Here is a 56,413-nt window from a genome sequence, read left to right on the forward strand (position 1 = left end):
CGATCGTGAGACCTCAGTTGAAGATCGGTTTTGGAAGAGAAAGCTATGCCTTGGATCCAACTAAAACTAAACACCACCGGTAACCAAGCCGAATCTCTTGGTGATGCCCTAATAGAAAGTGGCGCGGTCTCTGTGACCTTCCAGGATACCCACGATAATCCGGTGTTTGAGCCGCTGCCGGGGGAAACCCGCCTGTGGGGCGATACCGACGTGATTGGCCTGTATGATGCAGAAACCGATATGGCGGAAGTGGTCGCTATGCTGGAATATAACCCGCAACTCGGTCAAGGTTTCATCCATAAGATTGAGCAGTTGGAAGATAAAGATTGGGAACGTGAATGGATGGATAATTTCCACCCAATGCGTTTTGGTGAGCGCCTGTGGATCTGTCCGAGCTGGCGTGATGTTCCCGACCCAACAGCCGTGAACGTGATGCTCGACCCCGGTTTGGCGTTTGGTACCGGCACTCACCCGACAACCGCATTGTGTTTGCAATGGCTCGATAGCCTCAATCTACAGGATAAAACCGTTATCGATTTCGGTTGCGGCTCCGGCATCCTGGCGATTGCAGCTCTAAAACTCGGTGCTAAGCGCGCTATTGGCATTGATATTGATCCGCAAGCCATTCAGGCCAGTCGTGATAACGCACAGCGTAACGGCGTTTCAGAGCGTTTGGAGCTGTATCTTGCCAAAGATCAGCCAGCCGATTTATCCGCTGACGTGGTGGTCGCCAATATCCTGGCTGGCCCATTACGGGAACTCGCGCCGTTGATTAGTGTTTTACCGGTTGCGGGTGGCCATCTTGGCTTGTCCGGTGTGCTGGCAACGCAGGCAGCGGGTGTTGCACAGGCTTATGAGGATAAATTCACTCTCGACCCGGTGGCTGAGAAAGAAGAGTGGTGCCGCATCACGGGTATCAAGAAGTAATATCGACCCCGCCAATAATGACTATCCATGTTATAGGCGTTGCAACACTCGCTGTTGTAACGCCAAATTCGCAGAGTCGCACTAGCATTTCCTGGCAGTAGCTAGCAATCCATCAAGCACTGTTTTTAACTGAAATGAGATGTCTGACTCATTTATATCTGCTCTTTATCATTGATTTGATGAATAAATCAGCATTTTCAACCTCCACCATGTTGCATAACTAGTCGAAAATTATGTTGTTTAGTAGAAAATACTAAAGCGCACAAATTAATCATATTAACTTAACCTGATGTTATATATGAGAAAATAATTAATTACCCAAGATTAGTCTGTAATTTATCGCGTTTTTTTCATCAATTGGTCAAAGTTTGGCCTTTCATCTGAGCGCAAAAATGCGTAATATACGCGCCCTTACGGACACAGTGTGGTCATTCTTTGTCTATGCGTATTGGACACATCCAGCTTACAAATTGCCTGATTGCCGCCCCGATGGCGGGTATCACAGATCGCCCATTCAGAGCGCTATGTCATGGTATGGGGGCTGGGATGGCTGTATCTGAAATGCTCTCCTCTAATCCAGAGGTATGGCGGACGGATAAGTCGCGTTTGCGCATGGTTCATAGTGATGAGCCGGGGATTCGTGCCGTGCAGATTGCCGGTAATGACCCGGATGAGATGGCAGCAGCCGCCCAAATCAATGTGGCGAATGGTGCACAAATCATCGACATCAATATGGGATGTCCGGCCAAGAAAGTGAATCGCAAACTGGCAGGATCAGCATTATTGCAGCATCCTGAATTGGTCAAACAGATCCTCTCCGCAGTCGTTAACGCGGTAGATGTACCAGTGACGTTGAAGATCCGGACGGGTTGGTCGCCAGAACACCGTAACTGTATAGAAATTGCCCAATTGGCCGAAAACTGTGGTATACAAGCCCTGACGATTCATGGCCGAACCCGTTCTTGTTTGTTTAATGGTGAGGCGGAATACGACAGCATTCGGGCAGTTAAGCAGATTGTTTCCATTCCCGTTATCGCGAATGGCGACATCACTGACCCGCATAAAGCCAGAGCGGTACTCGACTACACTGGGGCTGATGCCCTGATGATAGGACGTGCCGCTCAGGGAAGACCTTGGATCTTCCGGGAAATCCAGCATTACCTGGACACTGGGGAGCTGCTGTCACCGATGCCACTTGGCGAAGTGCAGCGCTTGTTAAACGGGCATATACGGGAATTGCACGACTTTTATGGTCCAGGCAAGGGATTTCGTATCGCACGTAAGCACGTCTCCTGGTATCTCCAGGAGCACGCCCCTAACGACCAGTTTCGGCGCACATTCAACGCCATTGAGGATGCCAGCGAACAGCTGGAGGCGTTGGAGGCATATTTCGAAAATCTTGCGTAAACAGAAAAAAGAGCTGACAGAACTATGTTCGAACAACGCGTAAATTCTGACGTACTGACCGTTGCAACCGTAAACTCACAAGATCAGGTGACTCAAAAGCCTTTGCGTGACTCGGTAAAACAAGCACTGAAGAACTATTTTGCTCAACTGAATGGTCAGGATGTGAGTGACCTGTATGAGTTGGTACTGGCTGAAGTTGAACAGCCATTGTTGGACATGGTGATGCAATACACCCGTGGCAACCAAACCCGTGCTGCCCTGATGATGGGCATTAACCGTGGCACGCTGCGTAAGAAATTGAAAAAATACGGCATGAACTGATACTAGTCAGTTAACTTGTTGTTTAAAAAGGCGTTACCCTTGATTGGTTAGCGCCTTTTTTATTGCTTGTTATATATATTGTTATACATAAAATCTCGCAAAAACCAGTAAACATACGAACAATAAGTAAGAAAAAAGACCGCCTGAGCGATCTTCTTATTGGCTAATGTGACTGGCTGTAACCTGATACCCATTCCAGTATGCAGACCTGCCACTAACGGTAATCTTCTGGCCCAACGGGCAAAGCATTAACTCCAGCGCCAACATATCAAAGGCAATAACCCGCAACGGGTAATCACTGCGTTTATCGCTTGATGCAAGAATTGTTGCTACAGCCATCACCTTCCCTGTGCTGCTCTCTACCCGCCTAGGGGCTTTGGTTATATGCCCCATAACGGTCACTGTAGGTTTAGCGCTCACATCTGGTCTTCGGCGTGGATGCCTGCGGATATTAACGCGCCACCTATCCGGCGCTTACCGTAACCCAGCGGTACTGGATTACCCTGAGCAATGGAGTTAACCGGCCCACCAAATGCGTAAGATGGTTTATTTTCCGGCGATTCACGCATTGCCAGCCCACCCTGTTGTGGTGATAGCATCTGCACTACACCGCCCAACACCATAGAAGCACCGGCCATCATCATGCCATTAGCAACACCCGCCGACATTAAAGCCGCTGTTGGGTTCCACAATGTTGCTGCAATAAGAATCGCTCCCAAGATAGTTTGAAACAGTCCGGCCTTTTTACTACCAATAATGATCGGAGCAATTCTTATTTCTTCATTGCCAATATTAAATTCCAGCTCGTCCTGAGAGATATTTCGCTTACCTTTAAAGACCGCAAAAGTAAGCCCCTTGTCCTTCGCATCATTAAGAAACCGCTCAAAGCCCGGTAATAACACACAACAGGCTTTAATCGCTTCCTGTGTCGTATTGGCCGCAAAACGGAAAACACCGTCTTTATTTTCGGTGAACTGTTTCAGTGGGCCGTAAAGCCGGATTGTTTTTACCTGTTCGTTATTTAATGAGTTCATACTGTTTTCTCCTGTTAGATACCGTCAAAGGCTTTAAGCCGCTGTTGTTGCTCTTCACTCAAGGTGTACGCAAAATCTTCATGCTCAATCTGGTAAGTGCCAAAGCTCATCAGGAAGGCAATAGCCGGGTCTATCTTGTTGGCGGCTTTCTTCTTGTTCGGCTTGATATTGGCGTTGGCGTCGGTTTCCATCACAACGTTGCTCATCGCCCAAGCCAAGACTGGATCGCCGTTGTGCTGTATCACCTTGCGGTTAACGAATACCTCGGCAGACTTGGCTACCGGGCTAAATTTCATATAGGTCTGCGGGAACGGCTCGACATCCAGACCGGCACCCTGTAACTGTGTTCTAAGATGGGTAGCGTTCCACGTATCAAACCCTACCAACTTGATGCTGAACCGCTGACTGTCTGCCAACACATCATCACGGATGCGGTCGTAATCGATACAATCGCCCGGCGTGGTGCGTATCCAGCCACTTTTAACCCATTGCCGATATATGGCCCGGTTCTTATTGGCGGCATTATTCAACTGGGCTTCGGGGATATAGTGGCGGGTCAGCAGCAATACACGATTCTCAACCGGGAACGAGTAGCACACACTGGTAATATCGCTGGTTGATGACAGGTCTAACCCGGCGTAACACTCCAGCCCGACTAAATCATCCTCGCTGTAATCGGCTATACAGGCGTCCCATGCACCGGAACCCATCCACGGCGTCTCACCCTGACACCAGATATTAAAGCGCTTGGTCAGCATCTCAACCCATTGCGAGGGAATGCCCCGCGCCTTATTGATGGTGTCAGTCAGTGCCGTAACATCAACAGAAACACCCAGATTAGGGTTAGCCTTAATCCATTGTTCGGGCTGCTCAACTTCGCTTTCGTCGTCCAGTTCGTAGATCAGGGCAAACAACGATTCGTTTTGCTCTTCACCGGCCAATATCTGGCAACAATAATCATAATGTTGCTTACAGGCTGAAACCACGTTGCTACCCGCCGTGGTGATGGCAAAGAGTATCCCTTCTGGCCGGGCACCCATTCCCAACTCAAGCGCCGAATAAACGGCGTTATCCGGATGAAGATGGTACTCATCCACCACCGCCAGACTGGGGTTCGTCCCTTCAATGGTCGAGGCTTTAGAGGCCAGAGGCTTTAACAGGCTGTTAGTCTTGGCATAAATCAGTTTGTGCTGCTGAATAGTGAGACGCTTTCGTAAGGGCTTTGAGATAAGGCTCATCTGACGGGCATCATCAAATACGATACGGGCCTGATCACGACTCACGGCGGCGGTATAGATATCTTGCTGGCCCGGCTCCATCACCAGAAACCAGTTAGCCAGAATAGCCGCTACCGTTGACTTGGCATTCTTGCGAGGTACCTGAATGTAAGCACTACGATACTTCCTGCGGCCTGTAGCTGCCACCTTGAACCCCAACAAACAGGCAAAGGCAAACTGTTGCCACGGCTCCAGCACGATAGGCTGACCCCGTAGAGGGCCTTTTACGTGAGGGCAGAGGTGAGAGAAGGCAATAAAGCGCTCTACAGTGGCCCCATCGAACGTATAAAGTGGGTTATTCAGGTCATTAAAGTACCGCTCAACGGCCTGTTTTAGCCGCATACAGGCCGGGATTTTGCCGCTTTGTACCTCCAGCGCGTACCGGTTATAGGCTGTCAAGGGCGTCTGCCTCATCAACTTCCACCGGATTACGGCGGCGAGATACTGGATCAAAGCCCATCAACGAGGACATTTTTATCATAATCTTCTCAGCGTCAGACTTGGCTTTCAACGCAGGGTTCGTGGTGGTCGCACCGCGAGAACCTTCAACCGAAAACCCCCGCGCCGCGAGGTCTGCCACGGCTCGACGGTACATTGAGTAGTTGAGGCAATACAATTCAAGGTTACGCCAATCAGCATCAATCAGATCGCCGCGCTCCATCAACTGCCTTGCCCTTGCCTTCCACTCTGCGGTAGCAATCTCATCTAAATAAGTGGGGGCTTTGGGTGGTCTAGCCATAAATTACTGTTTCCTGTGCCTTTACTGCTACGAAAAAAAGTGCCGCGCGTAAAAATTTGAGGAGGCGGGTGGTGCCAGCGGTCTTGGGCTTTGTCCTCAAACCTCCCCCACCCCTTGCCCTGCGCCTCGTCACCGGTTTCGGAACGCATCCATTAGCTCACGGTCACGCTTCGTCATACGCTTGCCTGTGGCTTGCTTAGACGCCTTGCTATGGCTCTGTATAAAACCATCGCGACTACGCTGTAACTCGTTGATTAATCGCTGCATCTCTTCTTCACGCATTTTTGTTGTACTCATGTATCCAATCATTGCGGTGCTTGGCGGCCTCCTCTTGCTCATGGAACTTACCCGCTTTGCGCTGCTGCTTTGTCACAGGGTCTTGCGTAGTGGTCTTACGACTGTGGCAACTGACACACAAACCTTGATGATTACTCTCCGGCCAGAACAGAACATCTTCACCACCATCAATCGGGATAATGTGATCGACTATCTTGGCGGGGGTATAGATGCCTTGCTTCTCACAGCGGACACAAAGCGGGTGAGCCTTGAGATACATCAGGCGGTACTTATCCCATCTGGGCGTATAGCCACGTTCACGACGAGAACCACGTTGCGAATCCTGTTGCACTCTGGCTTCCCGCTTATGTTCAGCACAACGGCCAGCTTTCACACGTGCGCGACATCCGGGATAGCTACAACGTTTCAATGGATGGACTGGCATCAGTACACCCCCGGATCGCGATAAGTACTCCACAATGCAGAAATGGTCAGTGGCACCTCTTTAGCCTCAACCTCACTGACCATCGTCCGGCCGTCATACAATTGAGATACATACATCAGGCACCCCACACGAATAGCAGGATTGAACTCCAGACCGGCATCAAACCGTTTACCGATATGCTGCTGACAGACCTCCATCGCGGCATCGATATAAATCTGAATAAGTGAATCTTCATAATCACCATCAACACGACAATGTAGCTTTGCCTCATCCAGCGTTATCATTGGCTCACACCTCCCTTACACAGCAGCTCTAACCGGGTGGCTTTCTCATCGGGTATCACTGCGGTAATGTCATAATTCATGGGCTTGCCACCCCTGACGGTAAAGCGAATGCGGTTCGCAGAACTCACGTCAGCCCGGTAACGCATCCAGATCCGAATAGTGATTTCTGACATTTCCGCACCAGAGGCTATCAACTCACGGCCACTGATTGCTTTCACTTCGGCCCAGACTGTGGCGACATCGTTCCATTGCTTTAATGGCTGACCGGACGGTAGCTGAGTCGTGGTAAACGTCTGTATCGTCACTTTGTGTCGTAAGCCGCCAGCTCTCATAGGTCGTCCTTAGCATCGTCGGATTTCACCTGTACAGTCTGTTTCCATGCCTGACTGAATTCCTCACCACCGGCATACGCTGGCATCCCCTCACGCTCACGCGCTTCATTCGGAGACATCACGCCTGATTTAATGGCGGTTTCGTAACTGCGGAAACGTTCTTGAGGATTGGCCCGTAGCAAGTCGGCAGTGTCAAACTCCACCTGATAGCGAACCTGAACCGGGTGACTGGCCACCAGAAGAGAGGCTTTAACCTGTTGCTCAAAATTTGTTAGCCAGGGGCGCAAGGTCTGAGACAGAAAAGCGCGACTCGCCTCGCTGAAATTGCTGTAGGTGCTGTTGGAATACTCTTGCAGGAATATCGGGCTGATATTGAATATCCGGGCAATGTCTTCAATGGTGAAGCGACGAGAGGCCAACCACTCAGCATCCTGATTGCTCATGCCTAACTGCTCGTACTTCATGCCGCCTTCGATAATCGGCGTTTTACCGGCATTGCGTGCGCCTTTGTAACGCTCCAGTGCTTCCAGTGCCTTAGCGCCTTTTGGCCCGTCTAACCAGTCACCGGTTGTCAATACGCCGGAAGCCATCAGGCCGTTATTCATCACCGACGAGCCATGACGTTGTTGAGCCAGTCCAAGTCCAACAGTTTCACGACAGACAGTGATCGGAGAACGCCCAAGGAAACCATCTTCAGTAGCATGTCGCAGGTGTAAGATTTCTTCCTGAAGGTACGTTTTTACCGTTCCGTCCGGGTGTGTAATGGTGTAGGCGAATCGGTGATTGCTCAGGCGCTTGGGTACCACGGCACGAGGTGGGTAAGAATGCAGTGATTGCGGCTTGCCATCCTTACCCCATTCGATAACCGCATAAGCGTTACCATTCAGCAGACAATGACGCATCATCGTGCGCTTGAACTGGTAAGGGGTCTGGCAATCATTCGGGTATTCATTCAGCAGGTAATCAACCGGATGCTCCGATAACCATTCTCTTTTATCATTCTGAACTCTGTACAGGTAACACGGCATCGAGGCCACCGCTTCGCTGATAACGGTCACAGCATTCATAACCGCCGGCAGAGATTCAGCAGTAGCAGCAGACACATGTTCACCGGCCCCCGTATTGGGGATGCCAGCCAGCGCCATAAACTCATCAATGGTCATTGAACGGCTTTCGGTCTTGCGTTTGAACGGCCACATATCACAACCCCGCCAGATAAGCCCAATGGGAACGCAGAGACAGATCCACCAGCTCCGGGTGTTGGGCTAACAGTGAACGCTTGGCTATCTGAACATCCGTTTCACGGTAGGCCGGTAAGCTGGTCACGGTGATTTCCCGTAGTTCAGCCGCCAACACAGTACGGATATAAGGCTGTTTGGTACTGTCCCACTGGTCTTTTAATGCCCTAAACCCGAATGACATGCCGGAAATGTCACCACGTTCAACCATGGTCAGCACATCACGGCCTAACTGGGTATCGGGTGGGGTCAATTCAAAACGCAGACCGGTAGCATCCTCACTCAATACGAGGGTGTTTGACTGGGTGCGGCCTAACAGCGCGGTATAGTCATGCTCAAACAAAGCGCGAACATCGGTACCAGCTGCAAGGCTGGCTTTAAAGGCATTTGGGGCAAACTGCTCTACAAACTCATCCCACAGCACCTCTGAGCGGCTATTCCATTTCACGGCATAACCCACTAACTTTTTATCGCTGGTGGATAAGCTGGCGGTGCGGATCTCAAAATCGGTATCTTTCATTGGTAAACTCCCTGATAAGAAAGGGGCCGTAGCCCCTGTTGCTTACTCTGCGATTTCGAGAACTTTAATCGCGTTGGAGTCCACCAGCCCACCCCCCAGATACTTATCAGTGTGAACCTTGTAGAAGCCCGGTTCGGTGATATTGTCAGGACGGGTGCGGGTGCCTGTTTCATGATCGACGATGAAATAGCCGCGCTTGAAGTCACCTATAGCAATTACTGGTTTACCCGGTTCAGCATCGGGCATGTTTTCCAGATAGCGCACTGGATGGCCCAGCAACATATCCGGATCGCCAGCTTGCAGACGGTCACGCCAGATATAATCCCCATTGCCGTTTTTAATCTTTTGCAGCATGGCGGCACTGTTAGAGTTCATCACCCAAACAGCATTTTTGCGGTAGCGGCGGCGGAGTTTGAAGACCAGATCAATCAGTTCGTCAGCGGTAGGGTCATCACCGGCAGCAACCATTTTTTCCAGCGTTCCGAATGGGCGAGTACGGTCACCGGTTGCAGCACGAGGGTATGACAGGAAGCCTTTAGCCTTTTTAGTACCGTCACCGTTAACAAGGTCGGTTTCTTCGGTTTCAATAAAGGTGTCGCTGATCTCTTCGGTCAACCAGCCCAAGATATCTACGTCACTAAAGTCGAGGATTTCCTGCGTGGTTTTCGGGTAAGCATAGATAGGGTTCAGCTTGATACTGACCTCTTCCAGCTTAGGCGTCGCGGTTTCGGTACGGGCTGCACCTTCTACACCTCGACCTACCGCCGCGCCGCCCACGGACACAAGTTTTTTATACTCGTTGGATTTGGTGGTTTTGACGGTGCAAATTTGGCGCATTTCTGACTCATCAGCCAACATGCGCATAATTTCACTGTCAAGCTCAGGGATAACAGAATAGCCGCCGCTCTCATTCACGGTAGTGGATAACATGCGGGTTTCGCCGGTCATGATGTAATGGCGTAACTCGTCGTTGGTCACTTTCTTACCATCGTCTACAGGCTTGGCTTTGCCGCCCTGAGTGCGTTCTTCATCAGCAAGGGATTCATAACGGGTGATATCAGTAACCAGAGCATCTGCCTGAGCACGGATTTCATCAAACTGGGTGGCTTCTTCGGGGGTAAGGCTGCGTTTTTCATCTTCGGCCTTGGTCAGCAGTGAGCGCATTTGCGTGGCTAACTCGGCTTTCTTCTGGCGTAACTCTAACAATTTTTTCATAGTGGCTTCCGTAAGTGTGAATACAGACGGGAAACCAACTTAAAAGGTAAAGCCGTTTAACAGAATTCCAGTGCGGAAAGGTGGGCGCTAAACGGCTAAAGTGACGGCTCCCGTCGGAGTGTCACTGACCAATATATGACTGAAAATAATAAAGAAAACCCCTCAGATATCGAGGGGTAAACACGGATAAGCATGAGAACAAAACATTTACAAAACTATTTATTTAAACATACCGCTTATCATGCTCCGACATCTCTTCTCTCTGTTTCTGCAAATAAGCGATCAGCAAGTCAAGTTGCTCTTGGCTAGCGGCAAAACGCCGCCCTGTAAAATCATCAACCAGAAAACCATGCCCCTCGACAAATAAAAAATGCTCATGCTCCAGATGATATTTATATTCATCAAGAGACATTGTCTCAAGATTTCCCATGTTTCGATCATCAAGATATTCTGCTATCTCACTCATATTTCACTCTCCGATTACTATATTAATTAGTTGGCTTGAATTTAAGCCAGCCAGAAAGAAGCATCAATACTGACGGGTTAACTTTCGGACAGCTATTTAACAGTTGATTATGGATTTTGTCAGTTCCTACCCCCCCCTACTAAAAGTTTTGGCTGTTTTATGTCTACTGTATCTACCAATCATGCCAAACCCAGTAATGACGTGGCCTACAGCTTGGTAGAGAACACAAAAACACTACCTACTGGCTATCTACTACTATCTACCTGTCTACCAAAAGTCACTCAGTGGAGTTAGTGCATAATTTGGTAGATAAGGTAGATAATAGGTAGACAATAAAAAATCACTATCTACCAAGCTGTAACCCTTGTCCTGTCTGGCTTTGAAGTCATTTGGTAGATAGAGTAGATAGTAATAGATAAAACTTTATATGTAGGGACTTAATCCGGCGTATCCAGCCCCCACACATGAGGAAGGAAGCCGTTCACTTTTTCCGTTAACCCCACATTGGTTTGTTTGCGCCCGTTGATTTCCCGTGTTTTGTACTCCTTGCCGTATTCATTCGCCGCATTTTTCATCGCCTTACCGAATGACGTTACAGCCAGCGGCTTACCTAACCCCTGAAACTCAAGAAATTCTTTGTAAAGGTGATACAGGTATTTTTTAGGCTCGGATTCAATGCTTTTTCCACCCCCCATGAGCAACCCTCGAGCTTCACTCATGAAATACAGTGCCGCGCATAAATCAATAACTGGATCTGTGCCTCGCTTTACCTCTAATGCCTCATCAGAATTACGCTGCTCCAGTAGAAGCAATTTAGCTTTATCTTGGCTGGCAAACTCAGTTAACAGGTGACGGATAATGACAGGTAATTCCACGCTAATTTTCTCACTCAAAAGTGGATCTTTCTCATCATCACTGACAGGGTTATTGAAAGAGAAAATAACCCTGCGCCGGGCTATCCCTCCCTGACGTTCAGTAAAGTTCATAGGTTCGTTATTCGTTGCAAGTACTACCGACTGTAAAATAATACTAAATTGCTTCTCATACTTGCCGTCAATCTCAAGCAAGTCACCGCCGGTAATAGCCTTAATTCCCGTTCCCTCGCCCACGTATTTAGACTGGTCAGGAAGCAAGATTAGGCTTTTCCCGACAAACTGCGCTCGGCCTCTGGCGCTATCCAGCGCCGCCATATTGCCACTGGCGGTGTTATGTTCCCCGGTCAATAATGTAGCAATATGAGTAAATACGCTTTTTCCGCTACCTCCCTCACCGGTTATCTCAAGAAATAGCTGCCAGTCATAACGGTTCGCCAGCACCATGAATAACCCAGCCTTAATGCGTTCCATCTTCCCGGCGTCACGACCCGCCGCATGAGATAGCCATTTGTAGAAATTACTCGCGTGTACCTCAAGACATTCATTTGCCGCCAGTGGTTGGGTGAACGTGATGCCATTATGATTAAGTAGCCAATCCTCCGGCTTATGTGCTCTGAATGCGTTTTCTCGCAGGTCATACACGCCATTCTTGAAACCAATTAAGTAGCGCGGCTGAGTTGTCATAACTGGCACTTGCAGCTTCATGGCTTCAATCGCGTTTTTAATTCCGGTAGGAGAATAAGGTGTTTCATTCTCATTGAAGATAGCGACCATTTCGCGCTGTAGCTCGCTGTCAGGGACTTTTTCCCACCGCTCACCGTTATAACGATAAACCGTCTCACTTTCTGGGTTGACGGTGATCTGCCCATAACGTTCTGCTAGTAGCTCTCCCCGCTGACTTGCTGCCATCTGAGACAACGCCGGGCGAGAGTTTTTATCATTGTGTATAGCGGTAACGGTAGCTTTCATTTTCGCCCCCTTTGGTTGATACAGTGATTCAGTAAAAGCGCGCGTAGTGGCCTCTGTGCCGTTTTGTTGGCGGTAGTCGTCCCAGTCGGCTTTATGGTGAGTCGGTGGCGTGGCTACCCAGCCAGAAACGGAAATGGCGGCTTTTTCAGCGGAGATAACACCAATATTCAGTTTGAGTTTACCTTTTTCGTCACATTCTCCCGATTCGTGCCAGTCGTTATCTGCGGCAATGATGATTTTTGCCAGTGGCCACCGTTCACGGCAGACCTTCGCGACGTGAATTAGGTTGCCTTCGTCCAGTGCGGCCAGTACCACCCCATCATCCAGTAACGAAACGGTAACGCCGGTTGCGTAACCCTCGGCGATCAGCACCGTTACAGGCTGTTCGTCCTCTGTTGGTGATTGGAGCCTTACCGGAATAAATGAACCTTTTTTTGTGGTACCCGCTAATAACCGTTTTGAACCGTCAGGGTTAATCACCTGTGCGCCGATGGTGGTGCCGTCCATTGCTTGCAGTATCAGCAACAGAGAGCCGTCACTGAGTAAGGCATTGGAGGGGCTTGGAAGGCCCTTATTGTGTAGGTACTGAGATTCACCCGATACTGTTTTAGCCACCAGCACCGCCACCTTGTCAGCTATAGCGATGTTGGGTTGAGGCTTCTCTCTGGCTGGCTTCGGCTCTGGCAAGGGCAGCGCCATTACACCCGCGACCATTTCCGCCGCTGAACGAGCGTCACACTGGTTAACCTTCATTACTAAATCCAAGCCGGTACCCGCGCCACAGTGTGAGCAATAGTAGGTTCCGCGCCCCTCCCGATCATCAAATCGATAGCGGGTTTTACCGCCACAGCTTGGACACTCACCCTCGCCGCGATTGGTCGGAATATCCAGACGTTGGAAAATAGCTTCCCAGTGGCCTTTAGCTTTGCTGCGAACGTCCTCAACGAATGTCATTTTTGTACAGCCTCCCGTTCGAGCAAATGAACCGCCACAGGCCCGGCGAGATCCAGTGCTAACCCGATTAACTCTTTTTCGTCAGTAATATCTAAATCAACATTGGATTCGAACATCAGCAGCAAGAGAGCGTTTAATTGACCAGCTTTATGAGTAGCAACATCCAGAGGTACGGATTCGTTGGTTTTCATAGCTACGCTCTCCCGGTAAAAGTGAATTCAGCAACGAAACGCGCCTGAGGCATGATGCAAGGTGCCGGATATCCATCACGGCTAAAGGTGACCCGGTTAAACGCCACGGACTGTACAGTGACGAGTAAGCCGTGATTGTCTTTATAGCGGTCATTAGGCAGCGGTTCGCGCATAGTTCACCCCCTCGATATTATTTGCGGCTTTTGCTGCACGTTGCTGTGCAAATCCAAGAAGTTCATAGCCGATGTCTTCACCTTCTGGATCACATATCAGCATTTGAGCAACTTCCAGCAGGCGAGAGAGGTTAAAGAGCACATCGGCTACTTCGCAGGGGGCTAACTTATCCATGAGTGGCCTCCATTGCGGCGCTGAGGGAACGGTTAACTTCACTATTGATGTCACAAGCTAGGGATATCAGGTCGAGTAGTTGCTTCGAACATTCATCACTCGCCTTCTCCAAAATGGTTTCATAAAGCGAACAGGCTAAACCGGTGCGATAGAGCGCTAAATCTAATGGGATAGGCTTACGCATGGTTCACCTCCGGCAGACGTCCAGCGAAGGAAAGCACGAACTGACCGGCCAAAGAGCGGCGGGCATCTTGTTCAGAATGGGCGGTTGCTGATTCACGGTGCGGCTTGGCGTTCAGGTCAGAACGGTGCACGGCGAGAAAGAGAAATTTAAAGCGAGTTGGGGTATGATTTAACATAGCTACCTCGATATCTAATCTATCGTTGGTGGTAAGAGGCCCTGCCGGTGTTGCAAGCACTCGCGGGGCTTCGCTGTTTTTACTGTGCTTGAATTGGTAAATAACACGCATCCCAAACACTCGATTCACAATAAACATAAGTGAATCGCAATACAAGTCTTTTGTGGTATTCGTTTTTATGACATACTGAATACCACCTAAAAGAAGAGGACGCAGAATGTCAACCAGTTCAACTAACAACAAGTCACAACAACTTAATGCTCGTTTCCCACATGAGGTCGTAAATGATATGGAAGCGTCACTGAAAGCTGGCGAGACAAAGGCACAGTTCATCGTCACTGCGGTTCGCGGGGAAATAGCCAGACGCCAGACAGAGGGTGCTACAGAGAACCCCTTGCTTTCGTCGCTCGATGCGCTGGAGCAGGTAGAAGCGATTGGCATTACGGCCAGTGAGGAAATTAACCGGCTGGTCAGCGTGGCGCGTGAGGAACTACAGCGGCGCAAAGCCAAGGAAGCACCAACGGGCTGACCTACGAAAATTTCGCAGGTACGGATATGCTGATCTGCAAGATGTTGATTTTCCTCATGACTCAGATTTGAGTAATCATTTAGCATGTGTGGGTTTTGCGAATAGTTTCTAACTAGCTGCAAATCCTGCCGCGCTGCAAGATGTTGATTTAACTCATGATGGAAAAAACCATAACCCCAAAGGGCGGTATTCTCAGTACCTCCCTTTTCTTTGCCTGTAACCTGCTGATTTTCGTTGTTACATCCGTTTCGAATGACTACCGAACCTAAGCAATGTTTATGTTCAGCCGAACCCGAATACTGTTCGTCTTTGTTTACTCGACTCCCTGCGCGGCAGGTTTGTGCAAGAATCAATGAGTTAGCTAATTCCATTTCAGCACAATTAAGTTTAATCAACAGGTTACGCCGTACCGGTAAACTCGGTGAAATGCGGTGTTTAGTATGCGACTCGCTCAAAGATAGTCGGTTCGGGATGCCAGCCAAGGGAAAGGCTTTATTCTGGCTGGCTGCTGGAGTTGTGAGCATCATGCCACCACCTCCACACGCAGACCTTTAGCTGTGTAGCCCTGAACCTGCTTACCATTCACACGAACCCGCTTTTTAGTCAGTAAACGGATGTGGTCGCCATACACATGAAGTAATATCCCATCTAAAGCGACCTCGTTATAACCATATCGAGGCTTGTGTGACACCTGCACAAATGGGCCGCAAGCCTTGCTATTAGCGGGAACTGGTGCGACAACCCCCTTATCTTTTCCGGTTACTCGATACAACCAGAAACGCCCGTCTTTCCCTGTCAGCTTTCGCGTACGAACCGGCACATAACCAGCTTTGTGCATGGCTACACTGAACGCTGAATCATCCGGGTAATACTGGCGACGAATAATAGCAGGCACTGAAATGGCGAAACTTTGCTTAGTCCAATACTCTGTCCACTGACTAACAAACTCGATAGGCAAGCCATTAACGTTAATACCGCTGAGTACTATTTTAGGCTGAGTTTGGGTACTGCCAGCCAAGGCAGTTATTTTCTTAGATACCATTTTATTGCTCCAATAAGTTCATTATTTAGAGCCGCCGCGACAGCATTTCAGATACTGCTATTTACTTTGTGCAATTGCTCGCAAGTTAATTTCTTTTCGCTGATCAGGCGATCTTGCGTGAATTTGCATTGACATTCTGTTAGGCCAATTTGCGACCACATGGAGTATTAACGTTATTTACAGCCGGGGGATTGCGAACCCAGCAAAGTAAGTCACTGAGCAACCATGCACATGAGTTGCGGCCAAGAGGCTTACGGGCAGGGAAGCGGCCTTCATTCTCAAGAAGCCATGCAGTTGAGCGGGAAATAGAAGTAATGCGCTGACGTTCCTTTTCACGCACAAGGCGATCATAAGGTTCGGCATATTCGGCTAGAACAACTCGGCGCTGTTCTGGGGTAGGGTTGAAGTGATTAATAGTCATGCTGCTCTCTACTGTTCGGGGGTGATAGAGAGCATTCTGATTAAATCAATACTGCGATTCTGGTAAGTAGAATAAATTTATTTTAACTTACGTAAGCTGAATTTAGTTCCCAGACCATTTCTTCGGGTCAAACACCTTGCTCAATAACCGCTCAATACCATCAATTTCTAGTGGCGGCTTACCCGTATCGGGCCAAAAACTAATAGCAGAAATATCTATTTGTTTAGCCCAATCAACATAAGTTTTACATTTCTCAGGGTATTCTTTTTGTATGTACATAGCAGCCATAAGTATTTGTTCTCTTTTGGCGGCAAAGCGCTCTACATTTCCATGATTTGGCTTATCGTTACATTTATCTTGCGCTAAAACACTATGCGTTTTTCCACTGATTAAGCGTTCCAATTCAACGTTAGTAATATATAAATTATTTATTGACACAGGATAGTTAAGACCTGAAATACCAGTAGGTGTATATTTTATTCCATCCCCACCGGATCTAGAGGTAATATCATATACTGAGAAATCATTTGCTCTTGGTAGCTTCAGTGTTTTTTCATAAAAAATACCACCGTCGATTAAGGCTTTCTCAGAAAAAGAAAACAATTCACTAGATACAGCAAACATCCCTTTTATTTCAACAGGGATATGAATTAAATCCTTTGGCTCTCCGATATATATTATTTGCTCTTCAAAAACAGTAATATCTGTTTCGTAAGCAACCTCAAGATACGACAACTCTGGATGCCCCGTATAATCAGTCTCGGTTAATGCTTTCCTGGCTTTTTCATAGTCATAGCGCGAAAATATTCTAATATCATCGGTGGCAATGGAGTCAGGATCAAAATATCTTTGCCAATTTATTTTTACGCATAGCTCAACCTCACCGATAGCTGCAAAATGAATCAAGTCCTCAACATCACAAGCGATGCCAATTTCTCTTTCCACTCTATTTAGCGGGAAATACTTCTTCTCAGGAAGGCTGATAACTTTTTTCGTTGACATTCTCGTCACCCTTAACGCCCCTATATTAAAGTTTAGCGAGACAGGCGGGTAGGGTTTCCCGCTTTTCGGTTGGCCGACCTAGCCCCGCTATTTACAGTTTACGCCGTTTTGTTTGGTGATAGCAAAACCACGTTTTCATGATTACCGGCCATCACATCCAGCCGTTCTATCCACTTGTTCAGTGCGTCCAGCTTCTCAGGCAAATACTGACTGCGGTTGTACACTGCCATAACGCCGGGCAGAGCGTGACCAAGTAGTAGCTCCACGATATGCGGAGGTATACCCATATCATTCATACCTGTTGATAGCGTTCTGCGTAAATCGTGGAGTGTCCATAATTCACTATGCCCCAATCTTTTCCAAATACCACGCCCAGTTTGGCTAACAGCGGATGAATCTTTTTCTTCACCTAATAAATAACCGCTCTTTTTATTCTGCTCTTTAAGGCTTTCTAGCCATCCATATATTGCATCTGGTATTGGTCTTATTATTTTATCTCCCGTCTTACTGTGTTCTTTCGGGACAATCCATAATTTGGAATCAAAATCCCATTCATTCCAAGTAGAAAGACGAACTTCATGAGTACGAGCACCAAATACCACCAGCAATCGAACTAAATTTCGATAATATGGCAACATGTTATTTTCTTCGGTAGCAAGCCATACATCACGTAATTCTTTATCAGAAAGCACTCTTGAGCGTTTACTCTGCCTTTTCCCGACATCAGGTATAGATAACCAATCAAGGGCGTCACAGATTGCGTAGCGCCTCACTCGGCAATATTTCAATGCTTGTTTACACATCTGCAATACATAACCGGCTGCAACTGGTGAGTTTTTTTTCATGCGGTCAAAGCATTGCAACCAATATCTAGTTTCACAATCTGACAGCGCCATATGGCCTATGTAGGGGTAAATATGCTTATTAAGCTGGGCTTTATGTCTCTCCACATTCGCCCTATGTTCTGTAGCATATTCAATAACCCAATAATCCAGAGCCTCTTTTACCGTTACCGGCTTTAAAGACTCAGTAAGAGTAAGGTTTAACTGATGCTTAGGATCTTTCCCTGATGCCAGCCAAGAACGACATTTATCCCGTAATTCTCTGGCTTGTTTCAAAGTCACATCAGGATATCGACCAAGGGTAACCCTATGCAATTTAGCGCCACCGCCAGTGATTCGATAAGTGTATGTCCAGCTAATCCCACCAGTAGTGGAAACCCGGATGCTCAATCCTGCCCCATCAGCAAAAAACTCATATTTCGCCCTGGTAGTTCCAAGCAGATTTTTAAGTTTTTTATCTGTTAGCTTGTTCAGTTCACCGGCCATGACAACCCCATTTCTGTTATACAAATTGTTATACACTATTTGTCGCAAGAACCCAAAAGCAGTGAATAACATAAAAACAGAAAGCAACGTAACCAATTGAACTTAAATATAAAAAATGCATTAACACGAATGAATAAAAAAGCACAAAAACCATATATGCCATTCTACGGCATGAACTGATACTAGTCAGTTAAGTTGTTGTTTAAAAAGGCGTACTCCACACGGAGCGCGCCTTTTTTGTTAGGTGATTTCTAGGCAACTTCCACTCGATTACGGCCTTTCTGTTTCGCTCGGTATAAAGCTTCATCCGCCCGCTTCAGCGCATCCTCCGGCACCCCGACCCCATTCCAAAACGCCACACCCAATGAAATCGTGATAGGTCGGATACCCGGCATCGCCATCATTTCTACATTGTGCCGCAGCCGGTTAGCAACCTGTATGGCAACATCCGGCACCGTGCTCGGCAGCAACATCAGAAACTCTTCACCGCCACTGCGGCACAGAATATCGCTGTCACGGGAGCTATCACGAATTTGTATTGCCAATTGCTTGATAACCTCATCACCGACATCATGACCATAAGAGTCATTAATTGATTTAAAGTGGTCAATATCCAGAGCAATGACAGAAAAATGCTGCCCGAGCTGGGCGATAGGTTCGAGCGTCATCGCCAGCCCGCGCCGGTTATACAGACCAGTCATGGGGTCGGTATGCGCTTCGAACCTCAATTTGCCGATTTTCTTTTGCAATAGACTGATACCTATCAACAAGGCCCGTTTAAGCTGCGTCGCCTCGAAATACCATGAGGGAATTTCTTTGATGCTACTGGCAATATCCGGTTTATCCATATCATTGGCGCTGCCTGCCAGTAACCACAGCGGGCGAGCAATTAACCGCGATAATAACCAAACGCCCAACAATGTGAGTAACGCCAGCGGCGCAATATGCCCCAGCCCTTTCAGCATCAACCCTTCCAACGGCTTCAAAGTAGAGGATTCTGGCCGCAGGGTAATAATTTCCCAACCTGACGGATCCACAACGGCATAGCCCGCCAGCATCGATTCGCCATTGGTGCTGGTCACCATCAAGCTACCATTGTCATTTTTTTTGGCTGCCTCTGTAATCGGCTTTGGCTCTAGTATCTCCCCGATACGATTAACATCTCGGTGATAAAGAATGCGCCGCTCGCCGTCGAGCACCACAATGTAAGAACCATCGCGATAGTAATGTTCACCCAGTAACTCATTTAAAATACTTTGCTTACGCAGATAAATAGTCCCGCCTATGTATCCGCGATAGTGTCCATCCGGCGTGATAATGGGTGTCGATATATTGATAACCAGATTGTTAGCTGCTGACACATATGGCTTGCTGATAATGGGGCGGCGGAGCTTGAGTGCCTCTGCCGACCCAGGTGATGTCAGAGTGTGGCCCAATAGTTGGAGGCTGTCTGGCGATGTGGCGCGGATAATACCCTGAGCATCGGTTATCACTACCGAGTTAAAACTATCCGTCTGATATTTGAGTCGTGCGGTTTCCGCTTTCAGAACGCCCTGATCGTCAAAATGCTTTGCGGCGATCATGCTGCTGTAGTGAAGCTGCTTTTGCGCACTCCGCAAAAAAATCTCCGTACTGGACGCCAGCTTAGCGGCATAAACACGGTTAGCTTCCAGTGTATTATCGATCAATAGCTGCCGTTGAACCCGATAACTGGCATAGAAACTGTTTGCCAGCGTCACAAAGGCGCTCATGACAGCCAGAATAAGAATTAAACGACCTAAGTCGAGACGGAAAATCTTGGTTGAAATCATCGAGCGTAACAAGACAACATTCCTGAAGATATAAATGGGTCGTATTTAGCCATGACGGTAACATGAAAAGTCAGCAGGAACTCGTCTATATCTATATCTGCTCATTATTTATCTCCTCAAATGAATCATTATCACGCTATAGTCATTGTTAACAGTTATCTATAGTTTGGGTGATAGCTAGCTGACATCGGACTTGTACTGATAATTAGGGGTTAATTATGAATAAAATGATCATTGCCGTAGCACTCGCAGCTACTGTATTAAGTGGATGCGCCAACAACAGAACAGCGTCGGGTGATACCTTTACCGCCGCTCAAGCACGGCAGGTACAAACCGTCACCTATGGCACCGTGGTTTCCGCACGTCCGGTCACTATTCAAGGTGGTAGTGAAAATAATGTAGCTGGCGCTATCGGCGGGGCTGTAGTCGGTGGCTTCTTGGGCAATACTATCGGCGGGGGCCGTGGTAATAGCTTGGCAACCGCAGGTGGTGCCGTTGCCGGTGGTGTAGCGGGTCAGGGCATACAAAGCGCCATGAACCGCAGTGAAGGTGTACAACTGGAAATTCGTCGTGATGATGGCAGCAGCATTGTTGTCGTGCAGGCGCAAGGGCCAACCCGTTTCAGCGCAGGTCAACGCGTCATTATTGCTAGCGATCGCAGCGGTACTGTGACAGTTTCTCCTCGTTAAACTCAAATGCCGGGGGATTCACCCCGGCATTTAGCGCTTGAATACAAAAAAAATGGACTATTTTTTTATTGCCCTAATTGACTGTTTCGTAACATTAAAATGACCTCGATTTATACAATTTTAGCGTAAAAAACCATTGACATTGGTTATGACAGTCAAATATTAGGTTGCCACGGGGAATGTGTTGTGGTTAAATAGCGTCATCGGTTTGGAACACAGACCTTATGAAAGCAGTTTTAGTAAAGCAGTCCTCAGTTCAAGCGCTATCCATAGATATCCCTTCTCCGTGAGTCTCCTCCTAAGTGCCCAATAAGTTATCCTCTGAAAACAGACCACGTTCGCTACGTTATTGTGGCAAAAAATAATTGAAGGAAGTATCTCTATGTCTAATAAAATGACTGGTTTAGTAAAATGGTTTGACGCTGGTAAAGGTTTTGGTTTCATCACTCCTGCTGATGGCAGCAAAGACGTGTTCGTTCACTTCTCTGCTATCCAGAGCAATGATTTCAAAACCTTAGATGAAGGCCAAAAAGTGGAGTTCTCTATCGAGAGCGGCGCTAAAGGCCCATCAGCGGTAAACGTAGTCGCTCTGTAATTCAGTGTGATTAGGGGAGTTGGCTACCGACAGCGATGACGGCCAGACCCGAGCAGTGTAGCCGCTCCCCAAGTAAATGAACAAGCAGTACCCGGTTGACAGTAACATTTATGCAAGCAGTTTTAGTAAAGCAGTTCCCCGTATTAGCGTTATCAGACAGATACCTCTTCTCCGCGAAATTCCTTCTAAGTGCCCCATAAGTTGTGCCCAAGCCTATTCGCTCGCCTATGGCGGCAATCAAAAATAATTGAAGGAAGTATCTCTATGTCTAATAAAATGACTGGTTTAGTAAAATGGTTTAACGCTGACAAAGGTTTTGGTTTCATCACTCCTGCTGATGGCAGCAAAGATGTGTTCGTTCACTTCTCTGCTATCCAGAGCAATGATTTCAAAACCTTAGATGAAGGCCAAAAAGTTGAATTCTCTATTGAGAATGGCGCTAAAGGCCCATCAGCGGTAAACGTTATTGCTCTGTAAGAGTCAATAATAAATACCTAGGTCTTCGACGCTATAGCTTCAAGACCTCAGGTATATCGGAATGATTTACGATAGCGATGAAGGTGATAGTCCTGAGCAGTTAAATCATTTTGAATAAAAAAACCCGCCTTTGTGCGCTGGTGAATCCCCAGAAAAAAGGACAGGCATAGAGAAAATATGATCTACTGATTGTGCAACCAATTCAGCGAGATCAACTCTATGCCTGCCCGTAAAGTATGCCAGAACTTTTTCCGGGGCGCTTTAGCCCCGTTTCATCAATATCGTCAAAATGCCCTGATTGATGCAACCGTTGCATTGACGCGTGGCGCTTCTCTGACCCTGACCAGTATCGGACGCCATCTGCCGGGAACCGCTCAGGTAAAACACAAGATAAAACGGGTTGACCGGCTGTTAGGTAATACGGCTCTTCACCATGACATCCCTCTGATATTTCGTAATATTACTTCGTTACTTACGCGCCGACTTCCCTGGTGTGTTATTGCTGTTGACTGGAGTGGTTATCCCTCACAGGCATTCCACGTCTTACGCGCCAGCCTGATTTGTGATGGTCGTTCCATCCCGTTAATGAGCCAAATTGTTCCCTCGCATAACCAACAGAATGCATTGATACAAAAAGAGTTCCTGAATTCTATCGCCACCGCTATTGCGCCTGATAAAAAGGTACTCATCGTCACTGACGCCGGTTTTCAAAATGCCTGGTTTCACCATATTAAATCATTGGGTTGGGATTTTATCGGGCGAGTCAGAGGCAATATCCAGCTCCGGCTGGATAAAAAAGGTGAGCACTGGTTCAGGCGGCAGGAATTATCGGCCAGTGGCCAACCTGAATATCTGGGGCCGGGGACACTCGCACGTGCAGAATATGCCCGCTGTGATGGTCACTTTTACCTGCATAAAAAGGAACCCAAAGGGCGGCAGAATAAACGTGCCCGTTGCCGGATATCTCGCTATTCGCAAGAGCGGGACGGACGCGCCGCAGCAAAAGAACCGTGGCTTATCTTTAGCAGTACAGAGGAGTTTAAACCACGTGAAGTCATGAAGTTATACAGTCGCAGGATGCAGATAGAGCAGAATTTTCGCGATGAGAAAAGTGAACGTTTTGGCTTTGGGCTTCGCGCCAGTCACAGCCGCACAGCGGGGCGTATACTGGTGTTAAGTCTTCTGGCAACGTTAAGCACGGCAGTATTATGGTTACTTGGCTATCATGCTGAAAATAAAGGGTTACATCTGAGGTATCAGGCTAACAGCCTTAAGTCACGACGGGTTATATCTTATCTGACATTAGCGGAGAATATCTTGCGACACTCTCCGCTAATTTTAACGCGAACAGCACTGGATGCAGTTCTTAATCACCTCGCCAAAACCTACCGAAGTATGGTGTTGGTTTATTAGCGCTGAATTAGTGGGGATCCCTCAGCGCCTTTGTGCGGGTTTTTTGTTATAGAAAAATAAAGTTTTATTCTTAATAAAATAAAAATCTGCCCAAACAAAAATGAAATAGTTCATAATAAAGTTTATACGTTATGCATTATTTCTTAACTGATGCATTTAATTTATACAAGCTATGTTTATCTCCCTAACCTGCCCTACTATCTTATCTATTAAGACAAAATCACGTTATTTTAATAGATGAAAACTCGCCAATTATAATTAATAAAGTAAAGTAATCGACAAACTTTGTCTGAATTACTCAGATCAGAACAATATATTTCTCTCGCCACGCCCCTCACTCCGTATAATACAAGAGTAACGTTAAAAAGAATGATGGAATTACTTTCTGTATACAGTTACCTCATGTAATTACAACATTAATAATGTTAATTATTTCTATTCCTGCTGGCGAAGATTACTGCATATAAAATAACATCAGGGTAAATAATCATGTTGATACTCAAAACACGAATAGGAAAAATGCTGCTTATCCTATTAATTGGGATAAGCATCTGGTTTAGCCCAGTACCAGAATCTGTTGACCCACGCGCCTGGCACCTCATGGCGGTCTTTGCCGCGACAGTGATTGGTGTGATTCTCTCACCTTATCCGTTAGGTGCCATGGCAGTATTCGGTCTGACAGCCGCCACCGCCACCGGCTTGCTGAGCATTAAAGAAGTGCTCGCTGGTTTTTCTGATCCCATCATCTGGATGATAGCCTGCGCTTTCTTTATCTCACGCAGTTTTATTAAAACAGGTTTTGGCCGCCGGGTCGGTTACTTATTTATCAGTAAGTTAGGCCATAGTTCATTGGGTCTGGCTTACGGTTTGGTGCTCACCGATTTACTGTTCGCACCCGCGATGCCATCTACTGCTGCTCGTTGTGGTGGCATCATTACACCGCTATTTCGCTCGATATCTGATGTATATGAATCAAACCCCGAGCAAAGCACTGAACGCAAAATCGGGGCTTTTTTGGTGCAATGTATCGTCCAGTGTAATGCCATTATTTGTGCCATGTTTCTGACGTCAATGGCCGGTAACCCGATGATAGGTAAGCTGGCTGGCGAGATGGGAATAACCATTACCTGGGCCAGTTGGGCGCTGGCCGCGATTGTCCCGGGTTTAATCTCTCTCACGGTCATCCCATTGCTACTGTATCGCTTTTATCCGCCGGAATTGAAAAAAACCCCAGAAATGCGCGCACAGGCCATTGTAAAACTGAAGGAAATGGGGCGAATGAGCCGCAATGAATGGATCGTGTTATCAGTATTCATTGGGCTGGTAACCCTGTGGGTGTGTGGCACTATGCTAAATATTGATGCCACCATAACCGCCTTTATTGGTCTGGCTATCTTGCTGCTGAGCGGCGTACTGACTTGGGATGATGTCATTGCCGAGAAAGAAGCATGGCATACTATGATTTGGTTTGCGGTGCTGCTAACACTCGCTAGCCAACTGAATAAGCTGGGGTTTATTCGCTGGTTTGGAGCCTCAATGGCAGGTTCGGTACAGGGCATGAATTGGGTACCGATGATGGGGATTCTACTGCTGGCGTACTATTACAGCCACTATATGATGGCCAGCGCCATTGCCCATATCAGCGCCATGTATACGATTTTTGTTTCTATCACTATATCGGCAGGCGCACCGCCAATGCTGACAGGATTGGTGTTTGGCATGTTCAGTAACTTGTATATGGCGACCACACATTACTCCGGTGGCCCTGCTGCTATCCTATTTGGTTGCAACTTTATCCCCCTCACAACCTGGTGGAAAATCGGTTTTCTAATCAGTTTGGTGGTCATTCCTATCTGGCTAATTATCGGCAGCGTATGGTGGAAAGTATTGGGTTTCTGGTAAGAAGACCAAACAGATAACCGCACTGTTACACTGGCACGGTGTATAAACAACATCTTCGCCATCCATCTTTTTATATCATTTACCGTGATTATGATATAATTGATGGAAAGCTCACCTCGCTTACCGATAGCCTCTCTTTTGTGACCATTCACTACGCGAACACCGCTTTTAATGTAAATATTGCGTCAATTATCGTATTCACGAAAACGATAATTGACCTACGGTGTCTGAAGATATGTATCGCTATCGAGTTATATCCTTATGCGTTACAAGCTCGCACTTAACGCATAACGATAGAGTTCATATGATAAAACCGCAGAAATTCCATATTTCACTGCTCCACCCGCGCTATTGGCTAACTTGGTTTGGCCTTGGTGTGCTATTTCTATTAGTCCAACTGCCCTACCCGCTGATAAATAAATTGGGGATTTGGCTCGGACGTACCTCAATGCGCTTTCTCAAGCGACGGGTTTCCATCGCCCGACGTAACCTCGAACTGTGCTTCCCTGATATGGACAAAACCACCCTCGAGCAGACGATTGTGGGTAATTTTGAATCCTTGGGTATGGGGTTGCTGGAAACAGGTATGGCGTGGTTTTGGCCCGATGCGCGCGTCAAGCGCTGGTTTACCGTCTCCGGTCTGAATAACCTGAAAAAAGCGCAGGAAGGCAAACGCGGTGTCTTGGTGATTGGCGTACATTTTATGTCGCTGGAACTGGGTGGCCGAGTCATGGGCCAATGCCAACCGATGATGGCAATGTACCGCCCACACAATAATAAAGTGATGGAATTAGTACAGACTTGGGGCCGAATGCGCTCCAATAAGGCGATGTTGGATCGTAAAGACCTACGCGGTATGGTGCACGCATTGAAGAAAGGTGAAGCCGTTTGGTTCGCCCCAGATCAAGATTACGGCCCGCGAGGCAGTGTTTTTGCACCCTTTTTTGCCGTTGATCAAGCCGCCACCACAAGCGGTACCTTTATGTTGGCCCGCCTGGCAAAACCGGCGTTGCTGCCATTAGTGTTACTGCGCAAAACAGATGGCAGCGGCTATGACCTGCTTATCCAACCAGCATTGGAAGATTATCCAATAGATGACGAATTAGCCGCCGCCCGTTACATGAATAAAGTGATTGAAAAAGAAATCATGCGCGCACCCGAGCAATATCTTTGGTTGCACCGCCGCTTTAAAACGCGCCCAGCGGGTGAAGCATCACTCTATTAAGCACAGCATAAATATGAAAAACCCGGCATTCACCGGGTTTTTTATTATCTAAAATTGCCCCAATGCTATTTGTTTACCACTGTATTTTCTGTTTCCACTGGACTGTTTGTGGACTCAGTGTCTTCTATTACTTCGGCCTGACGCCCCTCCAACGTTTTGCAAGCAGTCCCGATGGTAGGTGGTGCCGACGTCGGGAAACTCTCTTTCGGCAAGATATATACCGGTGTCGTGGCCACGAAGCCATCACTGAAAGTGGCCTCAATAAAAGTCGCCTGCCAGCCGGAAGCTGGTGTAATAAACGCAATTTCAATGGTATTTTCCGGTGTTACCGCCAGTGGGAATTCGGCGTAGCGCACATCACAGGCATAGCGGAAATCCCGCGCATCATTATTTGCCGCAGCCCATAGCAGCACTTTATTCGGCGTCTCGGACAGCGTTACCTTCATTGTTTGCACCTTTTCTTTCATTCCGATGCTGACATCCACTTGCGGCAAGGCAGTGGATTGCCGTAGGCGATTAACCAAGGGAATCAAAGACTGTTCGCTGAAAGCCTTAATACCATAGTGGCTGGAATTGGGTGCCACCCTCAAGACTTTTTCACCCGGTAATTTATCGTAATAAAAATCTGTATTATCAGGCACATAAAAATCGTCGCCACTGGCATTGATAATATATTTAGGAATACTCAGCCGGGATTGATACTCAGTTCCCATATATTGCATGGGATCAATAATCTGCATCAATTTAGAAAAGCCGACAGTCTCCAACTTTTTATCAATTTCGTCCTGATAATAAGGGGCGAAAGCAATGGGCCAGTTCCCACCATAAGATTTATACATATGTTCCAATGCAGCGCGGGTATCAAGCAGATCAATAACAAAGGGCACCATGGCCACAACCCGGGTATCAGCAAGCGACGTGAGCCAGGTTGTCCAGCCCCGTTTGGATAAGCCGGTGACAATAAAACTGTCTAATGCTTTTTCCGGCAAAGCTTGTTGGGCTAGGGTCATGACCTGAGAAACTGCCGCCGCCATGGGGACGTGCAAGGGCAAGGTAGAACGAGACTCCGGTGCATCCATAAATAAAGTCCAGCTACGGGCGACACTGTAATCCTCCTTGCGTGGTACACCATCCTGTTGATATTCAAGATATTGATTGGGAATAGTGCTGATTGATATCACCACGGTATTCGTTTCCCGGGCAATATTTTTTAATGAGTCGATGGAGAAATCAGTCGGGCCAGAGGCAGGAACCGTGCTGGTTGCGTGGTTAATACCATTATTAATAACAACCAAACCTTGCGTCGAGGTACTGTCACTTGGAATAAAGATCTCAACCTCATGCTGCCAGGCAGCAGGGGAGACCAAATTCTCAGGTGCCCACTGTTGAGAAGTCAGTTGGTAACGACGCCATTCTAGCCCCGGTAAATCCTCCTGACTCAGCAAATTGTAAATAAGCGGCTCGCTGGACAATTTATCCTTATAACAGGATAAAACCTGAGAAAAATCCGTATTGCTGCATTTTGTTGTTTCGACATCCGCTTGTGCCAGACAACTGGCGGTGAACAACCAGGGTAACCCACAAATCAAAGCCGTTAAATAATGAGGCATAATCCCTTTCCTTTTATCTAATATACGAGGTAAAAACTTTCTCAGAGGAATTAGATAACGAATTGGGAATTCAAAAAATCCGAATTTCACCGGTATATGCAGTTTTTTATATTACTACCCTGATAAAATATGGGCCGCAATATCATTCAACCTTTCTGTTTATATGGCTATTTTATACATCGCAGGAAATTATTGAGTAAACATCAGTGATTTTGGCACCGATTATTCACTCATCCAGAATGCGTTATTATCATTACCACAGAACATGGCCAATCAGCGGTGCGCTGATGACTGTAATAATACCGGCCAGCATCATCACCAAGCTGGATACTACGCCCTCTTGTTGCCCCATTTCATAGGCTTTGGCAGTACCCGCCCCGTGAGAGGAGGCCCCAAGGCCCGCGCCTTTTGCCAATCCGCTGCGCACAGAAAGGCGCAGAAACAGCAAATCCCCGACCGCCATGCCGAAGACCCCGGTAATCACCACAAACAGCGCGACTAAGTCCGGCTGCCCGCCCAACTGCTTTGCGGCTTCCAGGGCAAAAGGTGTGGTAATCGAGCGCACCGCTAAACTGCGCTGCACTTCTTCCGAGAGAGTTAATAACTTCGCCAGCCACACCGAACTGACTACCGCCACAGTAATCGCGGTGATAACGCCCGCAGTGAGAGACAACCAGTGACGGCGGATAATCGACAGATTCTCATAAACCGGCACAGCAAACGCGATAGTCGCCGGCCCCAAAAGCCACAGTAACCAATGCGTCTCACCAATATAATCCTGATAAGAGATATGGGTGACCACCAGCAGCAACACCAGCACCATCGGGGTTAACACCAAGGGCATCAGCAGCAATGACCGGCGGCGGCGATAGAGTTTTTTGTTGGCAAAGTAAAGTATCAGTGTTGCCAGGAAACACGCGATGCTGATAATAAAATCATTCATGATGATTAGACTTGCGGCGTTGCAGCCACACCTCAAAACGGTAAACCCGGTCAACCACTAAGCCCGTCGCCGCGAGTGTCAGTGTGGTACTGACCGCGATAACAGCAAAAATTTTCCAACCATCTACCATAATTAATTGCGCGTAATTCACCACCGCCACCACTGCAGGAACAAAGAACAGCAGCATTTCAGCCAACAGCCAGCGCGAACCGGCTTGAACCCAACGCACCGGCAGAATCCGCAGCATAATCATAGCCAGCAGCAATAACATGCCGACGATATTGGCGGGCAACGGCAGGTGAAAGAGACTCACCAGTTGGTCAGCAATAATAAACAGCCCGGCATACAGCGCCACCTGAACCGGCACTTGTAAACGCGAGAGAACAGACGGCGCAAAACTGCGTAACGCCAATGACATGAGAAACCCCAGTGGGAAATTTTACCAGTGCTCAGTATAGGCCGCAGGAAACCTTGCGAAAAATGAATTAAAATCATTGGAATCATGCCTAAATGGCATACTTTGCACCGCCACTCTCTCACTCATTGATAGGAAAGCTGATGGATATCAGAACATTGCGTTATTTCGTCGAAGTGGTGCGCCAGCAAAGCTTCACTCGGGCGGCGGAGAAACTTTTTGTCACCCAGCCCACCATCAGCAAAATGCTACGCAATTTGGAAAATGAATTGGAGTGCAGTTTACTGACTCGTGAAGGGCGACGCCTGCATTTGACTGACAGCGGGCAGGCGGTTTATCAGCGCGGACTGGCTATTCTCGACCAATTTCAACAGTTGGAAGCGGAGCTGGAAGACATCAGTTCATTGAAGAAAGGCAAGTTACGGCTGGGCATTCCGCCGATGGTCGGCACGCAAATGGCGGTACTTATCAGTGAATTTCGCCGAAGTTACCCCGGTATTGAGCTACAAATTGCCGAATTTGGTGGTTTGACCGTGCAACAAGCGGTGTTATCCGGTGAGCTTGATTTAGCCCTGACCGCCCTTCCTGCAGATATCAATTTGCCGCTGACATCATTGCCGCTGTTCAGCCACCCACTGTGTGTGGTGGTGCCGCGCACTGCATTTTGGCTTAACCGTACCACCATTAGTATTCCTGAGTTGGCGGACCTTCCCATCCTGATTTATAACGAAGATTTCGCCCTTTACCGCCAGTTAATGGATGCTTTTACCACCGGTGGTTTTACGCCCCAAATCGCCGTGCGTAGCGGTCAATGGGACTTTCTCGCCGCCATGGTGCAAGCCAATATTGGTATCGCCATTCTGCCGGAACCTATTTGCCAGCGGCTGGATAAAAACGCGCTGTTATGGCTACCATTAGAACCGCTGATGCCCTGGCAGTTAGGATTGATATGGCGTCAAGGAAGTTATCTTTCTCACAGCGCTCAAGCATGGATTAGCCGCTGCCGTGAATTTTGGCCCAATGGTTCATTGGTTGAAATAAAACCGGCCACTGATGAGTCACCGGTTTAAGGCGAATTAACCTTCTTTTTCGATTAACAGCGCTTCCAGTAAATCTAAATCATGCAGCAATTTTTGCAGGGTTTCGTTGCTGATTTTCTGCGTAGCGCGCAAGTGATACAGCTCGCCACGTTCGGCCCGCAGCGCAGTTAAGCGGAAACGCCGCTCCAGATTTTCTATCAATAACCTGTTCTCGATTTCATCTTTGCTACCAGTTCGCCGTCGCAGAGTACCAATCACCCGTGAACTGACTTCTTTCAGTAATTCAGGGTCGATATTCTCCTCACTGCTGGCGGCCAGGCGCTCTTCCATCTTATTCAAGCTGACAATCGCCACCTCCGCCGCCGCCGCCCGCGCCAAACGAATTTCTTCGCGGCTGGCACTTTTATCGGCCATCACTACACCGCGCAGCAATGGTGGCAAAGCAATGACCCCGACAATGACTGATAGCAAAATCACGCCGGTGGCGATAAATACCAATTGGTAACGGGATGGGAAAGCCGAGCCATCACTGAGGAATAACGGAATGGACAGCACACCGGCCAATGTAATTGCCCCGCGCACCCCGGCGAACGAAGCAACCCATAGCTCGCGGGTGGTGTAATTGCCAAATTCCAATGGCCGCTTGGTCAACACTCGCTTGCTGATTTTCTTCATCGACCACAACCAGCTAAACCGCAGCACCAGCAAGGCACCATAAATGATGGCGACATCGGCGAACAGGTTCCAGGTTTGAATCGTCGGGTCCAGTTCGGCCTGCACGATCGAGGTTTCCAGAATGCCCGGTAATTGCAGGCCCAGCAGGATAAACACCATGCCGTTAAACACAAATTCTAGCATCGACCATACACTGTCGGCGCGTAACCGCATGGTCAGTGGCGCGTTACGGATCACGCCAGACTGACTGATGGTCATCCCCGCAGCCACCGCAGCCAAAATGCCGGAAACCCCAATATGCTCGGCAATCAAGTAAGAGGCGAACGGCAACAGCAGCAGCAAGACGATTTGTGTTGCCGGGTCATCACCACTCCAGCGGCTCATCAAACGCAGCGATTTACTGTATAGCCAGGTAACAGCCACACCGGCCAACAGCCCACCAATCGCCACTTTCAGGAATTCTAGCGTCGCGCCGGAAACCGTAAACACCATGGTGCCCATCGCCACGGCAATGGCAAATTTCAGCGCCACCAGACCGGAAGCATCATTCATCAATGCCTCCCCTTCCAGTACGCCCATAATCGATTTAGGTATGCGCCCTTTCCCCACAATACCGGACAACGCCACCGCATCAGTTGGCGACAATACCGCCGCCAGCGCAAAGGCGGCGACCAGCGGAATACCCGGCACCATCCAGTAAATCAGGTAGCCGACGCCCACAATCGTGACCAACACCAAAGCCAGGGCTAGACCAAATATTTCCCGCCCATGGTGGATAAATTCCCGTGTCGGTGTTTTCCAGCCGTCAGCAAATAACAGCGGCGGAATAAACAGCACCAAGAATAATTCAGGGTCAAAATCAACATGCAAACCAAAGTGGGGGAAAGCCAATAAGGCACCAAAAACAATCTGCATTAATGGGAGAGGGATTTGAAACGGCAACATCCGGGTGACGACGCCGGAAAGCGACACCACCAAAATCAGGATGAGGATTGTAAAAAAGATTTCCATGCTTTCCTTAGACTCGACTCAACTTAATTTATCTCAACTTAAAACCTGAGCGCCCCCCCATAGACAGGGCCGAAGCGTAGCTTTTGATAGTAGATCAATTTTTTGCGCAGCGGGGAAAAAAATCGGTAATTGATGGCAGGAAAAACAAAGAAAATAGGGATATTAGTCTGGTGACAATATTGGGGGCAGGATACCCCCAATATCAGAGAGCTTAGATTGCCCAGCCACCAGCATAGAATGCCACCAGCGCAACCGCGATAATCACGGTGCCGAGGTTCAATTTACGCCATTCACCAGAGAAAATGCGGCCAATCACCAGTGAACTGAAGCCCAGCATAATACCGGTGACGATATTACAAGTCAGCACGATAAACACCGCGCAGAGTAGGCCGGACATTGCATCAACGAAATCTTCGAAATCCAATTTAGCGACATTGCTCAACATCAACAAACCGACATACATCAGCGCAGGTGCCGTCGCATATGCCGGAACCAAATAGGAAAGCGGAGAAAGGAACAGCATAAACAGGAACAAAATACCGACGACAGTGGCCGTCATACCGGTTTTGCCGCCAGCCGCCGTGCCAGCAGCGGATTCAATGTAAACTGCCGCTGGTGCCGCGCCGACCAAACCGGCGAAGATGCTGCTGACCGAGTCAGAGGTCAGCGCTTTGCCGCCACTGATAATCTGGCCGTCTTTATCCAGCAAGTTGGCTTGCCCAGCTACCGCGCGAATGGTGCCGGTAGCATCAAAGACTGCCGTCATCACCAACGCCAACACACTTGGCAGCACCACAGGATTCAGTGCGCCCATGATATCAAGACTGAAAATCAATGAGTTACCGTTAGCATCTGCCAGGCTTGGCATGGCAAACAGCCCTTGGTAAGTCACACTTGGGTCAAAAATCAGGCCGATAATTGAGATGGCAATAATCACCAACAGAATACCACCCGGTACCCGCAGTTTTTCCAGCCCGAAAATCACCGCCAAGCCCAATAACGTCATAATAACCGGGAAAGAAGTAAAAGCGCCCAGCGCGACTGGCAAACCTTCAATCGGGTTTTTGATTACCAAGCCGACACCATTCGCGGCAATGAGCAGCAAAAACAAACCAATACCAATGCCGGTACCGTGTGCTACGCCCATCGGCAAGTTACGCAATATCCACGAGCGGATACCGGTGACGGAGATAATAGTAAACAGCACGCCCATCAGGAATACCGCGCCCAAGGCGACAGGAATACTGATATGCTGGCCCAATACCAAGCTAAATGCTGTAAACGCCGTCAATGAGATGGCGCAGCCAATGGCCATTGGCAAATTCGCCCACAACCCCATCAACAAAGAACCCAAGCCAGCAACCAGACAGGTAGCAACAAACACTGCGGTTGGGGGGAAGCCCGCTTTACCTAACATACTCGGCACAACAATGACCGAATAAACCATGGCAAGAAAAGTCGTCAGGCCAGCCAGCACTTCCTGGCGTACATTACTGCCACGTTCACTAAGCTTGAAAAACGCATCAAGCGAACCTTTTGGCTTGACTGCCTGGTTCCCCTGAGGATTGGTGCTAGACATGGTTATGTCCCCTGTGTGTCATTTTAAAGTAGTCAGCAAGCCCGCGCCCTTTCCAAACGTAATCGTTTCCGTCTCTGCCGATTAACTCGTCAATTCTCCCAACGCCGATATGACGGAGAAAATAGCAAACGATTAGCTGGAAACACGCATGACTGAAAAAAAATCGAAGAAAAACTACAATAAGCGTCATTGTTGCAGGCAGTTTGGACGCGGCCAGCGCGCAAAAACCGGAGCGTACACTCGGTACGTGAGGATTTTTAGCACTGCCCAAGTTCAAAATGGCAAATAAAATAGCCTTATTGTAAGGCAAACGATTATCTAGCTATTCGTAGCGACTAATCAACATCAGAAAGCGACATTTAATGCATTTTCTTACATTAATTTGTCTGGGAGACATTAATTAGGGAACCCATGTAGATTTATCCATTTTCTAATTTGAAAGCGCCGCCCTTTTCAATCGCCTGCTGATAAGCCGGGCGCTGATGGATACGCACCAAGAAATTTTGCAGTTTTGGCAAGCCCTCAAGCCCATTACGGGTGTTGATTGCCTCGATAGGAAAACTCATTTGAATATCTGCGGCACTGAAATCACTGCCGGCAAACCATTGATTCTTTGCTAAATGTTGTTCCAGATAATCGCGATGAGTGGCTATTTGCTTATTCAAATAACTTTTTTGTACCCCATCACCCAATGCCTTGGCTACCGGGCGAATAATCCACGGCACTGGCGGCCCACCGAAGCGGCTGAAAATAAGCTTCATCACCAGCAACGGCATCAATGACCCTTCAGCATAATGCATCCAATAACGGAATTGTTGGCGATCATAATGGCCAGTGGGCTTAAACAAGCCCTGTGCATCATAGGTTTCCTGTAGATACTCGATAATGGCTCCTGATTCCGCCAGTGTCAGGTCGCCATCAGTAATCACTGGCGATTTCCCCAACGGGTGGATTTTTTTCAACTCCGGTGGTGCCAACAAGCTGCTGGGGTCGCGCTGATAGCGCTTCAACTCGTAGGGAACTTGTAACTCTTCCAGCATCCACAAGATTCGTTGTGAACGTGAATTATTCAGATGGTGAACAATGACCATAACCATGCTCCATATGATAAGCGACCGAGAAAGTTACAATGCTAAAGAAGTTATTATAGTCGAGAGCCAGATAACGTTATTTATTCTGATATTATCATAAAAACAGCCTTTAGATTGTAATCCACCATAACAATCTAAAAGCTGTACTATCAAATCACAACTTATAGTCTGTATTTCTTCTTTACAGCTTATTCGTTGTATTGTGAGATTACAGTTTATATGCTGTATTATGTTATTGCGCACCATTCCCTGAGGAGGTCTTGATGGATTATCCTATTAAAATTTTGAGTCAATTGCGCCCTACATTAATTGGCTTTCGAAAGAATAAAGGGCTGACTCAGGCCAGCTTGGCCCAACTATTAGGCATTACCCAACAGTCCTATGCAAAGCTTGAGGCTAATCCTGCATCGGCCAGTGTTGAACGGCTTTTTAAAATATTGCATCTTTTAGATATCGAGCTGATCCTTGGTGAGAAAAAAAACGTCAGCTCGCATCCCAGTAAAACGCACCCGTCAGAAAAAAGTCAGGCGATAAATTTACCGTCAAAACATTTACCATCAAAACAAGAGGATTGGTGATATGACTCGTCGAACTCAACGGCTCAATATCTGGATGAACGGCCAGCGAGTTGGTTATTGGGAAAAAAAACGAGGCGAAGAATCACTGAGTTATGCCCAAGAATGGTTAGCAAACGAACAAGGCCGCCCGCTGTGAAATTGGCCGGTTTGAAGACCAAAAGGCATTGATTGTTGAACGCTTTGACCGACGACTATCGAATGATAGCCGCTGGATTGTCAGGTTACCGCAAGAGGATATGTGCCAACCCATCCGATTATCGGGACGGGCCGTAATCAAATTGCGGCCCAGAAAACCAAGTTAGCGATGGCGGTGCGAGGGAGTAAAAATTACTATTTAATTAACCAGATACAGCGACGCCATTGGCGAAAACAGGCCGAGATTGTTGGATTGGGAGCCGCTCTCGCTGACACTATTATTGACGAAGTTATTGCCGCAACACCACGAGTTATCACCCAGGTACAGGCTCGACTTCCCGCTGATTTTCCGGCTGACTTAGCAGAAAGTATCCTGACAGGTCTTCAGCGACAATGTGATAAAATAGCGTCAATGCCTTGACTGGTCAGTATAAAAAACCCAGCTATTACACTGGGTTTGATTTCTCAGTCTTGAATTACCGGGATCAGAACGGAATATCGTCGTCAAAATCCATTGGTGGCTCATTGCCGCCTTGTGGTTGTGCTGCTGGAGCAGGCTGAGCTGGGCGCGAAGTCTGGCCGCCACTGAACTGATTGCCACCTTGTGGCTGCTGAGGTTGACCCCAACCGCCTTGTGCACCACCCTCTTGTGGTGCGCCACCACCCGCTGGAGCACCACCGCCTTGACGGCCACCCAGCATTTGCATGGTGCCACCCACGTTAACCACAACTTCTGTGGTATATTTCTCAACACCAGCCTGATCTGTCCACTTACGGGTCTGTAGAGCACCCTCAATATAGACCTGAGAGCCTTTGCGCAGATATTCACCCGCGACTTCTGCCAGCTTGCCGAACAACACTACACGGTGCCATTCCGTCTTTTCTTTCTGCTCGCCAGTGGCTTTATCACGCCAGCTTTCGGAAGTCGCCAGGGTGATATTGGCAACAGCGCCGCCGTTCGGCATGTAGCGGACTTCCGGGTCTTGGCCCAAATTCCCGACCAAAATCACTTTGTTTACGCCTCTGCTGGCCATGTGAACTCTCCTGATGAAATAAATTTTGTACAGTACATACTCTAAATAATTCGAGTTGCAGGAAGGCGGTCAACGCACATGCAACTTAAAGTATGACGAGTATAAGCGAGTAAGTTTAACACGCTAATAGGCAAAGGGCACAACTGATCATAACTGCGGAATGTATAGCAGATTTATCGCAATAACAGCCTTAATTGCACCCGGATACTGGATATCCATTCAGGTTTTTTTGTGTCATAATTATCCGTTTCGTACTGGCTATGTCCTTTTGGGGTGTTGCAAAATGCACCTATATATCACCCAAAGTAATTGGAATTGCAGGTAGGCAGCAAGCTAACAACTCTGTAGTTTCAAGTACGAAAGGTGAAAGGGATACGCTGAGAGGCTCAGTTTACATCCGGGAAATGTTTGAATGGATAATATCGAAGTTCGGGGCGCTCGCACCCATAATCTTAAGAATATCAACCTGATTATCCCGCGCGACAAACTGATCGTGGTCACCGGTCTATCGGGTTCAGGCAAATCCTCACTGGCTTTTGACACCCTGTATGCCGAGGGGCAACGCCGCTATGTTGAGTCTCTCTCCGCCTATGCGCGCCAATTTCTGTCGCTGATGGAAAAACCGGATGTCGACCATATTGAAGGTCTCTCTCCGGCCATCTCCATCGAGCAAAAATCAACCTCCCATAACCCGCGCTCCACCGTGGGAACTATCACTGAAATCCATGATTACCTGCGTTTGCTGTTTGCCCGTGTCGGCGAGCCGCGCTGCCCGGATCATGATGTCCCGCTGGCGGCCCAAACGGTCAGCCAGATGGTGGATAACGTCATCAGTCAGCCCGAGGGCCGCCGCCTGATGTTACTGGCGCCAGTGGTAAAAGATCGCAAAGGCGAACATACCAAAACGCTGGAAAATCTGGCGATGCAGGGCTATATCCGGGCGCGGATCGATGGCGAAGTTTGCGATCTGTCTGATCCACCGAAATTAGAGCTGCAAAAGAAACACACCATTGAAGTGGTGGTCGATCGCTTTAAAGTACGCGAAGATCTGGCACAGCGCCTGGCCGAATCATTTGAAACAGCATTGGAGCTTTCCGGCGGTACTGCCGTGGTCGCCGATATGGACGATCCACACGCCGAAGAGTTGTTATTCTCCGCCAACTTTGCTTGCCCAATTTGCGGCTATAGCATGAGTGAGCTGGAACCACGCCTGTTTTCCTTTAACAACCCAGCCGGTGCTTGCCCGACCTGTGATGGTCTGGGCGTGCAACAATTCTTTGACCCAGACCGTGTGCTGCAAAACCCGGAGCTGTCACTGGCGGGTGGCGCAATTCGTGGCTGGGATCGCCGCAACTTCTATTACTTCCAGATGCTACGTTCATTGGCGGATCATTATAAGTTTGATATCGAAGCGCCATTTAACTCGCTAGATGCCGCAACACAGAAAGCTGTGTTATACGGTTCTGGCAAAGATACTATTGAATTCAAATACATAAATGACCGCGGTGATACCACCGTGCGCCGCCATCCTTTCGAGGGGGTGCTGCACAATATGGAACGCCGTTATAAAGAGACCGAATCTAGTGCGGTGCGCGAAGAGCTGGCTAAATTTATCAGCAACCGCTCTTGTACCTCATGCAACGGCACCCGCCTGCGCCGCGAAGCGCGTTATGTCTTTGTTGAAAAAACTACATTGCCGGAAATCTCGGAACTGAGTATCGGCCATGCGCTGAGTTTCTTCCAGAATATGAAACTGAGCGGCCAGCGGGCGCAAATTGCCGAGAAAATACTGAAAGAAATTGGCGACCGGCTAAAATTCCTGGTGAACGTCGGGCTAAATTATCTGTCACTGTCCCGCTCGGCGGAAACCCTCTCCGGTGGCGAAGCGCAGCGTATCCGCCTGGCCAGCCAGATTGGGGCCGGTTTGGTTGGCGTCATGTATGTGCTCGATGAGCCGTCCATCGGCTTGCATCAGCGCGATAATGAACGTTTGCTGGAAACATTGATTCACCTGCGAAATCTGGGTAATACCGTGATTGTGGTGGAGCATGATGAAGATGCTATTCGGGCCGCCGACCATGTGATTGATATCGGCCCAGGTGCCGGAGTGCATGGCGGTGAAGTGGTCGCAGAAGGGACGGTTGATGACATTATGGCCGCTCCTAAGTCACTCACCGGCCAGTTCCTCAGCGGCAAGAGGGAAATTGCCATCCCAGCCCAACGGGTCGCGGGTGACCCAAGCAAAGTATTGAAGTTAATTGGTGCCAGCGGCAATAACCTGAAAGATGTGACGCTAACACTGCCGGTCGGGCTATTTAGCTGCATTACCGGGGTTTCTGGCTCGGGTAAGTCCACTCTTATCAATGATACTTTATATAGTATTGCGCAGCGCCAGTTGAACGGGGCGACCAGTAATGAGCCGGCTCCGTATCGTGATATCCAAGGGCTAGAGCATTTCGATAAAGTTATCGATATTGACCAAAGCCCGATTGGCCGGACTCCGCGCTCTAACCCGGCAACTTATACCGGCATATTTACCCCCATTCGCGAGCTATTTGCGGGCGTACCTGAGTCACGCGCTCGAGGTTATACTCCGGGCCGCTTTAGCTTTAACGTGAAAGGCGGCCGTTGCGAAGCCTGTCAGGGTGACGGGGTGATTAAAGTTGAAATGCACTTCCTGCCAGACATTTATGTCCCTTGCGATCAATGTAAAGGTAAGCGCTATAACCGCGAAACACTGGAAGTGAAATACAAAGGCAAAAGTATTCACGAAGTGTTGGCGATGACTATCGAAGAGGCGCGCGAGTTCTTTGATGCGGTGCCAGCATTGGCGCGTAAGCTGCAAACCTTGATGGATGTGGGCCTGTCATATATTTGTCTCGGCCAGTCAGCGACCACCTTATCGGGCGGGGAAGCGCAGCGAGTCAAATTATCTCGCGAACTGTCAAAACGCGGCACCGGCCAGACACTCTATATTCTGGATGAACCGACCACCGGCCTGCACTTTGCTGATATTCAGCAGCTATTGGCGGTGTTGCATCAGCTGCGCGATCAAGGCAATACCATTGTGGTCATTGAGCATAATCTGGATGTGATTAAGACCGCAGACTGGATTGTCGATTTGGGGCCAGAGGGCGGCAGTGGCGGCGGCGAGATTTTAGTTTCCGGCACACCAGAGACGGTCGCAGAATGCGCGGCATCACACACGGCCCGATTCCTCAAACCGATGTTGCAACGTAAATAAAACATCAAACTAGCACTCTGGGGCAGGAAACTCTCTGTCCCAGAGGCTCTTTTTAGCCCTCAGACGACCAACCCCTGTCTTCTATGTTCCGGTAATCCCTGCAAAACCAATTGATAAGAGCGGTCAATTAGCGAATAGAACTGTGAATTCGGTAATTTTCCATCCAGAAACACCGTGTTCCAGTGCGCTTTATTCAAGTGTTCACTCGGCACGATCTCTGGATGTTGCTCTCTTAGGCTTTCTGCCAATTCAGGGCTAGTTTTCAATGAGATAGAGGGCCGCCCGTGGGTCTCACCCACCATAGCAAACATGACATCGGCCACTTTAATCTGATTTGCCTGCCACTCCTCGTGGTCACTCTGCTCTGCCCCCGGTTTGGACATGCAGTATTCCAGTAATGCCGAATGATTCATGGGGATATCTCCTGTAATGGGCCGGTAGCGTCTCGCGACAGGGCCTCATAAGTTATTTATTCCATAATCAGTGATACATGCCATCAGTGACATATTCTTAGTGACTAGCTTGCGCCTATGACAACAGATTTACTGTGAGCAATGAATGATCGTTTGGCATGCGTCCGCCGTATTTATTAGTATATTCTTTAATCAACATACAACCATTGGCCATGGGTCAAACAAGCGGGATATAGAGATAAGTCGCGGAAAGGTGGCGAAAAAAACAAATAAAAAAGGCGATATCGCTATCGCCTTAGAAACTAGAAGCTCGACTTACTGCACCGCAGCAAAAGCCGCCGCGACGCGCTGAACATTGCTGTGATTGACGCCCGCCATACACATCCTGCCGCTGGCAATCAGATACACACCAAACTCTTCACGCAGACGGTCCACTTGTGCTGCGCTGAAACCGGTGTAGCTGAACATACCGCGCTGTTGCAGCAAATAGTCAAAATTACGATTAGGCAATGAAGCTTTCAAAGCATCGACTAACCTGCTGCGCATTTCAATAATACGCAAACGCATTTGCTCTACTTCAGCTTGCCATTGTGCTTGTAATTCAGTGTCGTGCAGCACTTTTGAAACCACTTGCGCACCAAAGTTGGGTGGGCTGGAATAGTTACGGCGAACAGTGGCTTTCAGTTGCCCTAATACACGGCCTGCCGCTTCTTCACTTTCACACACGACAGACAAACCACCGACCCGCTCGTTATACAGAGAGAAAATTTTAGAGAAGGAGTTACTGACCAAACAGGGCAATTCTGCTGCCGCCATCGCGCGGATAGCATAGGCATCTTCATTCAGCCCGACACCAAAACCTTGATAAGCAATATCCAGGAACGGGATCAGATCCCGGCCCTTAGCCACTTCAATCACCTGATCCCATTGCGCATTAGTGAGATCCGATCCCGTAGGGTTGTGGCAACAAGGGTGTAATAACACAATGCTTTTGGCCGGTAACTGCTGGAGTGTTGCCAGCATTTGATCAAACTTTACGCCCAGCTTGTCATGATCAAAATACGGATAGGTATTCACTTTAAAACCTGCGCCGCTAAAGATAGCAACATGGTTTTCCCAAGTAGGGTCACTGACCCAAACCTGCGAATCTGGGAAATAATGATTGAGGAAATCAGCACCGACTTTCAATGCACCAGAGCCACCCACGGTTTGAATTGTCGCCACCCGCTTCTGTGCCAACATAGGATGTTCTGCACCAAATAATAGCTGCTGGATAGCGCTACGATAAGGTTGCAAACCTTCCATCGGCAGATAGACCGGTGTACCGTGTGGCTGAGCGCTCAATTGCGCTTCGGCAGCTTTTACTGCCTGCATCAATGGGATTTCGCCCAGCTCATTGTAATAAAGCCCAATGCTCAAATTCACTTTATGTGCGCGGTCATCGGCTTTAAAACTTTCCATCAGCGACAGGATCGGATCACCTGCATAGGCGTCAACATTTTGGAACACGGCGCTGCTCTCCTTTATCGGTAATAATTGTCTACGGCGGGTATCTTTATGCAGCTTACCTTATTATTATTCGCCTAAATATTCCATCGCAACACGGGAGGTCAGCTTAGTAATCAATTCATAGGCGCTGATACCGGTCTGTGCAGCAATTTTTTCAACCGGCAGTTCAGCCCCCCACAGCAACACTTCGTCACCCACTTTGTCCGTGGCGTCCGGCCCCAGATCAACAGAAATCATATCCATTGAAACCCGGCCAACAATGCCAACTTCGCGGCCATTCAGCCACATTGGTGTGCCCGAAGGGGCGCTGCGTGGATAACCATCGCCATAACCAATCGCCACCACGCCGAGACGCGTGTCCCGCTCACTGACCCAAGTACCGCCATAGCCAACAGGTTCACCAGCTTTATGCTCACGAACCGCAATCAGGCTGGATTTCAATGCCATTGCGGGCAACAAATCAAAGTGGCTGGCATAGGGTTCGTCCATCGGCGAAACCCCATACAGTATGATACCGGGGCGCACCCAATCACGGTGCGCCTCTGGCCACAGCAAAATACCGCCAGATGCTGCGATGGACTTCATCCCCGGTTTGCCGGTGATGAAGGTATCAAAACAGTCAAGTTGCTGGCGGGTGGTCTCCACTTGCGGCTCATCTGCACGGCTAAAGTGGCTCATAATATTGACTGGTTGGATGATATTGCGGCACGCGCTTAAACGCTGGTAAAAAGCCTCCGCTTGTTCCGGGCGCACGCCCAGGCGGTGCATGCCGGTATCCAGTTTCATCCAAACATTAATGGGGGCAGAAAGATTAGCCGTTTCCAGCGCTTCCAGTTGTTCAATGCTGTGTACTGCGGTTTCAATGCGGTTAGCCACCAGAATCGGAAGATCTTCGGCGGCAAAGAACCCTTCCAACAGCAAAATCGGTTTAACAATTCCGCCAGATCGCAACATTAGCGCTTCGCCGATCCGCGCAACACCATAGCAATCTGCATCCTGTAAGGTATGCGCTGTTTCTAATAACCCGTGGCCATAAGCGTTTGCTTTCACAACAGCAATCAGGCGACTTTGCGGCGCCATGCGCCGAACCTGTTGCAAGTTATGTCGCAGAGCGCGGCGGTCGATTACTGCTGTTGCCGCTTTCATTTCTTATCCTTAATACTTAATAGATGTTATGCCCAATGTCATTGGAGTTGCAGGTAGGCAGCAAGCGAACAAATCCCGATGAACTGACACAAGTCAGTGATTCGGGTGCGTGAGCGTAGCTAACAACCCTGCGGCTTCAAGTACGAAGGGATACTATTCGTCGTCGTATTGCGGGCCGGCATAATTATCAAAGCGCGACCATTGACCATTAAACTTCAGTCGGACAGAACCGATCGGGCCGTTACGCTGTTTACCCAAAATAATTTGCGCAATCCCTTTTTCATCACTGTTTTCGTGATAAACCTCATCACGATAAATAAACATGATTAAGTCAGCATCCTGCTCAATAGAACCTGATTCACGTAAGTCGGAGTTGACCGGCCGTTTATCGGCACGTTGCTCCAAACTACGGTTAAGCTGAGACAGCGCCACCACCGGCACTTGTAGCTCTTTTGCCAATGCTTTCAGGGAACGTGAGATTTCGGCGATTTCCAAGGTGCGGTTATCCGAAAGCGACGGCACCCGCATCAATTGCAGGTAGTCGATCATAATCAAGCTCAACCCGCCGTGTTCGCGGAAAATACGCCGCGCACGGGAACGCACTTCAGTCGGGGTCAGGCCGGAGGAGTCATCGATGTACATATTGCGCTTTTCCATCAATATGCCCATGGTGCTGGAAATCCGCGCCCAATCCTCATCATCAAGCTGGCCGGTACGAATGCGGGTCTGATCGACATGTGATAAGGACGCCAACATACGCATCATTATCTGATCGCCGGGCATTTCCAAACTGAAGATTAATACCGGTTTTTCCTGCATCATCGCGGCGTTTTCACATAAGTTCATCGCAAAGGTGGTTTTCCCCATTGATGGACGCGCGGCGACAATGATCAAATCCGACTTTTGCAGCCCGGCGGTCTTTTTATCGAGGTCAGTAAAACCGGTCGAAACCCCGGTAACACCATCATGTGGCCGCTGATAAAGCTGTTCGATCCGCGCGACTGTAGCTTCGAGGATCTGATCGACACTTTTCGGCCCTTCATCTTTACTGGCGCGGCTTTCGGCAATTTGGAATACTTTAGATTCCGCCAGATCCAGCAGATCTTCACTGCTACGCCCTTGCGGATCATAGCCGGCATCAGCAATTTCATTAGCCACCGAGATCATTTCACGGACGACTGCACGTTCGCGGACGATATCAGCATAAGCCCCGATATTCGCGGCACTTGGCGTATTTTTTGATAACTCGGCCAGATAGGCAAAGCCCCCCACCGAATCCAAATCACCTTTTTGCTCGAGCGATTCGGACAAGGTGATCAAGTCGATCGGCTTGCTATTTTCCAGCAAGCGCTGCATTTCAGTAAAGATCCGGCGATGTGGGCGGCTGAAAAAATCATTGCTGGCTACGCGCTCAGAGACGTTATCCCAGCGCTCATTATCCAGCATCAAACCGCCCAACACGGACTGCTCTGCCTCCAGCGAATGAGGCGGGAGTTTCAGCCCTTCCATCTGGCGATCGCGTGGCTCTGTCATCTTGTTGGTTGGTTTTTTTGCTGCCATGAAAAGTGCTCTTTACCTCTGTTGCGATAGGATAATTGTAACGATAGGAAAATAGTGCCGCCTAGTATACGCGATGATACCCGATGGGTAATTATGAATTCCCTATTACTTATCGGTATTAGCAAGAAGTGGGCACCTCGTGTAGAACTCTGTAAGGTGAAAATACACTTATTGTGAGGAGCTAACATGGCAAAGCATATTCAATTTAGCATCCCTGGCGGGCCGGAAGTATTGCAATACCTTGATTTCACGCCGGTGAACCCTGCGGCACATGAAGTTCAGGTAGAAAACAAAGCTATTGGGATTAACTATATTGATACCTATGTTCGTACCGGACTCTATCCACCGCCACAGTTCCCCAGCGGCTTAGGGAGTGAGGCTGCCGGGTTGGTCACCAAAGTCGGTTCGGCGGTTAACACGATAAAAGTCGGTGACCGAGTAGTATACGCCCAATCAGCCCTTGGCGCTTACAGCGAAGTCCATAATGTCGACGCGAATAAAATCGCCCTGCTCCCTGCGGAAATCTCTTTCGAACAAGCTGCGGCCTCTTTTCTTAAGGGGCTGACAGTGCAGTATTTATTACGCCAAACCCATGAAATCAAACCCGGCGAAGTATTCTTATTCCACGCGGCGGCAGGCGGTGTCGGGTTGATAGCCTGCCAATGGGCAAAAGCTTTGGGTGCAAAACTGATTGGCACCGTCGGCTCCGATGAAAAAGCTGAATTGGCAAAATCCAAGGGAGCTTGGGCCACCATAAACTATCGCACCGAAAATATCGCCGAGCGAGTGGCGGAGCTGACCAATGGTGAAAAAGTGGGTGTGGTATATGATTCGGTTGGGAAAAGTACCTGGTTGGATTCGCTTAATAGCCTTAAACGCAGAGGGTTGATGGTGAGCTTTGGTAATGCCTCTGGCCCAGTAACCGGGGTAGACCTTGCCATACTCAACCAAAAAGGCTCACTGTTTGTGACTCGCGCTTCCTTAAACGCCTATGTGACTAATCGGCAAGAGTTGGAAAGTGCTAGCCGTGAGCTATTCTCATTAATTATCAGTGGTGACATTAGTGTGGATGTTGCTAAAGCCCAACAATTCCCGCTAAGTGATGCTCGCCGTGCCCATAAAATATTAGAAAGCCGCCAGACAACCGGCTCCAGTCTGTTGATCCCTTAATTTCCTGCTGCAATAATGGATAATAAATATTATTATCCATTATAAATTATTAAAAAGTTATTTTTTTATTATTTTCAGACCGCTGACTACTGAAGCCCAATTGCTCTGATTGCATTATCTATATACTCTCAATGTGTAATACTGAAGCAACATTATTCATTACATATACTGAGGTTTTAATTATGCATGATTCAGAAATTAATAGAGATATAAAAACACTATTGAATGCTTTTTATTGCGATAATAAAATTAACAATGAAGAATTCCAAATACTGCGAGATTTCGCTGATCAAAAATTTGATTTGTTACTTGATAAATTCAATAAAAACAATAATATGTCAGCATTTCAAAAATCTGCTGATGTTACCGTTCAATTGATGCAACAAAGTTTTTTTGATGTAAAAGAAAAATGTCAAAATGAAGAAGATAAGAAGTTGGCCCAAGAAGCATTTGTCGCACAAATAGTTTATATTATCGCCAACTACAATCGATTTTTTACTAACCTTTAATATTAGTGATTGAACCTTTCATTTATGTCGTTAAATTATTCAATATTTTGACTCTTAATTATTTGATATTTTATATACTGAGTATCTAATCATCTATCTTACGCTATAAAAGTAAGAATCAGAGCCTCTATTATTCGAGGCTCTGATTTTACTGTTTCATTGATGCATTTGTAGGGGTACGGCTAGGTATTCTGTCAGAGCCATGTTCACTTAAATGAACCTGCCGTTTATACGGCTATTTTTACCTCTGACAGGGATGAAAATGTGATAACAAATCGTGTTGGGTAGCATCCTAGCAAGCCCGTTTAGGAAAAAACACGTTTTCCTAACAATTCATGCAACTAAACTTTCAGCCTGTGATCACTCCCGCAAGAAAGCAAAATAATCAGTAGCGGCGTATTACCGGTTTCTGCATTGAGCACCAGATCCAGACCACCACCACGGCTAAAATCAACCATGGCAACAACTTAATCATCATCACAAATAAGCCGCCCAACATCATAAAAGCAGCGGCCACCAATAATGCAGCGAAGATACCCAACAAGGAGATGCCGGTTGCCATCAACATGATGAAAAAACCGATAACAAAGAAAATTTCTAACATGGCTGGCTCCTTAATTGCTGTTTAATCCCCTGTAAATGCATCACTTACACAGTGATCTCGACAGAGATTTTATCAACGGTTTACCAAGATACAGTACAAGAAACGTGCCAACCCAGAGCAAGCAGATAACATATTGAATTTATTACTTATAGACAAAAAATTGCCTGCCAGGGAAATAGGCAGGCATGGTCAATTTCGCTAACTTGTAGTTAATTTATTACAGTGAACTGTGCTGCGGGCGGATGACCAGCGCTAGCGCCTGTTCTACCACAGATACATCAGCACCGGGCTTATGCGCATTTTCACTCAGATGACGACGCCATTGGCGCGCGCCAGGAATTCCCTGGAAAATACCCAGAATATGGCGGGTTATATGGCCTAGATAAGCGCCGCGTGACAGCTCTTGTTCAATGTAAGGATAAAGCGCTTCGATGGCTTTCACACTGTCAACCACTGGCGCATTCGGATCAAACAGTTCGCGATCCACTTGGGTCAAAATGCTGGGGTTTTGGTAAGCTTCGCGCCCCATCATCACCCCATCAAGATGCTTGAGATGTTCTTTGGCTTCAGCCAGCGTTTTGACCCCACCATTAATGGCAATGGTCAGTGCCGGGAAATCACGTTTAAGCTGATAAACTCGCTCATAATCCAGTGGCGGTACTTCGCGATTTTCTTTCGGGCTGAGTCCTGAAAGCCAAGCTTTACGAGCATGAATAGTGAAAATATCACACTCACCACGGCCTGCGACGGTTTGCACGAATTCACACAAGAACTCATAGCTATCCAACTCATCAATACCAATGCGGGTTTTCACCGTTACCGGAATAGAAACCACATCACGCATTGCTTTAATGCAATCAGCGACCAGATTGGCCTCCGCCATCAGGCAAGCCCCAAAACGGCCATTTTGCACCCGATCAGAGGGGCAACCGACATTAAGATTTATTTCATTATACCCACGAAGCTCTGCCTGTTTGGCACAATGCGCTAAGGCCTGCGGATCACTGCCACCCAGCTGTAATGCCACGGGATGGTCTTGCTCACTATAAGCCAGATAATCCCCTTTGCCGTGGATAATGGCACCGGTGGTCACCATTTCGGTGTACAACAAAGTCTGTTTAGTTAACAAGCGATGGAAATAACGGCAATGGCGATCTGTCCAGTCGAGCATCGGCGCGACGGAAAAACGTTGCAGGGGATAACTTGGCTTTTCGGCCTGAGTGCTGGAAAAAGTCTGAGCTTCGTGCATTTACTGTGGTTTCATCGGTTATGACTGCATCAATTGCCCATTGATATTACTTATTGAGCAAACTAAACAATGGGAAGGAATCAGGGATTATAACATAGAACTTTACGATGACTGCCTGAGTGATAGTTGTAGCGCAAAGAGTGAAAATTTACCGCTAACTGCTGCGACTTGCCAAAATATTGACACTCCGTGGCTCCTCATTTTTTCATCTATCGGCGATTATTAGTAAATATGATAAAATCGATACTATTCGAATGCTGCGGGATGTATATGATGAACCCTATCAATCAGGAAAAGCTGCTTGCCCAGGCGGAGAGCCTGTGCCAACAACGTAACGTCCGCCTGACACCGCAACGTCTTGAAGTATTACGATTAATGGCACAGCAGCCCGGTGCAATCAGCGCTTATGACCTGTTAGATCTGCTGCGTATTTCTGAGCCGCAAGCAAAACCACCCACAGTTTATCGCGCTTTGGATTTCTTGTTGGAACAAGGGTTTATTCACCGCGTAGAATCAGCGAACAGCTATGTGTTGTGTCATCATTTTGAAGAACCAACTCATACTTCTGCGCTTTTTATCTGCGATCGCTGCAAGATTGTGACAGAACGCACCACAGTCGGCATCGAAGAAGCCTTGGCGCTGTTAGCAAAACAGTCGGGTTTTACCCTACGTCATAGTGTGGTTGAGGCTCATGGTTTATGTGCGGAATGTGGAGAAGTTGAAGCCTGTGAAAGTCATGAACATTGTGACCACGACCATTCTATTGTGACGAAAAAGAAATAACCTTCTGGTGATAAAATCAAACTGTCGCTAGAAAGGCGGCAGTTTCGAAGGGAACCCACTTATAAAAAATTTACCGCCTATATCCAATATAATGGATGCGGTTCATAATATATAGAATAGGTGGAGAGTAATAAAGTATAAATAAGACACTTCCTTGTGTCCATATCGATATAAATACAGGAGTAGCAGAACATCCTCATTAAAATAATCATCACTCTACGAATAGAATGTGCCATTTAATAAAATGCATTCTGAAAAATGAGAGCCCCGATAGATTTATATCAATATCAGTTTAAATCCATTTAACGCTGTTACCAGCGATATTTACTGTGGTCTTCCCAGGCTTTAACTTCTTTCTCGGCTTGCTCTTTCTGATAGCCGTATTTCTCCTGGATTTTACCCACCAACTGGTCACGCTTACCTTCAATGACGGTCAGGTCATCATCAGTCAGCTTGCCCCAATTCTCTTTAACTTTACCTTTAAACTGCTTCCAGTTACCGTCGACTTGATCTTTATTCATAATATCTCCGTTACCTTAAGATTCGTCAGTTTATTTAATTCAACACGGTAAGTATATTTACTCCCTAAAAACAAATTTAATTTAAATGAGTTATTCACAGTCATAATTTAAATTAAATATTGTTGCTTCGCTTACCGTATGAATAACTATAGCAAAGGATACTGACAATTAAAGTAAGGTTAATATTAATCACTGTCATCATAGCAATAAACAGGAAATAAAAACTCGTAATTTTCAGTTAAAACAGCAATTAATAAGTTATTATCAGAATATTCTCAAACTAGATTGAGTTAAGTATTAGAGGAATTAAATGCTTTATATACCCTTCCATTGAAGGGTATATAAATAAACGTTAAAATCAGATCCAGTCGCCATTGCGGATGACACCAACAGCCAAACCTTCAATAGTGAAACTTTGCTCACGCAGATCGACAACAATCGGCTGAAACTCACTATTTTCTGGGAGAAGTTGTACGATATTACCTTGTTTTTTCAAACGTTTTACCGTCACTTCATCATCAATTCGCGCAACAACCACTTGCCCATTACGCACATCTTGAGTCTTATGTACCGCCAATAAGTCACCGTCCAGAATACCGATATCTCTCATCGACATCCCATTAACCCGCAACAAAAAATCTGCACTCGGCTTAAACATGGAAGGATCAACTTTGTAATGCCCTTCGATATGTTGTTGGGCTAACAGCGGCTCACCTGCGGCAACCCGACCAATCAGTGGCAGGCCATCTTCTTCTTCCATCAATAAACGGATACCACGGGAAGCGCCGGAAACAATCTCAATAACGCCCTTACGGGCCAGTGCTTTTAAATGCTCTTCAGCGGCGTTAGGAGAGCGAAACCCCAGACGCTGCGCAATTTCGGCACGGGTCGGTGGCATACCTGTTTGCGCTAGGTGGTCGCGCACCAGGTCATAAACCTCTTGCTGTCTGGTAGTAAGTGCTTTCATTCCGCCCCCTGTTTGTTTATACAGTCTTGCTGTGAGTATATACAGGTAAGCAGGTATTGGGAACCAAAGAGTGAATAAAAACAGGGATTAATCACTGTTTACATCAACAGCATTGATTAACCAGCATGTTGCCAAAGCACAGTTATCCATATAAATAGCGCCAACAAGATGGCCAGAGACACGGCGGCAGAGCCCATATCTTTAGCCCGGCCTGATAGTTCGTGGAATTCACTGCCGATGCGGTCCACCACGGCTTCGATGGCACTATTAATGATTTCGATAATAATCACTAAAACAACACTGCCAATCAATAAAATCCGTGTGATTGCATCTACATCCAGCCAGAAGGCCAGTATGATAGCGAGTATGGCGGCCACCATTTCTTGCCGAAATGCGGCTTCATTTTTCCAAGCTGCGGTTAAGCCTTTAACAGAATAACCCGCTGCTTTATAGATTCGGATTAACCCTGTTGATTGGTTCGCCATATTTTATTGCCTTTATCTTAAGTTAATGATGATTTTTGCCGTTTTCTGTTGTCTCATCACCACAGATCTCAAAACCACTTTCTGGTATCCTTGCGACGAATTGCTAACAAGAGGCTTCATGTAGTTATGTCAGGTTGGCGTAAAATATATTATAAGTTGTTGAATTTACCACTTAAACTGTTGGTAAAAAGCAAGGTTATTCCGGCAGATCCTGTGACTGAGTTAGGGTTAGACCCGTCTCGTCCTATTCTGTACGTTTTACCTTACAATTCTAAGGCTGATTTGCTGACTTTGCGAGCGCAATGTCTGGCGCAGGATCTGCCCGACCCATTGATTCCATTGGAAATCGATGGCGTAAGCCTTCCCAGCCATGTCTTTATCGATAACGGCCCGCGGGTGTTTCGCTATTACGCCCCGAAACAGGAGTCGGTCAAGCTATTCCACGATTATCTGGATCTGCATCGCAATAATCCGGAGCTGGATATCCAAATGCTGCCGGTCTCGGTAATGTTTGGCCGCTCTCCGGGGCGTGAAGGCCATGGTACGCCACATCTGCGCGTGCTAAACGGCGTGCAGAAATTCTTTGCTGTATTGTGGCTGGGCCGCGATAGTTTTGTGCGCTTTTCGACCACGGTATCACTGCGTCGAATGGCCAGTGAGCATGGTACCGATAAAACCATCGCCCATAAATTGGCACGCGTAGCGCGGATGCATTTCTCGCGTCAGCGGTTAGCTGCGGTTGGCCCGAGCCTACCGGCCCGTCAGGATTTGTTCAAAAAACTGTTAACGTCCAAAGCAATTGAAAAAGCAGTCGCCGATGAAGCGCGAACCAAAAAAATCTCTCACGAGAAAGCGCAACAAAACGCCATTACGCTAATGGAAGAAATAGCCGCCGACTTCTCTTATGAAGCTGTGCGTCTGTCCGACCGAGTCTTGAGCTGGACGTGGAACCGTTTGTATCAGGGCATCAATGTCCACAATGCAGAGCGCGTGCGGCAATTGGCACAAGATGGCCATGAAATCGTCTATGTGCCTTGCCATCGCAGCCATATGGACTATCTGCTGCTCTCCTATGTGCTTTATCATCAAGGGCTGGTGCCGCCGCATATTGCTGCCGGTATTAACTTGAATTTCTGGCCAGCTGGCCCGATTTTCCGCCGTCTGGGTGCGTTCTTTATTCGCCGTACCTTTAAAGGCAATAAACTTTATTCAACTGTGTTTCGTGAATATCTGGGCGAATTATTCACCCGTGGTTATTCAGTGGAATACTTTGTTGAAGGTGGGCGCTCACGGACTGGCCGCCTGCTGGAGCCTAAAACCGGCACACTGTCGATGACAATACAGGCCATGTTGCGTGGCGGTTCGCGCCCAATCACCTTAGTGCCGATTTATATCGGCTACGAACATGTGATGGAAGTGGGAACTTACGCCAAAGAATTACGTGGCGCGACCAAAGAGAAAGAGAGCCTGTTGCAGATGCTGCGGGGCTTGCGCAAGCTGCGTAATCTCGGCCAGGGCTATGTCAACTTTGGTGAGCCAATCCCGTTGACCACCTATCTGAACACCAATGTGCCGCAGTGGCGTGATGCTATCGACCCTATCGAAGCACAGCGCCCAAGCTGGCTGACACCGGCAGTGAATGATTTGGCTGGCCAGATTATGGTTCGGATTAACAATGCGGCGGCGGCCAATGCCATGAACTTATGTTCGACGGCATTGTTAGCTTCACGTCAGCGCTCACTCACTCGCGAGCAACTGCTCGAGCAACTCGATTGCTACTTGCAACTGATGCGCAATGTGCCTTATGCAAAAGATGTCACCGTGCCGGATAAGACGCCGGAAGAGTTACTTAATCACGCCTTGAATATGAATAAGTTTGAGGTGGAAAAAGACAATATTGGTGACATTATCATCCTGCCACGGGAACAAGCCGTGCTGATGACCTACTATCGCAATAACATCCAGCATTTGCTGATATTGCCATCGCTCATTGCCAGTATGGTTATGTATCAACGGCGTATCACTCGTGCCGAGTTATTGCGTCAAATCAGCATGATCTACCCGATGCTGAAAGCTGAATTATTCCTGCATTACAGTAAAGAACAATTACCACAGACATTGGACACGCTGATTGATGAACTGGCGCGTCAGCAGTTGATTTGCGACAAAGGGAATGAATTGGTGCTGAATCCGGCCCGTATTCGTCCGCTGCAATTACTGGCCGCCGGGGTGCGCGAAACCCTGCAACGCTATGCGATTACCCTTTCGTTACTCAGTGCGAACCCAAGCATCAATCGGGGCGCGTTGGAGAAAGAGAGCCGCATTATGGCGCAGCGCTTGTCTGTTCTGCATGGCATTAACGCGCCGGAATTCTTCGATAAAGCCGTGTTCTCCACACTGGTGGGCACCTTGCGCGAAGAGGGTTATATCAGTGACAGCGGTGATGCGATTCAGGAACATACGCTGGAAGTTTACAATATGCTGAGTGCATTGATGACGCCGGAAGTGAAGCTGACGATTGAAAGTGTCAGTATGCCGGCTGAAACTAATAACCTGCTGCCAGAACCCGCGGCAGAGGATAAAGAAGATAACTAATTCTTCGTCGCGCTAAGCAAAAATCATAAACAAAAATGGCCGGATTCATCATCTGGCCATTTTTTTAACTGTCTCCCAGCAGGGTATTTATTGCCAATAGCTAATAAAAATCCCGAGAAACAACACTAAGCCGACATAGTTATTGTTGAGAAATGCACGGAAACAGGGGTCACGTTCACGTCTGGCAATCATCTTCTGTTGGTGGACAAACAATGCGCCAGCCAGCAGGATGGCCCAATAAAATGCGCCCCCCAAATCCATCAGCCAGCCAATCACCACCATTAATACTAATGTCGCCAGTTGCAGCAAACCGATAATCAGTTTGTCATGCTGGCCAAATAAAATAGCGGTCGACTTAACACCAATCCTCAGATCGTCGTCACGGTCGACCATCGCATATTGGGTGTCATAAGCCACCGTCCAGCAGATATTGGCTAATAATAGCAACCAGCAAACCAGCGGTAAACTTTCACTCACCGCGGCAAACCCCATCGGGATTGACCACCCAAAAGCCGCGCCCAACACCACCTGCGGCAAGTGTGTCACCCGCTTCATAAAGGGGTAAACCCAGGCTAAGGCCAATGCCGCCAGTGACAGCCATATGGTCATGTTATTGAGCGTGAGCACCAGCCCAAACGAGAGCAACACCAAGATAACAAACAGGATTTTGCTTTCTTTCTCACTGATGAGGCCGCTGGGTAATGGTCGTGATGCGGTGCGTTTCACAAAGCCATCAATATTGCGGTCAGCATAATCATTGACGACACAACCGGCGGCACGCATGAAAAAGACACCCAAGACAAAAACAATCAGTATATTGGTGTCGGGAATGCCTTTCCCTGCCAACCATAATGCCCACAGTGTCGGCCACAGCAGTAGTAATGAGCCAATGGGTTTATCGATCCGCATCAAACGGCAATAAGCCCGCCATTTGCTCTGAACATGACTTCCCTTCAATTTCTCACTCTCCAAAATCTCACCACCCCTTAAATCAAATACAGCGGCGAAGCCGGTAAAAAAACTTCAGTCAGTAACAGGGGTTTACCTGACAGGCGCAGTAATGAACGGCGCGCCCAAAGCGCATTCTGCCGCCCTACTTGAATATAATCCCGGGTTAAATTATTACCACCAAATAAATAGCGCCCCAGAGGTAATGTCCCTAAATCCACCAGCGCCCTATCCGAGCCAGACAGTGTTTCCTCGGGAATAACCGTGCGCCCCAATAACCAAGGGACATTATCGCCACATAAGACAATCTCGCGCAGCCAATAGCGCTCACTTGTTGGCAAATGTTCGGCATCCTCTCCTAGCTCATGGCGCGTAATAAAGCATTCCCGTCGCGGTTCGACATGAACTTGCTGACAATGTTGCTCAAAACGCCGGGTCATCGATCCCAACTCCATTAGCCAGTCAGCGACATCAGCAGGAAGATTTGGCTGCTCAATGGCATACCATTGAATAGGTTTTAAAATTGATGCATCGCCGGTAGACATACGGCTCACTCCCTGCCGAGGAAAAAACAGTTGCTAAATAGAAAGCCATTGTAACGCAGATTGGGTATCCAGCGATATCGGGTTACTTTTTTATTTACTCGCAATAATAACAATTCGAAAGCTAGTTTTTTGTATATTTCTCAATGTGTGCAAGAATATGTTCAATCCTCATTTTTATTCCCCAAAGTTGATTACCGTCATTAAGATCCCTGGCTGAATAATATCCATCATAGGCTTTATCGAAATCGATAGGGTAAAAGGTATTGGTTTTTACATCATATAAAACATTATTAAAATTCAAGTCATCATGGATGATATTGTAATACCCTAAATCGTCCATCATGCTTAAAAATCGTTCCTTCGCGTTGGGTGGGAAAATTTTAGTTTTAATCTCTATCAGCGTTTTTCCAGGCACCCGGTACATTCTGATATAGTGTTGATTCCCCTGTTTAATGAACTCAGCAGAGCCGTCTCCATAATAGCGATTAAAGAACTCAACTTCTTTCATGTGGACTTCGGTTAAAAGCACACTGTCTTGTGTGGATAATTTCTTTAACACAAAACCGGGATTATTGGCATCAAGATAGACATCTCCGGCCAATCCGTCGCCAATTTTTTTACCTAATTTAATTTCGGGGTTAAATTCAGTGACAGAAGTTTTTGACTGAGATGGCCCGCCTCCCGGTAATCGGCCCGGTTTAATAAATTCAGGGCCTTGTTTCAAAACAACCCCCAAATCCTGACCAGTGGCTAAATCAACTTCCCAATAAGCCCCACTGCCCCCCTGCCTGACCCAAGCTTCACGTGCTCCATCTGGTACTGATGGGTCTTTAAGCCACACCTGTTGCACTTCAATCTCAGCGCCACGCGGATTTTGTATCGTCTGACGGTTCAGTTCAGGGATGCTTGGGGCGGGCTCAGAAGCATCAAATGGTTTTATACCCTGCGGGGGATTCTCCATCACTTTCACTCCCCTTTCCATGCCCCTCAACTGGCCCGCCTCCATTACCATTGCTGACATCCCTGCCGCCATACCTTCCTTATCATTACGATAACGCGGGGCCTCAACTCTGGCGATGGTGCACATCGGATTCGGTAGCGGTACTTTACAAACCCAATGACTTTCCAAGGATGTCCAGGCATTGCCCCAAAAACGCGTGTTTTCAGATTCTGGCTGATAGTCTTCGGCAAACGCATTGATTTTATGTTGCAGTCGACTGCCCTCTGGCCGCTCTCCGCTATTAATTAATGCTTCAATGGCCTGCGCTCTCAGCGCCGGATGAGCTTTGATTTGGGCATAATATTCAGATTTTTTCGCATCCAGCGTATCAAAAACGTTTATCGGCCTGCCGTTATTACCCGGCATCGACATATTGGCAACAAAGTGGTTGCTGGCATTTCGCCGCCGTTTAAATTCGTCAAAAGGTGAATCAAACTCTTTCT

At 47.8% G+C, this 56,413-nt stretch carries 61 protein-coding genes (1 of these 61 running past the window's edge); 20 read left to right on the plus strand and 41 right to left on the minus strand.

Going from position 1 to position 56,413, the window contains the following annotated elements; translation table 11 throughout:
- The first annotated feature begins 45 nt into the window (after nucleotides 1–45).
- The 3 genes from prmA (at nucleotide 46) to fis (ending at nucleotide 2,655) form a co-directional block, all read left to right on the plus strand.
- Nucleotides 46–927, plus strand: coding sequence for a 50S ribosomal protein L11 methyltransferase (prmA, locus tag DXZ79_RS18200; protein ID WP_038638602.1), 882 nt, complete (start codon nucleotides 46–48; stop codon nucleotides 925–927).
- A 441-nt stretch (nucleotides 928–1,368) separates the two neighbouring features.
- On the plus strand, nucleotides 1,369–2,334 hold the full coding sequence (gene dusB / locus DXZ79_RS18205; protein WP_038638599.1) for a tRNA dihydrouridine synthase DusB: 966 nt from the start codon (nucleotides 1,369–1,371) through the stop codon (nucleotides 2,332–2,334).
- A 24-nt stretch (nucleotides 2,335–2,358) separates the two neighbouring features.
- Nucleotides 2,359–2,655, plus strand: a complete 297-nt coding sequence (gene fis / locus DXZ79_RS18210) for a DNA-binding transcriptional regulator Fis (protein WP_002210061.1) — start codon at nucleotides 2,359–2,361, stop codon at nucleotides 2,653–2,655.
- A gap of 156 nt (nucleotides 2,656–2,811) precedes the next feature.
- Here fis and DXZ79_RS18215 read toward each other — a convergent pair whose 3' ends face one another.
- The 17 genes from DXZ79_RS18215 to DXZ79_RS21215 form a co-directional block, all read right to left on the minus strand.
- Nucleotides 2,812–2,994, minus strand: coding sequence for a hypothetical protein (locus DXZ79_RS18215; protein WP_230677004.1), 183 nt, complete (start codon nucleotides 2,992–2,994; stop codon nucleotides 2,812–2,814).
- Between the two features lie 77 nt (nucleotides 2,995–3,071).
- Entirely contained in the window at nucleotides 3,072–3,689 is a 618-nt protein-coding gene (locus DXZ79_RS18220) for a tail assembly protein (RefSeq protein WP_050078207.1), read from the minus strand.
- A 14-nt stretch (nucleotides 3,690–3,703) separates the two neighbouring features.
- Nucleotides 3,704–5,365 carry a terminase large subunit gene (locus DXZ79_RS18225; protein WP_050078206.1) on the minus strand — a complete coding sequence of 554 codons (1,662 nt, stop codon included), beginning with the start codon at nucleotides 5,363–5,365 and terminating at the stop codon, nucleotides 3,704–3,706.
- Entirely contained in the window at nucleotides 5,352–5,705 is a 354-nt protein-coding gene (locus tag DXZ79_RS18230; RefSeq protein ID WP_120011524.1) for a phage terminase small subunit P27 family, read from the minus strand. Before DXZ79_RS18230 ends, DXZ79_RS18225 begins: the two co-directional genes overlap by 14 nt.
- 274 nt (nucleotides 5,706–5,979) lie before the next feature.
- On the minus strand, nucleotides 5,980–6,426 hold the full coding sequence (locus DXZ79_RS18240) for an HNH endonuclease (protein WP_046694466.1): 447 nt from the start codon (nucleotides 6,424–6,426) through the stop codon (nucleotides 5,980–5,982).
- On the minus strand, nucleotides 6,426–6,710 hold the full coding sequence (locus DXZ79_RS18245; protein WP_046694465.1) for a head-tail connector protein: 285 nt from the start codon (nucleotides 6,708–6,710) through the stop codon (nucleotides 6,426–6,428). The genes DXZ79_RS18240 and DXZ79_RS18245 overlap by 1 nt, the downstream gene beginning before the upstream one ends.
- On the minus strand, nucleotides 6,707–7,042 hold the full coding sequence (locus DXZ79_RS18250) for a phage head closure protein (protein ID WP_025376816.1): 336 nt from the start codon (nucleotides 7,040–7,042) through the stop codon (nucleotides 6,707–6,709). Before DXZ79_RS18250 ends, DXZ79_RS18245 begins: the two co-directional genes overlap by 4 nt.
- Nucleotides 7,039–8,241, minus strand: a complete 1,203-nt coding sequence (locus DXZ79_RS18255) for a phage portal protein (RefSeq protein ID WP_050078270.1) — start codon at nucleotides 8,239–8,241, stop codon at nucleotides 7,039–7,041. Before DXZ79_RS18255 ends, DXZ79_RS18250 begins: the two co-directional genes overlap by 4 nt.
- A gap of 1 nt (nucleotide 8,242) precedes the next feature.
- On the minus strand, nucleotides 8,243–8,800 hold the full coding sequence (locus tag DXZ79_RS18260) for an HK97 family phage prohead protease (protein ID WP_046694463.1): 558 nt from the start codon (nucleotides 8,798–8,800) through the stop codon (nucleotides 8,243–8,245).
- A gap of 42 nt (nucleotides 8,801–8,842) precedes the next feature.
- Nucleotides 8,843–10,015 carry a phage major capsid protein gene (locus tag DXZ79_RS18265; protein WP_120011526.1) on the minus strand — a complete coding sequence of 391 codons (1,173 nt, stop codon included), beginning with the start codon at nucleotides 10,013–10,015 and terminating at the stop codon, nucleotides 8,843–8,845.
- Between the two features lie 223 nt (nucleotides 10,016–10,238).
- Nucleotides 10,239–10,481 carry a hypothetical protein gene (locus DXZ79_RS18270; RefSeq protein WP_046694461.1) on the minus strand — a complete coding sequence of 81 codons (243 nt, stop codon included), beginning with the start codon at nucleotides 10,479–10,481 and terminating at the stop codon, nucleotides 10,239–10,241.
- 437 nt (nucleotides 10,482–10,918) lie between these two features.
- Nucleotides 10,919–13,279 carry a primase-helicase zinc-binding domain-containing protein gene (locus DXZ79_RS18275; protein ID WP_120011527.1) on the minus strand — a complete coding sequence of 787 codons (2,361 nt, stop codon included), beginning with the start codon at nucleotides 13,277–13,279 and terminating at the stop codon, nucleotides 10,919–10,921.
- On the minus strand, nucleotides 13,276–13,470 hold the full coding sequence (locus DXZ79_RS18280; protein WP_120011528.1) for a hypothetical protein: 195 nt from the start codon (nucleotides 13,468–13,470) through the stop codon (nucleotides 13,276–13,278). The genes DXZ79_RS18275 and DXZ79_RS18280 overlap by 4 nt, the downstream gene beginning before the upstream one ends.
- A 2-nt stretch (nucleotides 13,471–13,472) precedes the next feature.
- The gene (locus DXZ79_RS18285) at nucleotides 13,473–13,643 is read right to left on the minus strand and encodes a DUF4222 domain-containing protein (protein ID WP_038830240.1); all 171 of its coding nucleotides are present in this window, start codon (nucleotides 13,641–13,643) and stop codon (nucleotides 13,473–13,475) included.
- Nucleotides 13,624–13,818: a hypothetical protein gene (locus DXZ79_RS18290; protein WP_120011529.1), complete on the minus strand. Its 195-nt coding sequence runs from the start codon at nucleotides 13,816–13,818 to the stop codon at nucleotides 13,624–13,626. Before DXZ79_RS18290 ends, DXZ79_RS18285 begins: the two co-directional genes overlap by 20 nt.
- Nucleotides 13,811–14,002 carry a hypothetical protein gene (locus DXZ79_RS18295; RefSeq protein WP_038830238.1) on the minus strand — a complete coding sequence of 64 codons (192 nt, stop codon included), beginning with the start codon at nucleotides 14,000–14,002 and terminating at the stop codon, nucleotides 13,811–13,813. The genes DXZ79_RS18290 and DXZ79_RS18295 overlap by 8 nt, the downstream gene beginning before the upstream one ends.
- Nucleotides 13,995–14,510: a host cell division inhibitor Icd-like protein gene (locus tag DXZ79_RS21215; RefSeq protein WP_342353622.1), complete on the minus strand. Its 516-nt coding sequence runs from the start codon at nucleotides 14,508–14,510 to the stop codon at nucleotides 13,995–13,997. Before DXZ79_RS21215 ends, DXZ79_RS18295 begins: the two co-directional genes overlap by 8 nt.
- Here DXZ79_RS21215 and DXZ79_RS21055 point away from each other — a divergent pair.
- Entirely contained in the window at nucleotides 14,395–14,706 is a 312-nt protein-coding gene (locus DXZ79_RS21055; RefSeq protein ID WP_244942298.1) for a YlcI/YnfO family protein, read from the plus strand. The two genes, DXZ79_RS21215 and DXZ79_RS21055, sit on opposite strands and share 116 nt — an antisense overlap.
- A gap of 523 nt (nucleotides 14,707–15,229) precedes the next feature.
- On the opposite strand, the gene DXZ79_RS18305 is transcribed toward DXZ79_RS21055, so the two are convergent.
- From DXZ79_RS18305 to DXZ79_RS18325, 5 genes are all read right to left on the minus strand, one after another.
- On the minus strand, nucleotides 15,230–15,748 hold the full coding sequence (locus DXZ79_RS18305; protein WP_050078199.1) for a hypothetical protein: 519 nt from the start codon (nucleotides 15,746–15,748) through the stop codon (nucleotides 15,230–15,232).
- A 139-nt stretch (nucleotides 15,749–15,887) separates the two neighbouring features.
- Complete coding sequence (locus DXZ79_RS18310) at nucleotides 15,888–16,169, minus strand: helix-turn-helix transcriptional regulator (protein ID WP_046694454.1); 282 nt, start codon at nucleotides 16,167–16,169, stop codon at nucleotides 15,888–15,890.
- A gap of 102 nt (nucleotides 16,170–16,271) precedes the next feature.
- On the minus strand, nucleotides 16,272–17,171 hold the full coding sequence (locus DXZ79_RS18315; RefSeq protein WP_046694453.1) for a hypothetical protein: 900 nt from the start codon (nucleotides 17,169–17,171) through the stop codon (nucleotides 16,272–16,274).
- A gap of 98 nt (nucleotides 17,172–17,269) precedes the next feature.
- Nucleotides 17,270–18,499, minus strand: coding sequence for a tyrosine-type recombinase/integrase (locus tag DXZ79_RS18320; protein ID WP_046694452.1), 1,230 nt, complete (start codon nucleotides 18,497–18,499; stop codon nucleotides 17,270–17,272).
- Nucleotides 18,500–18,750: 251 nt separating this feature from the next.
- Complete coding sequence (locus tag DXZ79_RS18325) at nucleotides 18,751–20,310, minus strand: sensor domain-containing diguanylate cyclase (RefSeq protein WP_038638596.1); 1,560 nt, start codon at nucleotides 20,308–20,310, stop codon at nucleotides 18,751–18,753.
- A 218-nt stretch (nucleotides 20,311–20,528) separates the two neighbouring features.
- On the opposite strand from DXZ79_RS18325, the gene DXZ79_RS18330 reads away from it, so the two are divergent.
- The 6 genes from DXZ79_RS18330 (at nucleotide 20,529) to lpxP (ending at nucleotide 26,611) form a co-directional block, all read left to right on the plus strand.
- Nucleotides 20,529–20,999, plus strand: coding sequence for an outer membrane lipoprotein (locus DXZ79_RS18330; RefSeq protein WP_038638593.1), 471 nt, complete (start codon nucleotides 20,529–20,531; stop codon nucleotides 20,997–20,999).
- 382 nt (nucleotides 21,000–21,381) lie between these two features.
- Nucleotides 21,382–21,594, plus strand: a complete 213-nt coding sequence (cspE, locus tag DXZ79_RS18335; protein WP_011817288.1) for a transcription antiterminator/RNA stability regulator CspE — start codon at nucleotides 21,382–21,384, stop codon at nucleotides 21,592–21,594.
- Between the two features lie 264 nt (nucleotides 21,595–21,858).
- Nucleotides 21,859–22,071, plus strand: coding sequence for a cold shock protein CspG (cspG, locus tag DXZ79_RS18340; protein ID WP_005163087.1), 213 nt, complete (start codon nucleotides 21,859–21,861; stop codon nucleotides 22,069–22,071).
- A gap of 219 nt (nucleotides 22,072–22,290) precedes the next feature.
- Entirely contained in the window at nucleotides 22,291–23,484 is a 1,194-nt protein-coding gene (locus DXZ79_RS18345; RefSeq protein WP_120011132.1) for an IS4 family transposase, read from the plus strand.
- Nucleotides 23,485–23,973: 489 nt separating this feature from the next.
- Entirely contained in the window at nucleotides 23,974–25,386 is a 1,413-nt protein-coding gene (locus DXZ79_RS18350; RefSeq protein WP_038638588.1) for a DASS family sodium-coupled anion symporter, read from the plus strand.
- Nucleotides 25,387–25,690: 304 nt separating this feature from the next.
- Entirely contained in the window at nucleotides 25,691–26,611 is a 921-nt protein-coding gene (gene lpxP / locus DXZ79_RS18355) for a kdo(2)-lipid IV(A) palmitoleoyltransferase (RefSeq protein WP_038638585.1), read from the plus strand.
- Between the two features lie 65 nt (nucleotides 26,612–26,676).
- Here lpxP and DXZ79_RS18360 read toward each other — a convergent pair whose 3' ends face one another.
- The 3 genes from DXZ79_RS18360 to DXZ79_RS18370 form a co-directional block, all read right to left on the minus strand.
- Nucleotides 26,677–28,221, minus strand: a complete 1,545-nt coding sequence (locus tag DXZ79_RS18360) for a PhoPQ-activated pathogenicity-related family protein (RefSeq protein ID WP_120011531.1) — start codon at nucleotides 28,219–28,221, stop codon at nucleotides 26,677–26,679.
- Between the two features lie 253 nt (nucleotides 28,222–28,474).
- A complete protein-coding gene (locus tag DXZ79_RS18365) occupies nucleotides 28,475–29,164 on the minus strand; it encodes an LrgB family protein (protein WP_038638582.1) in 690 nt (229 codons plus the stop codon).
- Nucleotides 29,157–29,582 carry a CidA/LrgA family protein gene (locus tag DXZ79_RS18370; RefSeq protein ID WP_038638579.1) on the minus strand — a complete coding sequence of 142 codons (426 nt, stop codon included), beginning with the start codon at nucleotides 29,580–29,582 and terminating at the stop codon, nucleotides 29,157–29,159. The genes DXZ79_RS18365 and DXZ79_RS18370 overlap by 8 nt, the downstream gene beginning before the upstream one ends.
- A 140-nt stretch (nucleotides 29,583–29,722) precedes the next feature.
- On the opposite strand from DXZ79_RS18370, the gene DXZ79_RS18375 reads away from it, so the two are divergent.
- Entirely contained in the window at nucleotides 29,723–30,649 is a 927-nt protein-coding gene (locus tag DXZ79_RS18375) for a LysR family transcriptional regulator (protein WP_038638576.1), read from the plus strand.
- Between the two features lie 6 nt (nucleotides 30,650–30,655).
- Here the strand turns inward: DXZ79_RS18375 and DXZ79_RS18380 are convergent, their stop codons facing one another.
- From DXZ79_RS18380 to DXZ79_RS18390, 3 genes are all read right to left on the minus strand, one after another.
- Nucleotides 30,656–32,305, minus strand: a complete 1,650-nt coding sequence (locus DXZ79_RS18380; protein ID WP_038638574.1) for a Na+/H+ antiporter — start codon at nucleotides 32,303–32,305, stop codon at nucleotides 30,656–30,658.
- A 211-nt stretch (nucleotides 32,306–32,516) separates the two neighbouring features.
- Nucleotides 32,517–33,884 (minus strand): NCS2 family permease, encoded by a 1,368-nt coding sequence (locus tag DXZ79_RS18385; RefSeq protein WP_038638571.1) that lies wholly within the window; start codon nucleotides 33,882–33,884, stop codon nucleotides 32,517–32,519.
- 419 nt (nucleotides 33,885–34,303) lie between these two features.
- The gene (locus tag DXZ79_RS18390) at nucleotides 34,304–34,975 is read right to left on the minus strand and encodes a glutathione S-transferase family protein (RefSeq protein ID WP_038638568.1); all 672 of its coding nucleotides are present in this window, start codon (nucleotides 34,973–34,975) and stop codon (nucleotides 34,304–34,306) included.
- 263 nt (nucleotides 34,976–35,238) lie between these two features.
- Here DXZ79_RS18390 and DXZ79_RS18395 point away from each other — a divergent pair, with 263 nt between their 5' ends.
- The 4 genes from DXZ79_RS18395 to DXZ79_RS21060 are packed head-to-tail and all read left to right on the plus strand — an operon-like array spanning nucleotide 35,239 to nucleotide 36,109.
- Nucleotides 35,239–35,553 (plus strand): helix-turn-helix transcriptional regulator, encoded by a 315-nt coding sequence (locus tag DXZ79_RS18395; protein ID WP_038638565.1) that lies wholly within the window; start codon nucleotides 35,239–35,241, stop codon nucleotides 35,551–35,553.
- A gap of 1 nt (nucleotide 35,554) precedes the next feature.
- The gene (locus DXZ79_RS21155; RefSeq protein ID WP_261369802.1) at nucleotides 35,555–35,689 is read left to right on the plus strand and encodes a HipA N-terminal domain-containing protein; all 135 of its coding nucleotides are present in this window, start codon (nucleotides 35,555–35,557) and stop codon (nucleotides 35,687–35,689) included.
- Nucleotides 35,690–35,717: 28 nt separating this feature from the next.
- Nucleotides 35,718–35,855: a hypothetical protein gene (locus tag DXZ79_RS21220; protein WP_322887870.1), complete on the plus strand. Its 138-nt coding sequence runs from the start codon at nucleotides 35,718–35,720 to the stop codon at nucleotides 35,853–35,855.
- Nucleotides 35,792–36,109 (plus strand): HipA domain-containing protein, encoded by a 318-nt coding sequence (locus DXZ79_RS21060; RefSeq protein WP_038638562.1) that lies wholly within the window; start codon nucleotides 35,792–35,794, stop codon nucleotides 36,107–36,109. The genes DXZ79_RS21220 and DXZ79_RS21060 overlap by 64 nt, the downstream gene beginning before the upstream one ends.
- Before the next feature lie 64 nt (nucleotides 36,110–36,173).
- Here the strand turns inward: DXZ79_RS21060 and DXZ79_RS18405 are convergent, their stop codons facing one another.
- On the minus strand, nucleotides 36,174–36,722 hold the full coding sequence (locus tag DXZ79_RS18405) for a single-stranded DNA-binding protein (RefSeq protein ID WP_038638560.1): 549 nt from the start codon (nucleotides 36,720–36,722) through the stop codon (nucleotides 36,174–36,176).
- Nucleotides 36,723–37,134: 412 nt separating this feature from the next.
- On the opposite strand from DXZ79_RS18405, the gene uvrA reads away from it, so the two are divergent.
- Nucleotides 37,135–39,966: an excinuclease ABC subunit UvrA gene (gene uvrA / locus DXZ79_RS18410; protein ID WP_038638557.1), complete on the plus strand. Its 2,832-nt coding sequence runs from the start codon at nucleotides 37,135–37,137 to the stop codon at nucleotides 39,964–39,966.
- 59 nt (nucleotides 39,967–40,025) lie between these two features.
- Here the strand turns inward: uvrA and DXZ79_RS18415 are convergent, their stop codons facing one another.
- From DXZ79_RS18415 to dnaB, 4 genes are all read right to left on the minus strand, one after another.
- Nucleotides 40,026–40,379 carry an MmcQ/YjbR family DNA-binding protein gene (locus DXZ79_RS18415; protein WP_038638554.1) on the minus strand — a complete coding sequence of 118 codons (354 nt, stop codon included), beginning with the start codon at nucleotides 40,377–40,379 and terminating at the stop codon, nucleotides 40,026–40,028.
- 315 nt (nucleotides 40,380–40,694) lie between these two features.
- Nucleotides 40,695–41,888: an amino acid aminotransferase gene (locus DXZ79_RS18420; RefSeq protein WP_050292221.1), complete on the minus strand. Its 1,194-nt coding sequence runs from the start codon at nucleotides 41,886–41,888 to the stop codon at nucleotides 40,695–40,697.
- A gap of 66 nt (nucleotides 41,889–41,954) precedes the next feature.
- Nucleotides 41,955–43,034, minus strand: coding sequence for an alanine racemase (alr, locus tag DXZ79_RS18425; RefSeq protein ID WP_038638548.1), 1,080 nt, complete (start codon nucleotides 43,032–43,034; stop codon nucleotides 41,955–41,957).
- Nucleotides 43,035–43,187: 153 nt separating this feature from the next.
- The gene (gene dnaB / locus DXZ79_RS18430; protein ID WP_038638544.1) at nucleotides 43,188–44,594 is read right to left on the minus strand and encodes a replicative DNA helicase; all 1,407 of its coding nucleotides are present in this window, start codon (nucleotides 44,592–44,594) and stop codon (nucleotides 43,188–43,190) included.
- A 186-nt stretch (nucleotides 44,595–44,780) separates the two neighbouring features.
- Here dnaB and DXZ79_RS18435 point away from each other — a divergent pair, with 186 nt between their 5' ends.
- Together DXZ79_RS18435 and DXZ79_RS18440 are read left to right on the plus strand one after the other, a co-directional pair.
- Nucleotides 44,781–45,764, plus strand: a complete 984-nt coding sequence (locus tag DXZ79_RS18435; RefSeq protein ID WP_038638542.1) for a quinone oxidoreductase — start codon at nucleotides 44,781–44,783, stop codon at nucleotides 45,762–45,764.
- Nucleotides 45,765–45,946: 182 nt separating this feature from the next.
- Complete coding sequence (locus tag DXZ79_RS18440; RefSeq protein ID WP_120011532.1) at nucleotides 45,947–46,273, plus strand: hypothetical protein; 327 nt, start codon at nucleotides 45,947–45,949, stop codon at nucleotides 46,271–46,273.
- 385 nt (nucleotides 46,274–46,658) lie between these two features.
- On the opposite strand, the gene pspG is transcribed toward DXZ79_RS18440, so the two are convergent.
- The gene (gene pspG / locus DXZ79_RS18445; RefSeq protein WP_120011533.1) at nucleotides 46,659–46,877 is read right to left on the minus strand and encodes an envelope stress response protein PspG; all 219 of its coding nucleotides are present in this window, start codon (nucleotides 46,875–46,877) and stop codon (nucleotides 46,659–46,661) included.
- Between the two features lie 217 nt (nucleotides 46,878–47,094).
- Nucleotides 47,095–48,126 carry a tRNA dihydrouridine(20/20a) synthase DusA gene (dusA, locus tag DXZ79_RS18450; protein ID WP_038638532.1) on the minus strand — a complete coding sequence of 344 codons (1,032 nt, stop codon included), beginning with the start codon at nucleotides 48,124–48,126 and terminating at the stop codon, nucleotides 47,095–47,097.
- Between the two features lie 273 nt (nucleotides 48,127–48,399).
- Here dusA and zur point away from each other — a divergent pair, with 273 nt between their 5' ends.
- Nucleotides 48,400–48,909: a zinc uptake transcriptional repressor Zur gene (gene zur, locus DXZ79_RS18455; protein WP_032820476.1), complete on the plus strand. Its 510-nt coding sequence runs from the start codon at nucleotides 48,400–48,402 to the stop codon at nucleotides 48,907–48,909.
- A 311-nt stretch (nucleotides 48,910–49,220) separates the two neighbouring features.
- On the opposite strand, the gene DXZ79_RS18460 is transcribed toward zur, so the two are convergent.
- The 3 genes from DXZ79_RS18460 to DXZ79_RS18470 all read right to left on the minus strand — a co-directional run bounded on the left by DXZ79_RS18460 (nucleotide 49,221) and on the right by DXZ79_RS18470 (nucleotide 50,882).
- The gene (locus tag DXZ79_RS18460) at nucleotides 49,221–49,430 is read right to left on the minus strand and encodes a CsbD family protein (RefSeq protein ID WP_038638529.1); all 210 of its coding nucleotides are present in this window, start codon (nucleotides 49,428–49,430) and stop codon (nucleotides 49,221–49,223) included.
- A gap of 358 nt (nucleotides 49,431–49,788) precedes the next feature.
- Nucleotides 49,789–50,397: a transcriptional repressor LexA gene (gene lexA / locus DXZ79_RS18465; RefSeq protein WP_004704739.1), complete on the minus strand. Its 609-nt coding sequence runs from the start codon at nucleotides 50,395–50,397 to the stop codon at nucleotides 49,789–49,791.
- A gap of 116 nt (nucleotides 50,398–50,513) precedes the next feature.
- Nucleotides 50,514–50,882 (minus strand): diacylglycerol kinase, encoded by a 369-nt coding sequence (locus tag DXZ79_RS18470; RefSeq protein ID WP_038638525.1) that lies wholly within the window; start codon nucleotides 50,880–50,882, stop codon nucleotides 50,514–50,516.
- Between the two features lie 126 nt (nucleotides 50,883–51,008).
- Between DXZ79_RS18470 and plsB the strand changes: the two genes are divergently transcribed.
- The gene (plsB, locus tag DXZ79_RS18475; RefSeq protein WP_038638521.1) at nucleotides 51,009–53,477 is read left to right on the plus strand and encodes a glycerol-3-phosphate 1-O-acyltransferase PlsB; all 2,469 of its coding nucleotides are present in this window, start codon (nucleotides 51,009–51,011) and stop codon (nucleotides 53,475–53,477) included.
- A gap of 87 nt (nucleotides 53,478–53,564) precedes the next feature.
- On the opposite strand, the gene ubiA is transcribed toward plsB, so the two are convergent.
- The 3 genes from ubiA to DXZ79_RS18490 form a co-directional block, all read right to left on the minus strand.
- Complete coding sequence (ubiA, locus tag DXZ79_RS18480) at nucleotides 53,565–54,434, minus strand: 4-hydroxybenzoate octaprenyltransferase (RefSeq protein WP_038640004.1); 870 nt, start codon at nucleotides 54,432–54,434, stop codon at nucleotides 53,565–53,567.
- 29 nt (nucleotides 54,435–54,463) lie between these two features.
- Nucleotides 54,464–54,970 (minus strand): chorismate lyase, encoded by a 507-nt coding sequence (ubiC, locus tag DXZ79_RS18485; RefSeq protein ID WP_120011534.1) that lies wholly within the window; start codon nucleotides 54,968–54,970, stop codon nucleotides 54,464–54,466.
- Between the two features lie 121 nt (nucleotides 54,971–55,091).
- A protein-coding gene (locus DXZ79_RS18490) for an OspG family effector kinase (RefSeq protein WP_205572688.1) crosses the window boundary here: on the minus strand, nucleotides 55,092–56,413 show its end. It continues 1,606 nt past the right edge of the window; only the last 1,322 of its 2,928 coding nucleotides appear in the window; its start codon lies off the right edge, out of view; it ends in the stop codon at nucleotides 55,092–55,094.

Origin of the sequence: Yersinia rochesterensis (assembly GCF_003600645.1) — a bacterium.
In the GTDB taxonomy this organism is placed as follows: Bacteria; Pseudomonadota; Gammaproteobacteria; order Enterobacterales; family Enterobacteriaceae; genus Yersinia; species Yersinia rochesterensis.

Coding starts and splice junctions, on each gene's coding strand:
- DXZ79_RS18390 (WP_038638568.1), bottom strand. CDS start 34,975: ATGGTCATTGTTCACCATCTGAATAATTCACGTTCACAACGAATCTTG.
- DXZ79_RS18245 (WP_046694465.1), bottom strand. CDS start 6,710: ATGATAACGCTGGATGAGGCAAAGCTACATTGTCGTGTTGATGGTGAT.
- DXZ79_RS18345 (WP_120011132.1), top strand. CDS start 22,291: ATGCCTGCCCGTAAAGTATGCCAGAACTTTTTCCGGGGCGCTTTAGCC.
- DXZ79_RS18385 (WP_038638571.1), bottom strand. CDS start 33,884: ATGTCTAGCACCAATCCTCAGGGGAACCAGGCAGTCAAGCCAAAAGGT.
- DXZ79_RS18350 (WP_038638588.1), top strand. CDS start 23,974: ATGTTGATACTCAAAACACGAATAGGAAAAATGCTGCTTATCCTATTA.
- DXZ79_RS18280 (WP_120011528.1), bottom strand. CDS start 13,470: ATGAAAACCAACGAATCCGTACCTCTGGATGTTGCTACTCATAAAGCT.
- DXZ79_RS18275 (WP_120011527.1), bottom strand. CDS start 13,279: ATGACATTCGTTGAGGACGTTCGCAGCAAAGCTAAAGGCCACTGGGAA.
- DXZ79_RS18230 (WP_120011524.1), bottom strand. CDS start 5,705: ATGGCTAGACCACCCAAAGCCCCCACTTATTTAGATGAGATTGCTACC.
- DXZ79_RS18375 (WP_038638576.1), top strand. CDS start 29,723: ATGGATATCAGAACATTGCGTTATTTCGTCGAAGTGGTGCGCCAGCAA.
- DXZ79_RS18305 (WP_050078199.1), bottom strand. CDS start 15,748: ATGGTATCTAAGAAAATAACTGCCTTGGCTGGCAGTACCCAAACTCAG.
- DXZ79_RS18215 (WP_230677004.1), bottom strand. CDS start 2,994: ATGGCTGTAGCAACAATTCTTGCATCAAGCGATAAACGCAGTGATTAC.
- DXZ79_RS18470 (WP_038638525.1), bottom strand. CDS start 50,882: ATGGCGAACCAATCAACAGGGTTAATCCGAATCTATAAAGCAGCGGGT.
- prmA (WP_038638602.1), top strand. CDS start 46: ATGCCTTGGATCCAACTAAAACTAAACACCACCGGTAACCAAGCCGAA.
- DXZ79_RS18270 (WP_046694461.1), bottom strand. CDS start 10,481: ATGAGTGAGATAGCAGAATATCTTGATGATCGAAACATGGGAAATCTT.
- DXZ79_RS21215 (WP_342353622.1), bottom strand. CDS start 14,510: ATGAACTGTGCCTTTGTCTCGCCAGCTTTCAGTGACGCTTCCATATCA.
- lpxP (WP_038638585.1), top strand. CDS start 25,691: ATGATAAAACCGCAGAAATTCCATATTTCACTGCTCCACCCGCGCTAT.
- DXZ79_RS18260 (WP_046694463.1), bottom strand. CDS start 8,800: ATGAAAGATACCGATTTTGAGATCCGCACCGCCAGCTTATCCACCAGC.
- DXZ79_RS18325 (WP_038638596.1), bottom strand. CDS start 20,310: ATGATTTCAACCAAGATTTTCCGTCTCGACTTAGGTCGTTTAATTCTT.
- DXZ79_RS18220 (WP_050078207.1), bottom strand. CDS start 3,689: ATGAACTCATTAAATAACGAACAGGTAAAAACAATCCGGCTTTACGGC.
- dnaB (WP_038638544.1), bottom strand. CDS start 44,594: ATGGCAGCAAAAAAACCAACCAACAAGATGACAGAGCCACGCGATCGC.
- DXZ79_RS18285 (WP_038830240.1), bottom strand. CDS start 13,643: ATGCGCGAACCGCTGCCTAATGACCGCTATAAAGACAATCACGGCTTA.
- DXZ79_RS18365 (WP_038638582.1), bottom strand. CDS start 29,164: ATGAATGATTTTATTATCAGCATCGCGTGTTTCCTGGCAACACTGATA.
- ubiC (WP_120011534.1), bottom strand. CDS start 54,970: ATGTCTACCGGCGATGCATCAATTTTAAAACCTATTCAATGGTATGCC.
- DXZ79_RS18310 (WP_046694454.1), bottom strand. CDS start 16,169: ATGACTATTAATCACTTCAACCCTACCCCAGAACAGCGCCGAGTTGTT.
- DXZ79_RS18435 (WP_038638542.1), top strand. CDS start 44,781: ATGGCAAAGCATATTCAATTTAGCATCCCTGGCGGGCCGGAAGTATTG.
- DXZ79_RS18460 (WP_038638529.1), bottom strand. CDS start 49,430: ATGAATAAAGATCAAGTCGACGGTAACTGGAAGCAGTTTAAAGGTAAA.
- DXZ79_RS18380 (WP_038638574.1), bottom strand. CDS start 32,305: ATGGAAATCTTTTTTACAATCCTCATCCTGATTTTGGTGGTGTCGCTT.
- DXZ79_RS21155 (WP_261369802.1), top strand. CDS start 35,555: ATGACTCGTCGAACTCAACGGCTCAATATCTGGATGAACGGCCAGCGA.
- DXZ79_RS18330 (WP_038638593.1), top strand. CDS start 20,529: ATGAATAAAATGATCATTGCCGTAGCACTCGCAGCTACTGTATTAAGT.
- DXZ79_RS18290 (WP_120011529.1), bottom strand. CDS start 13,818: ATGGATAAGTTAGCCCCCTGCGAAGTAGCCGATGTGCTCTTTAACCTC.
- DXZ79_RS18240 (WP_046694466.1), bottom strand. CDS start 6,426: ATGCCAGTCCATCCATTGAAACGTTGTAGCTATCCCGGATGTCGCGCA.
- fis (WP_002210061.1), top strand. CDS start 2,359: ATGTTCGAACAACGCGTAAATTCTGACGTACTGACCGTTGCAACCGTA.
- lexA (WP_004704739.1), bottom strand. CDS start 50,397: ATGAAAGCACTTACTACCAGACAGCAAGAGGTTTATGACCTGGTGCGC.
- DXZ79_RS18250 (WP_025376816.1), bottom strand. CDS start 7,042: ATGAGAGCTGGCGGCTTACGACACAAAGTGACGATACAGACGTTTACC.
- DXZ79_RS18440 (WP_120011532.1), top strand. CDS start 45,947: ATGCATGATTCAGAAATTAATAGAGATATAAAAACACTATTGAATGCT.
- DXZ79_RS18360 (WP_120011531.1), bottom strand. CDS start 28,221: ATGCCTCATTATTTAACGGCTTTGATTTGTGGGTTACCCTGGTTGTTC.
- DXZ79_RS18405 (WP_038638560.1), bottom strand. CDS start 36,722: ATGGCCAGCAGAGGCGTAAACAAAGTGATTTTGGTCGGGAATTTGGGC.
- zur (WP_032820476.1), top strand. CDS start 48,400: ATGAACCCTATCAATCAGGAAAAGCTGCTTGCCCAGGCGGAGAGCCTG.
- dusB (WP_038638599.1), top strand. CDS start 1,369: ATGCGTATTGGACACATCCAGCTTACAAATTGCCTGATTGCCGCCCCG.
- pspG (WP_120011533.1), bottom strand. CDS start 46,877: ATGTTAGAAATTTTCTTTGTTATCGGTTTTTTCATCATGTTGATGGCA.
- DXZ79_RS18315 (WP_046694453.1), bottom strand. CDS start 17,171: ATGTCAACGAAAAAAGTTATCAGCCTTCCTGAGAAGAAGTATTTCCCG.
- uvrA (WP_038638557.1), top strand. CDS start 37,135: ATGGATAATATCGAAGTTCGGGGCGCTCGCACCCATAATCTTAAGAAT.
- DXZ79_RS18415 (WP_038638554.1), bottom strand. CDS start 40,379: ATGAATCATTCGGCATTACTGGAATACTGCATGTCCAAACCGGGGGCA.
- alr (WP_038638548.1), bottom strand. CDS start 43,034: ATGAAAGCGGCAACAGCAGTAATCGACCGCCGCGCTCTGCGACATAAC.
- cspE (WP_011817288.1), top strand. CDS start 21,382: ATGTCTAATAAAATGACTGGTTTAGTAAAATGGTTTGACGCTGGTAAA.
- DXZ79_RS18265 (WP_120011526.1), bottom strand. CDS start 10,015: ATGAAAAAATTGTTAGAGTTACGCCAGAAGAAAGCCGAGTTAGCCACG.
- DXZ79_RS21055 (WP_244942298.1), top strand. CDS start 14,395: ATGTCAACCAGTTCAACTAACAACAAGTCACAACAACTTAATGCTCGT.
- DXZ79_RS18320 (WP_046694452.1), bottom strand. CDS start 18,499: ATGGCCGGTGAACTGAACAAGCTAACAGATAAAAAACTTAAAAATCTG.
- DXZ79_RS18255 (WP_050078270.1), bottom strand. CDS start 8,241: ATGTGGCCGTTCAAACGCAAGACCGAAAGCCGTTCAATGACCATTGAT.
- DXZ79_RS18295 (WP_038830238.1), bottom strand. CDS start 14,002: ATGCGTAAGCCTATCCCATTAGATTTAGCGCTCTATCGCACCGGTTTA.
- dusA (WP_038638532.1), bottom strand. CDS start 48,126: ATGCACGAAGCTCAGACTTTTTCCAGCACTCAGGCCGAAAAGCCAAGT.
- DXZ79_RS18370 (WP_038638579.1), bottom strand. CDS start 29,582: ATGTCATTGGCGTTACGCAGTTTTGCGCCGTCTGTTCTCTCGCGTTTA.
- cspG (WP_005163087.1), top strand. CDS start 21,859: ATGTCTAATAAAATGACTGGTTTAGTAAAATGGTTTAACGCTGACAAA.
- plsB (WP_038638521.1), top strand. CDS start 51,009: ATGTCAGGTTGGCGTAAAATATATTATAAGTTGTTGAATTTACCACTT.
- DXZ79_RS18395 (WP_038638565.1), top strand. CDS start 35,239: ATGGATTATCCTATTAAAATTTTGAGTCAATTGCGCCCTACATTAATT.